Below are 54,429 nucleotides of genomic sequence, written 5' to 3'. Positions count from 1 at the left end.
GCTCTGGAAGTTGTAGACCCAGTCGGCTCCGAACTGGAGGATCTTGAAGTCGTTCTTGAAGTCGTCGGGGCCGCCCCAGCCGGAGCCCGGCATGTTGTGGTAGGTGAGGTGGCCGCGGATCTGGTGGTGGGGCGTGAGGTTGAAGTCGAGGTGGCCGCCGATGTGGGCGCCGAAGAACTGGTTGGTGCCGAAATCGGTCTTGTCCTTCAGGTCCCCCACAGGCAGCGACAGGCCGGTCTGCAGGCCGCCGTTGATGTCCTGGGCGGCGAGAGGCAGGCCCAGAAGGGCGAGCGAGAGGGCGACGTGGTGGCGCATGAAACCTCCGGCAAAAACGGACCTCGTCAGCGAGGCCGGACCCCAGCCTAGCGGATGACTGTCACGACCGGATCATCCGAAGGGTCTATCCGCGGGGTTCGAGCGTGACCCCGCGCCCGCTGCGGATCCGCTCGGCGATGCGCGAGGTGCTGTGCCCCGGCAGGAAGGGGATCAGCACCAGCTTTCCGCCGCGGCCCTCCACGATCTCGCGGCCCACCACGTTGTCCGGCGTGTAGTCGCCGCCCTTCACCAGCACGTCGGGCTGGAGGGCGCGGATGAGCTCCAGCGGCGTGTCCTCCGTGAAGAGGACCACCGCATCCACGCTGCGCAGGCCCAGCAGGATGGCGGCTCGGGCGGCTTCGTCCTGGAGGGGTCGGCCGGGCCCCTTGAGGCGCGCCACCGAGGCGTCGCTGTTGAGGCCCACCACGAGGAAGTCGCCCAGGGCGCGGGCCTCGGCCAGGTACTGCACGTGGCCGGGATGGATCAGGTCGAAGCAGCCGTTGGTGAAGCACAGCGTCGCCGGCCGGGGCACGGCCGCGAGAAAGGCTTCAGGGCTCTGGAAGAAACGGGGCGATGTCGGCATCGGGGAATGGGGATAAAATGGAAGGTTCAGGGAGAAGTCCCAGGAGAAGTCTGCCATGCCGCTCTATGAATACCGTTGTGAAGCTTGTGGCCAGCCCGAGGAGAAGCTGGAGAGCATGTCCGCCCCCGACACGCACGCGTGCCCGGTCTGCGGCAAGCCCGACGGCATGAAGCGGCAGGTGTCCGTGTCGGCCTTCGCCCTGACGGGCGGGGGGTGGTACAAGGGCGCCGCCTCCGCGCCGACCCCGGCGGCGGCCGAGGCCCCCAAGAGCGGCCACGGCTGCGCGGCCGGCGGCTGCGGGTGCCCCCTGGCCGGGTGAGGCCAGGACGAGGGATCGGGCGAGGCCCGGCTCTTGTTTACGCCTGGTGCGTTGACTTCCCTGGCCATTCCGATAACCTAGATGGTTCCGGCCCCGTGGGCCGGCGCAGGATTTCATCCGTCCGACGTTCTCCGGAGCCTCCATCGCGGCGAACCTCTCGGGCCCAGGCCCGGATCCACCGGCGCCTTCCTTGGAGGATGGTGTGCCTACCATCAATCAGCTGATCCGCCTCGGGCGGAAGACGTTCCAGAACAAGACGAAGAGCCCCGCGCTCGACGCCTGCCCCCAGAAGCGCGGTGTGTGCACCCGCGTGTTCACCACCACCCCGAAGAAGCCGAACTCCGCGCTTCGCAAGGTGGCTCGTGTGCGCCTCACCAACGGCATCGAGTGCACGACCTACATCCCGGGCGTGGGCCACAACCTGCAGGAGCACAGCATCGTGCTCATCCGCGGCGGCCGCGTGAAGGACCTGCCGGGCGTGCGCTACCACGTCGTCCGCGGCACCCTGGACGCCACCGGCGTCGCGGGCCGCAACCAGTCCCGTTCCAAGTACGGCGCCAAGCGCCCCAAGGCTGGCGCCGCGCCGGCCAAGAAGAAGTAGGGGAGGTGAAACATGGCCCGTCGCAACGCACCCGCCAAGCGTGAGATCCTCCCGGATCCCGTCTACAACAGCCTCGTCGTCTCCAAGTTCGTGAACATCCTCATGGAGCGCGGCAAGAAGGCCACCGCCGAGCGAATCCTCTACGGAGCGCTGGAGATCGTCGCCAAGAAGTCCGGCGAGGAGGCCCTGGAGGCCTTCCAGAAGGCCCTCAACAACATCAAGCCCTCGGTGGAAGTGAAGTCCCGCCGCGTGGGCGGCGCCACCTACCAGGTGCCCGTGGAGGTTCCCCAGAACCGCCGCCAGTCCCTGGCCATGCGCTGGCTCAAGACCTACTCCGCCTCCCGCGGCGAGCGCACCATGCGCGACAAGCTGGCCGGCGAGATCCTCGACGCCATGAACTTCCGCGGCGCCGCCATCAAGAAGAAGGACGACGTCCACAAGATGGCCGAGGCCAACAAGGCCTTCGCGCACTTCCGCTGGTAGCAGCCCATCCGACCGGAAGGAGCCGCCCATCCGGCGGCTCCTTCCGCGAAGGTCTTTGAATCACCCCCCGATTCCGTTTCTGCATTGATCCTTTCAGGAGGCCGAAGTGGCCCGCCAGACCCCCCTCGAGCGCTACCGGAACATCGGCATCATGGCGCACATCGATGCCGGAAAGACCACCACGACGGAGCGCATCCTCTACTACACCGGCAAGATCCACAAGATCGGCGAGGTGCATGAGGGTGCGGCGACCACCGACTGGATGGTGCAGGAGCAGGAGCGGGGCATCACCATCACCTCCGCCGCCATCACCGCCGCCTGGACCCCCCAGACGGGCCAGTTGAAGGGCGTGGAGCACCGCATCAACATCATCGACACCCCGGGCCACGTGGACTTCACGGCCGAGGTGGAGCGCAGCCTGCGAGTCCTCGACGGCGCCGTGGCCGTGTTCTGCGCCGTGGGCGGCGTGCAGCCCCAGTCCGAGACCGTGTGGCGCCAGGCCGACAAGTACGGCGTGCCCCGCCTGGCCTTCGTGAACAAGATGGACCGCACCGGCGCCGACTTCTTCCGCGTCGTGAAGATGATGCAGGACCGCCTGAAGGCCAAGCCCTGCCCCATCCAGATCCCCATCGGCGCCGAGGAGAACTTCAAGGGCGTGGTGGACCTCATCCTCATGAAGGCCGTCACCTTCGATGAGGCCGACAAGGGCTTCAAGACCCTCTATGGCGAGATCCCCGCCGAGCTGGTGGAGACCGCCAAGGAGTGGCGCGAGAAGATGGTCGAGATGGTCGCCGAGACCGACGAGCACCTCATGGAGAAGTACCTCGGCGGCGAGGAGCTGACCGAGGCCGAGCTCCGCGAGGGCATCCGCAAGGGCTGCGTGTCGCTGGCCTTCACGCCCATGACCTGCGGCTCCGCCTTCAAGAACAAGGGCGTCCAGCCCATGCTCGACGCCGTGGTGAGCTACATGCCCTCGCCCCTCGACATCCCTGCCATCAAGGGCATGGACAGCGACGGCAACGAGGTCGAGCGCAAGGCCGACGACAACGAGCCCTTCAGCGCCCTGATCTTCAAGATCATGGCCGATCCCTTCGTGGGCTCCCTGGCCTTCCTCCGCGTCTACTCCGGCGTCCTGCCGGCCGGCTCCGGCGTCTACAACGCCAACAAGGGCCGCCGGGAGCGCATCGGCCGTCTCCTCCAGATGCACGCCAACAAGCGCGAGGACATCGAGGAGGTCCGCACCGGCGACATCGGCGCCGCCGTGGGCCTGAAGGATGTCCTCACCGGCCAGACCATCTGCGACGAGAACAACCCGGTCGTCCTCGAGTCCATGGACTTCCCGGATCCCGTGATCCAGGTCGCCATCGAGCCCAAGACCAAGGCCGACCAGGAGAAGATGGGCATCGCCCTGGCCCGCCTGGCCCAGGAGGATCCCACCTTCAAGGTGAAGACCGATCCCGAGACCAACCAGACGATCATCGCCGGCATGGGCGAGCTGCACCTGGAGATCATCGTCGACCGCATGATGCGCGAGTTCAAGGTCGAGGCCAACGTGGGCAAGCCCCAGGTGGCCTACCGCGAGACCATCCGCAAGCGGGTGGAGTCCGAGGGCAAGTTCGTGCGCCAGTCCGGCGGCCGCGGCCAGTACGGCCACGTCAAGCTCATCGTCGAGCCCAACGAGGTGGGCAAGGGCTACGAGTTCATCAACGAGATCAAGGGCGGCGTGGTTCCCAAGGAATACATCAAGCCCACCGATGAAGGCATCCAGGAGGCCATGCACTCCGGCGTCCTCGCGGGCTACCCCGTGGTGGACATCAAGGTGACCATCTACGACGGCAGCTTCCACGAGGTGGACTCCAACGAAATGGCGTTCAAGATCGCCGGCTCCATGGGCTTCAAGGCGGGCTGCGAGAAGGCGAGCCCCGTGATCCTCGAGCCCATCATGGCGGTCGAAGTCGAGACCCCCGAGGACTACATGGGAGACGTCATCGGCAACCTGAACAGCCGCCGTGGCCGCATCGAGAACATGGAGGAGCGCTCCGGCTCCAAGGTCATCACCTCCAAGGTGCCCCTGGCCGAGATGTTCGCCTACTCCACCACCCTGCGGTCCATGACCCAGGGCCGCGGCACCTACACCATGCAGTTCTCCCACTACGAGGAGGCTCCCCGGAACGTGGCGGAAGAAATCATCGCCAAGGTCAAGGGGTCCAAGTAGCGTAGCGGGGGTCCCGCGCTCCGCTCTGCTGCGCGCACACCCCCGCACCCCCGCGATTCGGCCCGGTGGAGCCGGCCCTCATCGCAAGCAACTTCAGTCTTTTCTGCTTCAACCTGTAGTTTTAGCCCCCTCCGGGGGTGAGGCCGTCCTTCGAACCCTCGGGTTGCCGGGCCTCCTGATCCACCCGCTTCCTCCTCCGGGAGGTCGTGCGTTCTCTCAAAAAGCCGTTGTGTTTCCAGCGGCTTTTGTTATGCTGATCAGCCCTGTCCCTGTTTCCGGGACGGATCCACATGGGCGGTCAGCGCCCCACGTCTATGGACGCTCTGCGTCCCAATGGAGTGAGCATGAAAGACAACATCCGCATCCGTTTGCGTGCCTTCGACCACCGTCTGCTCGACCAGAGCACCCGCGAGATCGTGGACACCGCCAAGCGCACGGGCGCCCAGGTGGCGGGACCGATTCCCCTTCCCACCCGGACGAACAAGTACACCGTGAACCGTTCCCCCCACGTGGACAAGAAGAGCCGGGACCAGTTCGAGATCCGCACCCACAAGCGGCTGCTCGACATCCTGAACCCGACCCAGAACACCGTGGACACCCTGATGCGCCTCGACCTGCCCGCCGGCGTCGACGTGGAGATCAAGGTCTTCAGCCGCCAGGGCAACCGGTAAGGGAGGGGGAGAGACATGTCCAAAGGAATCATCGGCAAGAAGCTGGGGATGACCCAGATCTTCAACGAGCAGGGACAGATCGTTCCCGTGACCGTCATCCAGGCCGGCCCCTGCGTGGTCGTCCAGCGCAAGACCACCGCCAAGGACGGCTATGAGGCCGTGCAGATCGGCTTCGTGGATCCCAACGGTGGCAAGCGCGCCTCCAAGGCTGAGAAGGGCCACTGCGAGAAGCAGGGCGTCGCCCCGGTCCGCGTGCTGCGCGAGATCAAGGTCGAGGCCGCCGACGCCTCCAAGCCCGGCGACAGCGTCCTGGCCACGGCCTTCGAGGCCAAGACCAAGGTGAACGTCACCGGCATCAGCAAGGGCAAGGGCTTCGCCGGCGTCATCAAGCGGCACCATTTCGCCGGCGGCCGCGCGACCCACGGCTCCATGTTCCACCGCGCCCCCGGCTCCATCGGCGGGTCCAGCTATCCCAGCCGCGTGTTCCCCGGCATGCGCATGGCCGGCCACATGGGCGACGCCCAGGTGACCGTGCGCAACCTGGAGATCGCCAAGGTGGACGCCGAGAACAACCTGCTGCTCATCAAGGGCGCCGTCCCCGGCCCCAAGGGTGGGTACATCGTCATCAAGCAGGAGGCCTAGGATGGCAGCGTTCCAGCACCCCGTCGTCAACCTCGACAATAAGCAGGTCGGCACCGTCGACCTCCTGCCCGAGGTGTTCAAGCTCGAGGACCTGAACGAGCACCTGATCTGGGAGGCGGTCCGCCACTTCCTGGCCAAGCGCCGCTCCGGCACCGCCAAGACCAAGGACAAGTGGGAAGTCAGCGGCGCCGGCAAGAAGCTCTGGAAGCAGAAGGGCACCGGCCGCGCCCGCGTAGGCTCCATCCGCAGCCCGCTGTGGAAGGGCGGCGGCACGGTCCACGGTCCCCACCCCCGCTCCTACGACTACGCCTTCCCCAAGAAGGCCCGGCGCGCCGCCCTCCGCAACGCGCTGTCCGCCAAGCTGGCCAGCGGCCAGATGATGGTGGTGGAGAGCTGGGAGGTCGAGTCCCACAAGACCAAGGCCCTCGTCCAGACCCTGGGCAAGCTCGGCGTGACCGGCTCCGCCCTCCTGGTGGGCGCCGAGGCCAGCGAGAAGCTCACCCAGGCCGCCGGCAACAATCCCAAGCTGCAGACCGTCGAGAGCCTTGGCGTGAACGTCTATGAGCTCCTCAAGTACGACCAGGTGATCTTCTCCAAGGAAGCCGTCCTGGCCCTCCAGGAGGTGGTGAAGCCATGACCAAGATCTTCGACGTGATCCGCAAGCCCCTCCTCACGGAGAAGGGCCAGATCCTGCGGGAGAAGAACATCCAGGTGTTCGAGGTGGCCACCTGGGCCACCAAGCACCAGATCCAGGAGGCCGTGGAGCTGCTGCTCCAGTCCAAGGTGAAGAGCGTCCGCACCGTGCGGATCCCCAGCCGGACCAAGCGCCTCGGCCGCTTCGTGGGGACCTCCAGCCCCCGCAAGAAGGCCTATGTCGAACTCGCCGAGGGCGCGCCCGCGTCCGAATAAGGCGATCCATGGCGGACGGACAAGCTTTGCCCACTATCGCCCGCCCCTTTCAACCCTGAGGCAAGAGGACAACCATGAGCATCAAGCAGCTCAAGCCCACGACCCCCGGTCAGCGCGGCATGTCCAAGTTCGGCTTCGAGGAGATCACGACGGACCGCCCTGAGCGCTCCCTGATTGCCAAGAAGAACCGCACTGGCGGCCGCTCCAACACCGGCCGGATCACCACCCGCCACATCGGCGGCGGCCACAAGCGCCAGTACCGCGTCATCGACTTCAAGCGCAACAAGCTGGAAGTGCCGGCGAAGGTCGCGACCATCGAGTACGACCCCAACCGCACCGCCCGCATCGCCCTGCTGGTCTACGCGGACGGCGAGAAGCGCTACATCCTGGCCCCCGACGGCCTCGAGGTGGGCCGCACCGTGGTGGCCGGCAAGAACGCCGACATCCTGGTGGGCAACGCGCTCCCCCTGCGGAACATCCCCGTGGGCAACACCGTGCACAACATTGAGATGAAGCCCGGCAAGGGCGGCCAGATCGCCCGCGCCGCCGGCACCTTCGCCCAGCTCGTGGCCAAGGAAGACGACTACGCCCAGCTCCGCATGCCCTCCGGCGAGATCCGCAAGATCCACCTGGACTGCTTCGCCACCATCGGCACCGTCGGCAACCTCCAGCACGAGAACGTGCAGATCGGCAAGGCCGGTCGCACCCGCTGGAAGGGCATCCGCCCGACCGTCCGCGGCGTGGTCATGAACCCCGTCGACCACCCGCACGGTGGCGGCGAGGGCCGCACCTCCGGCGGCCGTCACCCCGTGACGCCCTGGGGCCAGCCGACCCGTGGCTACAAGACCCGTGGCAACCGTCGCACGGACAAGTTCATCGTCAAGCGGATCAACTAGGAGGCCCGACAATGGCACGTTCCCTGAAAAAAGGCCCGTTCATTGACGCCCACCTCCAGAAGAAGGTGGAAGTCGCGCAGGCGGCCAACGACAAGCGCGTGATCAAGACCTGGTCCCGCCGCTCCACCGTGGTCCCGCAGATGATCGGGCTGACCCTCGCCGTGCACAACGGCAACAAGTTCATTCCTGTCTATGTCACCGAGAACATGATCGGCCACAAGCTGGGCGAGTTCGCCCTGACCCGCACCTTCAAGGGTCACGCTGGCAAGGCCGACACCAAGGCGAAGGGGAAGTAGCGATGGCTGAGATCGTTTCCAGCGCCACCGTTCGCCACCTGCGCGGTTCGGCCCAGAAGGCCCGCCTCGTGGTGGACATGATCCGCGGCAAGCATGTCGGCGAGGCCCAGTGGGTGCTCGCCCAGGCCAAGAAGTACGCCGCCGCCCCCATCCGCAAGCTCCTGGATTCCGCCGTGGCCAATGCCATCGACAAGAACCCGTCCGTCAACCCGGACGAGCTGATGGTCAAGACCGCCTTCGTGGACGAGGGCTTCCGCATGAAGCGCGTCCGCCCTGCGCCCATGGGCCGCGCCTACCGGGTCCAGAAGCGCACCTGCCACATCACCATCCAGCTTTCTGCGGCCGGGGAGGAGTAGTCATGGGTCAGAAAGTCCACCCCTACGGGTTCCGCCTCGTCCATCAGAAGAACTGGCACAGCAAGTGGTTCTCCAAGCGCGAGTACTCCGCGCTGCTGCACGAGGACATCAAGCTGCGCCGCGAACTGAAGAAGCAGCTGCACAGCCTCAACGCGATGATCTCGAAGATCGACATCGAGCGCGCCGCGGACAAGGTCACCGTGCGCATCTTCACCGCCCGGCCCGGCATCGTCATCGGCCGCAAGGGCGCCGAGATCGACAAGCTGCGCGAGGACCTCCAGAAGCGCCTGAACCGCCCCGTGTCCGTCGACATCCAGGAGATCAAGAAGCCTGAGGTCGATGCCCAGCTGGTGGCCGAGGGCGTGGCCCAGCAGCTCGAGCGCCGCATCGCCTTCCGCCGCGCCATGCGCAAGGCCGAAGAAGCCGCGATCCGCTTCGGCGCCAAGGGCTTCAAGATCAAGGTCTCCGGCCGCCTCAACGGCGCCGAGATCGCCCGGACCGAGGACTACCTCTCCGGCCAGATGCCCCTGCAGACCATCCGCGCGGGCGTTGACTACGGTTTCGCCGAGGCCCGCACGACCTACGGGATCATCGGCATCAAGGTTTGGGTGAACCTGGGCGACCAGGTTGCCGAGACCGTGAAGCGCTGAGGTGAATCCATGTTGATGCCCAAGAAGGTCAAGAACCGCAAAACCCAGAAGGGCCGCACCCGCGGCGTCGCCACTCGCGGCAACGATCTCGCCTTCGGCGACTTCGGCCTCAAGGCGACCGAGCACTGCTGGCTCACGAACCGTGAGATCGAGGCCGCCCGTATCGCCATGACCCGCCACATCAAGCGCGGCGGCAAGATCTGGATCCGCATCTTCCCGGACCGCCCCACCACCTCGAAGCCCGCGGAGACCCGCATGGGCTCCGGCAAGGGGGCTCCGGACGGCTGGGTGGCGGTGATCCGCCCCGGCCGCATCCTCTTCGAGATGGAGGGGGTGACGGACGAGGTGGCGCGCGAAGCCCTGCGCCTTGCCCAGATGAAGTTGTCCGTGGCGTCCGAAATCGTCACCCGCACGCCGCCGGAGGAGTGATCGCCATGACCAAGAAGAATCCCTTTTCCGATTTGACCGGCAAGAGCGTCGAGGAACTGGCGCAGCTGGAGGCCGAATTGGCCGCCAAGCGCTTCACCCTCCGCTTCCAGCACGCCGTGGGCCAGGTCGAGAACACCGCCGAGATCCGCAAGACTCGCCGTGAGCTCGCCCGCGTCAAAACCGCCCTGGCGACCAAGCTGGCCTAGGAGATCCCATGAGCCTCGAAAACAAGATGATTCGCAACGGCGTCGTGGTCTCCAACAAGGCCGACAAGACCGTGGTGGTGAAGGTGGAGCGCAAGTTCCAGCATCCCCTCTACCACCGCACGGTCAAGCAGACCGCCAAGTTCATGGCCCACGATGAGACCAACGCCTGCGGCATCGGCGACGTGGTCAAGATCGTGGAGACCCGCCCCCTGTCCAAGCGCAAGCGCTGGACGGTCCTCGAGATCGTCCAGAAGGCCGGCGAGTAAGGAGCTCACATGATCCAGATGGGAACCATGCTCACCGTCGCCGACAACTCCGGCGCCAAGAAGATCTGCTGCATCCTGCCCCTGGGCGGCGGTGTGGGCAAGATCGCGCAGCTCGGGGACGTCATTACCGCCTCCGTCAAGGAAGCGATCCCCGGCGGCACGGTCAAGAAGAAGGCCGTCGTTCAGGCCGTGATCGTCCGCCAGCGCAAGGCCTACCGCCGCAAGGACGGCTCCTACATCCGCTTCGACGAGAACGCGGCCGTCATCATCAAGAAGGATGGCGAGCCCGTCGGCACCCGCGTCTTCGGCCCCGTGGCCCGCGAACTGCGCGAGCGGAAGTACATGAAGATCGTCTCCCTCGCCCCTGAGGTGCTGTAATGGAAGCCACTTCCACCAAGATGAAGCTCAAGAAGGGCGACCAGGTCGTCGTCATCGCCGGCAAGGAGAAGGGCAAGACCGGGACCGTCACCAAGGTCAGCCCCTCCACCAACCGCGTGGTCGTGGGCGGCCTCAACATCATCAAGAAGGCCACCAAGCCGAACCCCCAGACCGGCGAGGGCGGCGGGATCGTGGAGAAGGAGGCCCCCATCCACGCCTCCAACGTCATGCTCCTGGACGCCAAGACCGGCAAGGGCACGCGGAAAAGGTCGTAGTTTCGTGCTTTCCGTCTTCCCGCTCCTGTGGGAAGATAACCGTTCTGCTCCGTGCGCGGGGTGGAGATCCACGGCGCATCCCGCGCCATGACAACTGAGGTTGGGGGGAAACGGGGCGGACCGCCGTCCCAAGCCCCCCCGCCCTCCCGAACCCCTGGGGCATAGCCGCCCCACGGAAATGGAGGCATCCATGACTGCCAAGCAGGACCACGCGGAGCCCCGCGTCAAGGCTCGCTACCACCAGGAGGTGGTGTCGAAGCTCAAGGAGGAGTTCTCCTTCTCCTCCGCCATGCAGGTGCCCCGCCTGCAGAAGATCGTCATCAACATGGGCGTCGGCGACGCCATCCAGAACATCAAGGTCCTGGACACCGCCGTGGACGAGTTGACCGCCATCGCCGGCCAGAAGGCCGTGGTGCGCAAGGCCAAGAAGAGCGTCGCCCAGTTCAAGCTGCGCGCCGGCATGCCCATCGCCTGCATGGTGACCCTGCGCGGTCCCCGCATGTGGGAGTTCTTCGACCGCCTGGTGACCCTGTCCCTGCCCCGCGTCCGCGACTTCCGCGGCGTGCCCACCAAGTCCTTCGACGGCCGCGGCAACTACACCCTGGGCCTCAAGGACCAGCTGATCTTCCAGGAGATCGACTACTCCAAGGTCGAGAAGATGAAGGGCATGAACATCACCTTCGTGACCACCGCCAAGAACGACGCCGAAGCGCGGGCCCTGCTGACCCACCTCGGTATGCCCTTCCGCAAATAGGCTAAGGAGATCATACCGATGGCCAAGATTTCGAAAATCGTCAAGGATTCGCGCAAGCCGAAGTTCTCGACCCAGCACCGCAACCGCTGCAAGTGCTGCGGCCGGCCCCGGGGCTTCATGCGCAAGTTTGAACTCTGCCGTCTGTGCTTCCGCAAGTTCGCCCTCAACGGCGAGCTGCCGGGCGTCCAGAAGTCCAGCTGGTAAGGAGGGGGGACCATGCATACCGATCCCATCGCTGATTACCTCACCCGCATCCGCAACGGCATCATGGCCGGTCACGATGCCGTGGTGGTGCCCGCCTCCAAGATCAAGGCCGGCCTCTGCGGCATCCTGAAGCAGGAGGGCTACATCCACTCCTTCAAGCAGGTGGAGCATGAGAACCGTGTGTATCTCATCGTCAACCTGAAGTACGTGAAGGATAAGGAAAACGTCATCCACGGCCTCCGCCGCGTGTCCCGTCCCGGCCTGCGCATCTACACCGGCGCGCAGGAGATCCCGGAGGTCCACGGCGGCCTCGGCATCGCCATCCTGTCCACCCCGAAGGGCCTCCTGACGGGCAAGGACGCCAAGAAGCAGAATGTGGGCGGCGAGATCCTCGCCCACGTCTGGTAACCCATCCTGAAATGGGCGGAGCTTCCGCCCTCATCTAAGGAATCCACCATGTCCCGAATCGGAAAGAAGCCCGTGACACTGCCCAAGGGCGTCAAAGTCACTGTCACCGGGTCCGAGGCCGTCGTCGAGGGCGCCAAGGGCAAGCTCACCTGCCCGATCCCCGCGGGGATCACGCTCGATGTCCAGGCCGACTCCGTGCACCTCACCCGCGTCAATGATGAACCCCAGACCCGTGCCTACCACGGCCTGACCCGCGCCCTCCTGGGCAACGCCGTCACCGGCGTGACCGAGGGCTGGAAGAAGGAGCTGGACATCGTCGGCGTGGGCTACAAGGCCGCCATGGAGGGCGCCAAGCTCAACCTCGAGCTCGGCTACAGCCATCCCATCAAGTACGAGGCCCCCGCGGGCATCCAGATGGCCGTCGAGAAGACCACCCACATCGTCGTGACCGGCATCGACCGGCAGCTGGTGGGCCAGGTCGCCGCCGACATCCGGAAGTTCCGCAAGCCCGAGCCCTACAAGGGCAAGGGCGTCATGTACACCGGCGAGGTCATCCGCCGCAAGGCCGGCAAGACCGGGAAGTAAGGGGAACCCATGGCGAATTCAATCAACATTCGACGCGACAAGACCAAGGCCCGCATCCGCGGCCGCGTGAGCGGCACGCCCGAGCGGCCTCGCCTCACCATCTACAAGAGCCTGAAGCGCATCTACGTGCAGGCGGTGGACGACACGAAGGGCATCACCCTGGCCTCCGCCAGCAGCCTGGAGAAGGATCTCCGCGCCTCGCTGAAGAACGGCGCCAACATCGAAGCCGCCAAGGCCGTCGGCGCCAGCATCGCCGCCCGCCTGAAGGAGAAGGGCATCACCGCAGTGGTGTTCGACCGGAACGGTTACGTCTATCACGGCCGCGTCAAGGCGCTGGCTGACAGCGCCCGCGAAGCCGGGCTCCAGTTCTAGGGGATCACCATGGCGACTGCAGAGCTCAAGGACAACAAGGAAACCCGCAACAACCCTGAAGCCGGGGAATTCAAGGACCAGGTCATCTACGTGGGCCGCGTCACCAAGGTGGTGAAGGGGGGCAAGAACTTCTCCTTCTCCGCGCTGGTGGTCGTGGGCGACGGCAACGGCAAGGTCGGCTTCGGTCTCGGCAAGGCCCTCGAAGTGCCCTCCGCCATCAAGAAGGGCATCGAGAGCGCCAAGCGCAACATGATCAAGGTCCCCGTCACCTCCAACGGCAGCCTGCCGCACCCGGTGACCGGCATCTTCGGCTCCGGCAGCGTGCTGCTGAAGCCGGCCCCCGAGGGCACCGGCGTGATCGCCGGCGCCGCGGTGCGCGCCATCATGGAGGCCGCCGGCGTCCACAACGTGCTGACGAAGAGCCTGGGCTCCTCCAACCCCCACAACGTGGTCCGCGCCACGTTCGAGGGGCTGAAGGGCCTCATGGATCCCTACACGGTCCTGACCAACCGGGGCCTGGACCAGGCGGAGGTTTAACATGTCGCAGTTCATCGGCAAGCAGGTGGTGCTGACCCTCAAGCGCTCCATCATCTGCACCACTCCCAAGCACCGGGCCTTCATGCAGACCCTCGGTCTCAAGCGCCCCGGCGACACCCGCGAATGCGAATACACCCCCAACGTCCACGGGATGGTCAAACTCGTCCCGCATCTCATCGACGTCCAGGTGAAGGGGTAGATCATGAAGCTCAACGAACTCCGCCCCGCTGAGGGCGCCACCAAGTCCCGCAAGCGCCTGGGCCGCGGCAAGGGCTCCGGCCTCGGCAAGACCTCCGGCCGCGGCGAGAAGGGCCAGAAGTCCCGGTCCGGCTACCGCAGCAAGCGCGGCTTCGAGGGCGGCCAGATGCCTCTGGTCCGCCGTCTGCCCAAGCGCGGCTTCACCAACATCTTCGCTCCCGAAACCAAGGAGATCAGCCTCAGCCTCATCTCCATCCACTTCAAGGATGGCGAGACGGTCACGCTCGAGGCCCTCCGCGAGAAGAAGCTGGTCAACTCCCGCGTGGAGAAGATCGTGGTGCTGGCCAGCGGCGAGCTCACCACCAAGGTGAACGTCGTCGCCGACCGCATCACCAAGGGCGCCCGGGAAGCCATCCTGGCCAAGGGCGGCACCATCCAGGAGCCCTCCGCGAAGTCTGCCGAGTAACGGCCGATGAACCGCCTCAAGAACCTCTTCGCAATCCCGGAGCTGCGCAAGCGGCTCCTCTTCACCCTGCTCCTCCTGGCCATCTACCGGCTGGGGGTGCACGTCAGCGTGCCCGGGGTGAACGCCGAGAACCTGCAGGCCGCGCTCCGGCGTGGCGGCGGCGGGCTCTTCGACGTCGTCGATCTGTTCTCCGGTGGTGCGTTCAAGAAGTTCTCCGTCTTCGCCCTCGGCATCGCGCCCTACATCACCGCCAGCATCGTGCTGCAGCTGATGGGGGCGGTCGTGCCCTACCTGGAGAACCTCCAGAAGAAGGAAGGCGAGGCCGGCCGGCAGAAGATCAACCAGTGGACCCGCTACCTCACCGTGCTGCTGGCCTTCGTCCAGGGCATGGGCATCGCCTCCCTGGCCCAGAGCCAGAACGCGCCCGGGCTGGAGGTCGTGACCACGGCGATCTCGCCGACGGCCTTCCGGTTCCTGGCGGCCTTCACGCTGTCCGTGGGCACCCTCTTCGTCATGTGGATCGGCGAGCAGATCACTGAGCGGGGCGTCGGCAACGGCATCTCGCTGCTGATCTTCGCCGGCATCGTGGCGGGCCTTCCCCAGGCCCTCACCACCCTGACGGTGATGATCACCCAGTCCCTGACGAATGCCCCGAACGTCCCACCCCCGGGCATCTTCATCCTGCTCATCGGAGCCATGACCGTGGTGCTGCTGGCGGTGGTGCTGGTGGAGAACGCCTACCGGCGCATCCCCATCCACTACGCGCGCCGGGCGGATTCCGCCGGCATGTCCAGCCAGCGCAGCAGCTACATGCCTCTGAAGCTGAACACCGCCGGCGTGATGCCCGTCATCTTCGCCAGCTCCGTGATCTTCTTCCCGGCCACCATCGCCCAGTTCACCCGCTGGGAATGGCTGGCCAAGGCCGCCTCCTGGCTGAATCCCCAGACCCACTTCTGGATCTACACCCCCGTCTTCGTGGGCGTGGTGATCTTCTTCGCCTTCTTCTACACCAGCATCGTCTTCAATCCCGATGAGACCGCCGAGAACATGAAGCGGTCCGGGGGCTACATCCCCGGCATCCGTCCCGGCAAGGAGACCAGCATCTTCATGGACAGCATCCTGTCCAAGCTGACCTTCGTGGGGGCCATCTACCTGGCCCTGGTCTCCCTGGTGCCCCTGCTCATCACCAACAACATCCAGGGCCTCAACTTCTACTTCGGCGGCACCAGCCTGCTGATCGTGGTGGGCGTGGCCATGGACAGCGCGGCCCAGCTGGAGAGCCTGCTGGTCATGCGCCGCTATGACGGCTTCCTCGAGAAGGGCCGCATCCGCGGCCGTTCCACCCGAGGGGGTGCTGCATGAGTCTTGTCGCGAACATCCTCCTCGGGGCCCCCGGCTCCGGGAAGGGCACCCAGGCCAAGCGCCTGGTGGAAACATTCTCTTTGACTCACCTCTCAACCGGTGACATTCTGAGAGATGCCGTCTCGAAAGGGACGGAGATCGGCCTGAGGGCGAAAGCCATCATGGCCGAGGGAAAACTGGTGGACGACGACACCGTCAATGGCCTTGTCTTCGCGCGGCTGCTGGACGAGACCTCCGACGTGCTGTTCGACGGCTACCCACGAACCCTTCAGCAAGCTCAGGCCCTGGAAGACTTCCTCTCCTCCAAGGGCATGAAGACGGGTCACGTGGTGCTGGTCGATGTCCCCCAGGAGGTGCTGGAGGCCCGCGTGGTGGGCCGGCGTGTCTGCAGCAACAATGCCTGCGGCGCCATCTACCACCTGGAATCCAAGCCCCCCAAGCAGGCCGGTGTCTGCGATCTGTGCGGAAGTCCCCTGAAGCACCGCTCCGACGACACCGCTGAAGCCTTCCGGAGCCGGATGGGCGAGTTCCACTCGACCTTCCAGCCCCTCCTCGGCTTCTACAAGCATCGGCCGACCTTCCGGAGCGTGGATGGCAATCGCGCCCCGGAGCTGGTGTTTGAATCGCTGCGTCACGTCTTCGGAGAGCGCGCTTGAGCAAAGAAGAAGCCATTGAGCTAGAAGCCACAGTGGTCGAGGCCTTGCCGAACGCCGTCTTCCGGGTCGAACTGGAAAACAAGCACCAGGTGCTGGCGCACATCAGCGGGAAGATGCGCAAGAACTTCATCCGCATCCTTCCCGGCGACAGGGTCCTCGTCGAGGTCACGCCCTACGACCTGACCCGCGGCCGCATCATCTACCGATTCAAGTAACCGAAACGAGAGGAAACCATGAAAGTCCGGCCCTCCATCAAGAAGCTCTGCGAGCACTGTAAAGTGGTGCGCCGCGAAGGCATCAACCGGGTCATCTGCAAGAAGAACCCGAAGCACAAGCAGCGTCAGGGTTAAGGAGACACGATGGCACGCATCGCTGGCATTGATCTGCCCATCGGCAAGCGCATCGAGATCGCGCTCACCTACATCTACGGCATCGGCCGCGCCAAGGCGCACAGCATCCTGACCCGCGCGAAGGTGGACTTCGGCACCAAGGTCCGCGATCTGACCGAGGACGAGGTCGGCCGCATCCGCCGCGTCATCACCGCCGAGGAGACCGTGGAGGGCGACCTCCGCAAGAACATCGCCCTCGACATCAAGCGGCTCATGGACATCGGCTGCTACCGCGGCCTGCGCCACCGCAAGGGCCTGCCCGTCCGCGGCCAGCGCACGCACACGAACGCCCGCACCCGTAAGGGCAAGCGGCGGACCGTGGCCGGCAAGAAGAAGTAAGGCGAGGAGACCATGGCAAAGACCCAGACCCGGACCGCCGGCAAGAAGGTGGTCAAGAAGAAGGAAAAGAAGAACGTCCCCCACGGCGTGGCTCACGTCCAGGCGTCCTTCAACAACACGATCATCTCCATCTCCGATCCGATGGGGAACATGCTCTGCTGGGCTTCCAGCGGCAACCAGAACTTCCGCGGCACCCGCAAGGGCACGCCCTTCGCTGCCCAGGTGGCCGCCGGCGTCTGCGCCGAGGCCGCCAAGGAGCAGGGCGTCCGTTCCGTGGACGTCCGCGTCAAGGGCCCCGGTGCGGGCCGTGAGAGCGCCATCCGCGCCCTCAACGCCGCCGGCATCCAGGTGACCAGCATCCGCGACGTCACCCCCATCCCCCACAACGGCTGCCGGCCGCCCAAGCGGCGCCGGGTTTAAGAGAGGAGGAGAGACATGGCACGTTACACAGACGCCGTTTGCCGCCTCTGCCGCCGCGAGGGCATGAAGCTCTATCTCAAGGGCGAGCGCTGCTTCAAGGAGAAGTGCTCCTTCGAGACCCGCAAGGGCAAGATCCCCGGCCAGCACGGCGCGGGGAAGATCAAGAAGCCCACCGGCTACGCCCTGCAGCTCCGCGAGAAGCAGAAGGTGAAGCGCATCTACGGTGTGCTCGAGAAGCAGTTCCGCCACTACTTCGAGAAGGCCGACGCCAAGAAGGGCGTCACCGGCCACAACCTGCTGGGCTTCCTCGAGAGCCGCCTGGACAACGTGGTCTACCGCCTGGGCTTCGCGCCCAGCCGCACCGCCGCGCGCCAGATGGTCATGCACGGCCACGTGCTGGTCAACGGCAAGCGGGTGGACATCCCCTCCTTCCAGGTGAAGCCTGGCCAGGCGGTGGAGCTGGGCAAGCGCGCCAAGGAGAACGACGGCGTCAAGACCTCCGTCGAGACCTCCGCCGGCCGCGGCATTCCCAAGTGGCTGTCCCTCGATGCCGCCGCCTTCAAGGGCCAGGTGCTCGCCGCGCCGACCCGCGAGGACATCACCCTGGACATCAACGAGCAGCTGATCGTTGAACTGTATTCCAAGTAAGGGGGGAAGATGCTGAATCTCAGCGATTTCCAGAGGCCCAGGTTCGCGGAAGTGACCCCGGGCTCTCTCACGGACTCCTACGGCGAGTTCGTGGCCTACCCCTTCGAGCGCGGCTTCGCCACGACCGTGGGGCACAGCCTTCGCCGGGTGCTGCTCAGCAGCATCCAGGGCGCGGCGGTCACCAACGTCCGCATCAAGGGCGTCATGCACGAGTTCACCACCCTTCCGGGTGTCTGGGAGGACATCACCCACGTCCTCCTGAACCTCAAGGAAGTGCCCTTCAAGCTGCACAGCACTGAGCCCCAGACGGTGACCATCTCCGCCAAGGGCGAGGGCACGGTGACTTCGGCCGCCATCCGCTGCAACCAGAACGTGGAGGTCGTGGATCCCAACATCCACATCGCCACCCTGGGCGAAGAGGGCGAGCTGGAGATCGAGATGGTGGTGCGCCTGGGCCGCGGCTTCGTGACCGCGGACCACAACCACGACGAGAGCCTGGGCCTCGGTTTCATCCCCATGGATGCGAACCACAGCCCCATCATCCGCGTGAACTACATCGTCGAACCCGCCCGCGTGGGCCAGAGCACGGACTACGAGAAGCTCACGCTCCAGGTGTGGACCAACGGCGCCGTCAACCCCAAGGAGGCCGTCTCCGACGCGGCCCTCATCCTGCGCGACCACTTCCTCGTGTTCGCCCGCCAGGACGAGGACTTCACCGAGATGGAGATGGGCTCCGCGACCCTGGGTGCCGAGGCCGCCAACACCTGGCTGGGCAAGTCCGTCGAGGAGCTCGAACTCTCCGTGCGGGCCAACAACTGCCTCCGCAACGCCAACATCACCACCATCGGCGAGCTGGTCCAGCGGACCGAGGCCGAGCTGATGAAAACCAAGAACTTCGGCAAGAAGTCGCTCCAGGAGATCAAGGACGAGCTCGCTCGCATCGGTCTCTCCCTCGGGATGCGGCTCGAGCAGGAAGTGTAAGGAGCCCCCATGCGTCACAACGTCACCGGCAAGCGCCTGGGCCGCACCACCAACCAGCGCAAGGCCCTCATGAAGAACCTGGCGACCGCTCTGATCCAGAGCGAGCGCATCGAGACCACCCTGGTGAAGGCCAAGGAGCTCCGCAGCTTCGTGGAACCCTTCATCACCCTCGCGAAGACCGATTCGGTCGCCAACCGCCGCCTGGCGATGGCCCGCCTGGGAAGCAAGGACGCCGTGCAGAAGCTCTTCGGCGCCGACTTCCGCAAGCGCTTCGAGAGCCGTCCCGGCGGCTACACCCGCATCCTCAAGATGGCCCACCGCCTCGGCGACGCGGCCGACATGGCCCTCATCGAGTTCGTGGACTACACCCTCCCCGAGCCCAAGGCCGAGGACGCCGAGTAGGATTCCGCCGCACCACTGGAAACGCCCCGGTCCGCCGGGGCGTTTCCATGTCCGCGCTCAGCCTACCGTCCAGGTGCTCTCCGGGTTGTCCTCGGGCTCGTCCTTGAAGTCCGACTTCCGCAGGCGGCGGGCCCGCACCACGGTCACCGTGCAGGGCGCCTGGGCGGCCACCTGGCTGGACACGCTCCCCAGCAGCGTCCGGCGCAGGGAGCTGGCCCGGGCCCCGATCACCACGTGGTCCACGTGGTTGGCGCTCACGTACTGCAGGATGGCCCCGGCGGGGTCCGGGGACTGCAGCACGTGGAAGCTGATCCGTCCCTCCTCCAGGGCCAGGGGCTCGGCCCAGTGGCGCAGCTCCACCAGCCGCTGGAGGTGGACGTTCCGCCCCTGGTCGTCCACAGTCTGGTCCAGGGTGATGCGCCCGAGCTTGAACACGTTCAGACAGGCCACCCGCGCCCCCGGAAGGGCCGGGAGCATGTGGGCCACCATGCTGCGGAGCAGGTCCGCGATGGGGGCCGCCTCCGGCGAGAGGTCCACGGCCACCACGAGGATGGGGGCGTCCCCGTCATGGCGCGCCGGGGACTTGCCCTTGGGGATGGTGAGCTCCCGATCCGCGAAGCGGCGCCGGAGCACCGTGGTGAAGGGGTCCTGCTCCAGCTTCTCCGCCCGGGCCGTCAGCTTCACCTGGTCGGGATGCCGCAGGGCCAGGGCCAGGTGGGCGGCCGTGGGATAGCGCCAGGCCGGGTGCACTTCCAGGCACCGGAGGATGATCTCCTGGAGCCAGGGGGGGCAGTCCGGCCGGAGCCGGCGGGGCGGCACCGGGTCCCGCCAGATTCTCCGCTTCAGGCCCGCCAGGCGCTGGGGATCGCCGAAGGGGCGCACACCGGTGCCGAAGAAGTACAGGAGCACGCCCAGGGCGAACTGGTCGCTCCGGGGATCCCGCCTGAAGCCCAGGACCTGCTCCGGGGCCATGTAGGGCGCCGTGCCGTAGGGGAGGCGGAACTCCTCGCCCATGAGGTCTGGCAGCTCGTCGTGGTGGGAGAGGCCGAAGTCCACCAGCACCATCTCGCCCGTGGGCCGCGTGAGGAGGTTGGAGGGTTTCACGTCCAGGTGGACCACGTGCTGGCGGTGGAGGTCGTCCAGCGCCGTGGCGATGCGGGCACCCAGGGTGGCCACCTCGGCCCAGGGCAGGGGCAGCTCCGCCAGCCTGGACAGGAGGGAGGTCCCGGGAATCCGCTCCATGACCAGGTAGGGCTGGAAGCCCGTGGAACCCTGGGCGATGAACTTCGGCACATGGGCCCCTGCCAGCCGCGGAAGGATCATCTGCTCCATCTCGAACCCGACGATGGCGGCGGGATCCGTCCCCTCGGCCAGCGTGGGCGCCTTCACCAGCAGGGGGAACGGGACATCGGGATGGGAGGCCGCCCAGAGCGAGGCCATGCCCCCCTGGTGGATCCGCTCCCCCACGAGGAAGCCGTCGAGGTCCAGGCCGGGTGCGATCGACGTCTTCCACATGCTCAGAGCCCTTTCCGGAGCCGGGCCGCCAGGGCCGGGGGAAGGCCGGCCTCCAGGACGGCCGCCGCCGCCGCCTGGACATCGTAGGGCACCCGGAAGTGGGTGATCTCGGAGGCGGCGGTGTCCAGCAGAGCATACGCCGCGGCGGGATTGCCGTCGCGGGACTGGCCCACGGCGCCCACCACCGTCAGCCAGCGGCGGTGGGGGGGCAGGGGTACGGGCACCGAGGGGACGGGCTGGAAGGAGACCAGCTGCCCCGTGGCGGTGAGGCCATGCAGGGCCGGAATGTGCGTGTGGCCGCAGAAGACGGTCTGGGCCCGGCTGGCCTCCAGGGCGCGCCGCGCGTCGCGTCCCTCGCGGATGTAGATCCAGGGCGGGTAGGTCTGGGGGCTGGCATGCACGTACAGGCGGGGCCCGTCCTCGAAGCGGAGCGGCAGGCTGGCCAGGAAGTCGCGGGCCTCGGGCCCGAGCTGGCCGCGGGTCCAGGCCATGGCGGTCTCGGCGTCCGGGGCCATGGCATCCCGGACATCGGCCACGGCCCGGTCGTGATTCCCCACCACCGCAAGGGCGCCCCGGGCGGTCTCGGCCATGATCCGGTCCAGCACCTCCGCGGGCTGGGCGCCGTAGCCCACGTAGTCGCCCAGGAACACCAGGCGGTCCGCCCCCTGGCTCCGGGCGTGGTCCAGGCAGGCCTCCAGCGCGAGCCGGTTGGCGTGGATGTCGGCCAGGAGGGCGAGGCGCATGGGCGTGTCCGGAAGGGGGGATCCGGGACCATGATAGGGGCTCCGCCTCAAGGGCGGGGGCAGCCTCCACTCTGGGCGACGGCCGCCAGCGGGTTGACAGTCAGGATTTGCCAACCGGCGGTGGGCGGGAGCCGGAGCTCCCACATAGACGCTATTCCGGGCATCTATTTAAGATGATCGCATGGTCATTTTAAATAAGGATTTACAGGTGGTTTTCGAGGCCCGAAATTGTGACCGATTCCCCACGGAGTCGCTTGACCCGGAGGAAAGGAGCGCGTTAGCTAGGGGACAGTCCATCCATCCCAATCCGTTTCGCGGGGCGTGCCCACCGCGAACCTCTATAACGTTCCATCGCGTTCCGGCCTGGAGTGATCCAGGCGCGACCCATCACAACCGCTCCGGTTCCGGCCGGCCTTTCGAGGGGGATCTCCAGGGTTTCGTATCTGATGCGCCATCCGGCTTGACCAACGAAGGCTCACTGAACGCCAGGTTCAACCGAAGGAACTTCAAGGAGGCAACACGACATGGCAATCGCAACCGAACAAATCGCCACCAAGACCCCACTCACCAAAGAAGAACGGATGGTGATCATCGCCTCGTCCGTGGGCACGGTGTTCGAGTGGTATGACTTCTACCTGTACGCCACCCTGGCGCCCTTCTTCGCGCACCTCTTCTTCCCCAAGGGGAACGACACGGCCGCCCTGCTGTCCGCCTTCGCGGCCTACGCGGCGGGCTTCCTGGTCCGGCCCTTCGGCGCCCTGGTGTTCGGCCGCATCGGCGACCTCATCGGCCGCAAGTACACGTTCCTCGTGACCATCATGGTCATGGGCCTCTCCACCTTCGGAGTCGGCCTCCTGCCGACCTTCGAATCCGTGGGCTGGCTGGCACCCATCATCATGGTGACGCTGCGCCTCCTGCAGGGCCTGGCCCTGGGCGGTGAGTACGGTGGTGCGGCCACCTACGTGGCGGAACACTCCGCGCACGACCGGCGCGGCTACAACACCAGCTGGATCCAGACCACGGCCACCGTGGGCTTCTTCCTCTGCCTCGGCATCATCATGGCCTGCCGCGGCGGCATGACCAAGGAGGCCTTCGCGAACTGGGGCTGGCGCATTCCCTTCCTGGTGTCCATCATCCTGCTCGGCGTGTCCGTCTGGATCCGCCTGAAGCTGCACGAGTCCCCGATCTTCACCAAGATGAAGGCCGAGGGCAAGACCTCCAAGGCCCCCCTCTCCGACAGCTTCCTGAAGTACCCCAACAACAAGTACGCGCTGCTCGCCCTCCTCGGCGCCACCGCGGGCCAGGGCGTGGTGTGGTACACGGGCCAGTTCTACGCGCTCTTCTTCATGCAGATCACGCTGAAGCTGGACTACCAGACCACCTACATGCTCATCGGCGCCTCCCTGCTGCTGGGCACGCCCTTCTTCATCTTCTTCGGCTGGCTGTCGGACAAGATCGGCCGCCTCAAGATCATCCTGGCCGGCTGCCTCATCGCCGCGGTCACCTTCTTCCCCCTGTTCAAGCAGCTGACCCACTACGTGAACCCCGCCCTGGAGACCTTCCAGAACAGCACGGTGATCACCGTGGCCGGCAACCCCAAGGACGAGACCTTCAACCTCTTTGTCGGCCCCTGGAGCAAGTTCACGGAGCTGGATCGCGTGAACGACTTCTTCGGCAAGCAGGGCCTCAACTTCACCAAGGTGGCGCCTGAGGCCGGCAAGATGGTGGTCGCCACGATCCAGGGCAGGAACGCCACCACCGGCGAAGTCACCACCACCCGCGTGGAGGGTTGGAATGCGGCTTCGGAAGGCGCCCTCAAGAAGGCCCTGAACGACCTCGGCTATCCCAAGGAGGCCGACAAGTCCAAGGTCAACTACCCCATGACCCTGCTGATCCTGTTCATCTTCCTCATCTACGTGACGATGGTGTACGGGCCTATCGCAGCCTTCCTGGTGGAGCTCTTCCCCACCAACATCCGCTACACCTCCATGTCGCTGCCCTATCACATCGGCAACGGCTGGTTTGGCGGCATGCTGCCGCTCATCGCGACGGCCATCGTGGCCCTGAAAGGCAACATCTACTTCGGGCTCTGGTATCCCGTCGTCGTGGCCCTGATGACCGTGGTGATCGGCGCGCTCTTCCTGAAGGAAACCAAGGACAGGGACATCACCACCTACCAGCACTGATCCACCTTTCCGGCGGCGGCGCCGCCGGAGGCAGTCGAGCCGGGCGGGATGGCTCCCGCCCGGCTCCAGCCCACGGGCCGGCCAGGATGCTGGAGGCCCTGCCTGGGGCAACGAACGCTGGACAAGGGTGTGGGCGGGTCCGAGAATGGTCGCCTCCCCCACCCCCCAACGTCTTTCCCAGCTTGACGGACCTGCGTGGAGATCCAGGCCTCCACTGCCATCCACACGCTCCTCCGCCACATTCCCCATTCCACCCTCTGGCACGGAGCCGACATGTCCGAAGACCTCTTTCCCGTGAAGCCCCACATCCGGGAGCGGGCCCACATCAAGACGATGGAGGAGTACCAGCGCCTGTACCGACTGTCCCTGGACAACCCCGAGTGGTTCTGGGGCGAGCAGGCCAAGTCGCTCACCTGGTTCCACCCCTGGCAGTCCGTCTTCGACGCGGACTACAACGAGGTGGACTTCTCCTGGTTCTCCGGCGGGCGCCTCAACGCCTGCTTCAACTGCGTGGACCGCCACCTGCCCCACCTGGGCGACAAGACCGCCATCATCTGGGCCCAGGACGAGCCCGGGGTCTACACCCACATCACCTACCGCGACCTCAAGCACCATGTGGCCCGGGTGGCGAACGTGCTCCTGGCCAACGGCGTGAAGAAGGGCGACCGGGTCTGTGTCTACATGACCATGATCCCCGAGCTGGTCTACACCATGCTCGCCTGCGCCCGCATCGGGGCCGTGCACTCCGTGGTCTTCGGCGGGTTCTCGGCCGAGTCCCTGCGGGACCGCATCGTGGATGCCCGTTGCCGGGTGGTGGTGACCGCCAACGAGGGCCTGCGAGGCGGGAAGAAGGTGCCGCTGAAGAAGACCGTGGACCGCGCCATCGAGGGCATGTCCCTGGTGGAGACGGTCCTGGTGGCCCGGCGCACGGACGGCGAGGTGCCCATGCAGCCCGGCCGCGACCTGTGGCTGGACGAGGAGGCCGCCCGCCAGCGCTCCACCTGCACCAACGAGTGGATGGGCGCGGAGGACCCCCTCTTCATCCTCTACACCTCCGGCAGCACCGGGAAGCCCAAGGGCCTGCTGCACACCACGGGTGGCTACCTCACCTACGCGGCCTTCACCCACAAGCTGGTCTTCGACTACCACCCCGACGACATCTACCTGTGCGCCGCCGACATCGGCTGGGTGACCGGGCACAGCTACATCGTCTACGGCCCCCTGGCCAACGGCGCCACCACGGTGATCTTCGAGTCCACGCCCCTCTACCCGGACGCGGGACGCTACTGGCAGGTGGTGGACGACCTGGGCGTGAACATCCTCTACACGGCGCCCACGGCCCTGCGTGCCCTGGCCCAGGCCGGCGACAGCTGGATCCACAAGTACAGCCGCAAGTCGCTGCGCATCCTCGGCACCGTGGGCGAGCCCATCAACCCCGAGGTCTGGCGCTGGTACCACGATGTGGTGGGCGAGGGCCGCTGCACGGTGGTGGACACCTGGTGGCAGACGGAGACCGGCGGCATCCTCATCACCCCGCTTCCCGGCGTGACGCCCACCAAGCCCGGCTCGGCCACCCTGCCCTTCTTCGGCGTGAAGCCCGTCATCGTGGATCCCTCCACGGGCGTGCCCATCGAAGGCAACGGGGTGGAGGGGGCCCTCTGCCTGGGCGCCCCCTGGCCGGGCCAGGCCCGCACGGTCCACGGCGACCACAAGCGGTTCCGGGAGACCTACTTCACCCAGTACCCGGGCTACTACTTCACCGGGGACGGCGCCCGCCGGGACGAGGATGGCTACTACTGGATCACGGGCCGCATCGACGACGTCATCAACGTGAGCGGCCACCGGCTGGGCACCGCCGAGGTGGAGAGCGCCCTGGTGGCCCACGAGGCCGTGGCCGAAGCCGCGGTGGTGGGCTACCCGCACCCCATCAAGGGCCAGGGCATCTACTGCTACGTGCTGCTCAACACCGGCTTCGCCGACAACCAGCAGCTCATCGGCGCCCTCAAGGAGCAGGTGCGCCAGGTCATCGGCGCCTTCGCGGCCCCCGATGTCATCCACATCGCCTCGGGCCTCCCCAAGACCCGCAGCGGCAAGATCATGCGGCGCATCCTCCGCAAGATCGCCTCCTCGGAGTACGAGGGCATGGGCGACACTTCCACCCTGGCCGAGCCGGAGGTGGTCAACCGCCTCATCGAAGAACACCAGAAGAGTCAAAACTAGTCCGGGGGTCCCGCGCTCCGCTTCGCTGCGCGCACACCCCCGAGACCCCCGCGCAGAAGCCCGGCAAAGCCGGGCTTCTGCTTGTTCCTGTCCGGGGGTTCCGCGCTCCGCTTTGCTGCGCGCACACCCCCGGGCCCCCGCGAAGAAGCCCGGCGGAGCCGGGCTTCTGCTTGCTCCTGTCCGGGGGTTCCGCGCTCCGCTTTGCTGCGCGCACACCCCCGGGCCCCCGCGAAGAAGCCCGGCGGAGCCGGGCTTCTTCTTCTCCACAACAGTGAGGTGGGTGTTCAGGGCTTTACAGTGGCAGGTCCCGCACGAAGGCCCGTACCAGGGCCTCGAAGCGGCCGGCGGCGGCGGCTCCGGCTTCCAGTACTTCCTGATGGGTGAGGGGCTGGGGCAGGATGCCGGCGGCCATGTTGCACAGGCAGGAGATCCCCGCCACGCGCATGCCCTCGTGGCGGGCCACGATGGCCTCGGGGACCGTGCTCATGCCCACGGCATCGGCCCCCATCACGCGGAAGGCGCGGATCTCCGCGGGCGTCTCGTAGCTGGGGCCCGTCAGGCCCAGGTACACACCCTGGCGGAGGGTCTGCCCCAGCCGGGCGGCGCAGGCGGCGAGGTGGGCGCGGAAGGCCGGGTCGTAGACGGCGGTCATGTCCGGGAAGCGGGGGCCGGGCTCCACGTTGGGGCCGATGAGGGGGTTGGTGCCGAAGAGGTTGATGTGGTCCGTGAGGGCCATGAGCTCGCCCACGCCGAAGGCCGGGTTGAGGGCCCCGGCGGCGTTGGTGAGGAGGACGGCCTTGGCGCCGAGGCGTCCGTAGAGGCGCATGGGCGTGACCACGAGGGGCATGGGGTGGCCCTCGTAGAAGTGGAAGCGCCCGGCCTGGAGCACCACCTTCCGGCCCTCGAACTCGCAGAAGACCAGCTTGCCGCCGTGGCCGGCCACCGTGGGCGCCGGGAAGCCCGGCAGGTCCGTGAAGGGGATGGACACCCCGGCCCGGGCCTCGGCACTGTCGGCCAGGGCCCCCAGGCCCGAGCCCAGGACGATGACGAGATCCGGCACGAAGGGCGCCCGGGCCTGCAGGGCCTGGAGGGCGGCGGAGGCGGTCATGGCGGCTCCCGGGCGAGACGTGGCTGGAGGCTTGGCTAGAGGCTGGGCGTGAAGCTCACGGTCACGGCCACGTCCGGCTGGAGCGCGTTCGGGCTCTTCAGCCGCACCCGGACCGGGTGGTAGACCGGGGGGGCGGTGCTCACCGTGAGGACGAGGGCCGGCGTGGTCCCGCCGGCGCCGGTGAAGGTGAAGCTCCGGGCGGCCTGGGGCAGGTCCAGGTCCAGTTCCGCGCCGGCGGGCAGGGCCGGGCTGATGCTCACGCCGATGACGTAGCGCCGGTCGGCGCTGAGGCTGAACCCGCTGTAGAACACCTCGCCCTCGGACAGGTTCGGGTAGGTGCCGCGCACCTGGACGGCCTTGGCCATGCTAAGGGAGAAGGGGGCCAGGGGGACGGTGAGGGCATTGGGATCCGTGCCCCAGTTCGCCGCGAAGGAGGCGTAGGTCCCGGTGGCGGGCCGGGGCCAGGGCACGCCGAAGGGGGCGGTGAGCGGGCCCAGGACCGCGTCCGTGAAGAGGGTGGAGAGGTCCACGGGCTCCGTGAGGGCCTTGCCCTCCTTGAGGCGGGCGATCTGGGAGTAGATGTTGAGGGGCTCCGCGTCCCGGCTGGCACCCGGGGGCAGGAAGAAGCGGGCAGCCGCGGCGGCGTTCATGCCGGACCAGGTGGCGGACGTTCCGGGGCTGGCCACGCTGTTGGCCTTGAGGATGATCTCCCAGGCCAGGGCCCGGAGGGCCGGAGCGGAATAGGGTCCGAGCTGGGCGGAGCTGAGGCCGCTGATGTCCCGGATGTCCAGCACAGGCGCGGCCAGGGAGGCGCCCTGGGTGTCCGCCAGGTAGGGGGACTTGAGGATGTTGGCGGCCATGGCCTCGGCCAGTCCCTCGATCCTCGCCATGTCCGGGCTCAGGTCCGTGAGGGGCGCCGCCACGGGGAGCAGGGGGTTCTGGGAGATCGAGTAGGTCCGGCCCGCGTTGGTGCTGAAGAGGACGCCCCGCGCGATCAGGGGCAGGATCACGCCCTCGTCCCAGGCGTCGTCGTTGGCGGAGCCGCCCTGGAGCGAACCGAAGTAGTGGCGGGTGCCGAGGTTGTCGTCGTAGGCCAGGGGATAGACCGAGCGGTCGTACTCCACGAAGGAACCCCGGGTTTCCGAGACCCCCGGCGCGTAGTGGAGGTCGAGGGTGGTTCCGGGGGTGGCGAGGCCGTAGACGTTCTTGAAGGAGGAGATGCTGTCGCCGATGGCGAGGATGCGGCTGCCGGTGCCGGTGCTGCGGCCGGGCAGGGTGGTTTCGGCGACAGGGTTGCCCGCATCCGGAGCCACGGCGTTGCCGAAGAGGTAGGTCGGGTTGACCAGCCACCAGGCATCCGTGAGGCCGACGGTGAAGTTCACCACGCTGTCCCCGGCGGGGATGGCGGCGGGCGTGGGGTTCCCGGCGGGGGCCGTGCCGTCGACGGCCTTGCGCATGGCGTAACGGTAGCGGACCGCCTGGGGCAGGGTGCTGTTGATGCCGGCGGGATCGCCCACGACGTTCACGGAGTGGTTCTCTCCGCCGTCGAAGGTGCTCAGGAGCTCCACCATCAGGGGCTTGTCCTTGGGCACGGTCACGCTGTAGAGGCCATTGGCATCCGTGAACGTCGATCCGCCCGTGACCACGAGCCAGCTGGTGGACTTGGTGGTGCCGTCGGGGTTGAGCTGGTCGTTGCGCTGGTAGACCCGGACCAGCACGCCCTTGGCGGGCAGGGTCTTGAGGTTGGTCGCCGCGGAGCTGTCCGCCAGCCCGGTGGGCACGCCGTTGGCGTCCGTGGCCAGGGGCACGCGGGTGTAGGTGACGGTGCCGCTGAGGGTGATGGTGGTGGCCGGGGCGCTTTCGCCCTTCTTGCCTCCGCAGGCCAGGGTCGCGGCCAGGAGCACGACGGCCCCCAGGGCCCGGAGGGAAGCTCGGTACAGCGGCATGACCACCTCAGAACGGCGAAAGGACCAAGTCTAGCATGGCGTCCGCGGCCGCTCCCGCGCCGGGATGCGGTGGGGCGCTTCCTTCCAGTGCCGCGGGTGGGGCGGAGGTTCAGAGTGCCTGGACGGGGGTTCTCAGCGCTTGGCGCCGGCCGCCCCCAGCAGGGCGTTCTGGGCGGCGAGCTCGGCGGAGACATCCTCTTCGTCGTTGAGGACCGGCAGGGGGTTCCGCTGCACGCCGTCGATCTTGAGCTCGAAGTGGAGGTGGGGGCCCGTGGCATTGCCCGTGCGGCCCACCTCGGCGATCTTCTGGCCCCGGCGCACGATGTCGCCCTCCTGGACCAGGTTCAGCTGGTGGTGGGCGTAGAGGGTGGCCACGCCGTTCCCGTGATCCACCACCACGAAGTTGCCGTACTGCTTGTGCCTCCCGGCCATCACCACCTGCCCGTCCATGGCCGCGAACACGGCGGTGCCGGCGGGGGCGTTGAGGTCGATGCCGCGGTGCCGGCCCTTGTAGCGCACCCGCTTCTTGCGCTGGTTCTTCACCCGGACGGTCCTGGTGCGCATCCGGGGGCCCCAGGCGGAGCTGATGGTCCGGGTCTCCACGGGCCAGAGGAGGTCGAGCTTGTCCGGGTCCGCGGGGGCGAAGGTGGGCAGCAGGGCGTTCAGCTCCGCCTCGCTGACGGGCGGCATGACCGGCTGCATCCGGGCCAGGAGCTGGGACGGGGTGCCGGGCGCCAGGTGCGCCTCGAGGTGGCCGGAGGCCGGGGCGCCGCTGCGGCTGTCGGCGGCGGGGACCACGGCGCGCACCTGGTAGGGCAGCAGGCGCTCCAGGTGGGGCATGGGGGCCGGGGGCACCACGGCGGGCGCGGGCAGGGCGGCGAGGGCGGGCCGGGGGGTGGCCGGGAGGGCCTGGATGGGGGCGTCCTCCGCCTCCGGAGCCGCAGCCAGGCGCTCCGGTTTGGCGGATCGGATGTTCAGCTTCATGCCCAGGGAGAGCTTGGACAGCTTCCGGCCCGGGTTCAGGGCGGCCAGCTCGGAGAGGCTCATGCCGTGGGCCCGGGCAATCACGCCAGCGGTCTCGCCTTTGCGCACGACGTGGACGGCACCAGCATCGGCGGGCCTGGAGGAGGTCTTCTTGGAGGTCCGCTTCGGAGCGGCCTGGAGGCCGAGGCTGAGGGACGCGAGAACGAGGGTCAAGACGGCAAGACGCATGGAAAAACTCCCGGCTGGAACGGAAAAGCCTGCTTCGCTAGGCCTCCTTGAGGGGGTCGCAACCCCGGTTGGCGATGGATAAGGAACAGTCCAGTCCCCAATCCTACCGGGGTCCTGGGACCTTGCATATGCAAATGTTTTCCAACTGGAGCCACCGTCTCAGGGCACCCAGGGGCATCCTTCCCAGGGCAGGGTCACCGTGCCCCGCCGCCCCCCTTCCTTGCGGAGGAGGCGCGCGGGCCCGATGGCCATGCCGTGGCTCACGGCCTTGAGCATGTCGTAGAGGACCAGCAGGCCGACGGTCACCCCGGCCAGAGCTTCCATCTCGATGCCAGTGCGGCCTTCGCAGCTCACCTGCACCCGCAGCCAGGCCCGGCGCGTGGCCGGATCCCAGTGGTGGGCGACGTCCACGGCCTCGATGGCCAGGGGGTGGGCCAGGGGGATCAGGTCCGAGGCCCGCTTCACGCCGCCCACGGCGCCGATCCGGGCCACGGACCACGGATCGCCCTTGGGCCCGCCGCCCCGGGAGAGGGCTTCCGCCGCCGGGGCGTCCAGCTCCAGGTAGCCGGCGGCCACGGCGAGGCGCCGCGTCACGGCCTTGGCGGAGACGTCCACCATCTTGGGACGGCCTTCGGGATCGAGGTGCGTCAGCTCGGCCATGTCGGCTCCTGGGTTGAGGATGGCCTCGAGGTCAGGCTTGGCCTGAGATCGAGGCGGGGGGCTCCGGGGGGGACTTCGCGAGCAAGGCGAGCAGGCGGTCCCCCCCGGACAACATCAGGCGCTCCACGCTAGCAAGATGTCCCGTAAAGCGGCCGTGTCCGGCGCGTAAGCCCGGGGTCCGCAGGCGGCGAGGGCCTCCTGGGGGTAGAACCCGTGGCCCACGGCCAGGCTGGGTACCCCGGCGGCCCGGGCCATGTCCAGGTCGAAGGGCGTGTCGCCCACCATGAGGATGTCCTCCGGGGCCAGGCCGGTCATGGCCTGCATCTTCTCCAAGCTCTCGGGGTGGGGCTTCCCGTGGGTGACCTCGTCGGGGGTGATGATGGGATCGAACCAGGCCTCCCAGCCCCAGCGGGCCATCTGGCGCAGCAGGGGCGCCCGGCGCTTGGAGGTGGCCACGGCCATGCGCTGGCCCCGGGCCCGCAGCTCCTCCAGCAGCTCGGGGATGCCCTCGAAGGGCTGGAGGAGGTGCTCGTTCTCCGCGTGGCCGAAGCTGCGGTAGGCCTTCAGGACCACGTCGTAGTCCAGGCCCAGGGGCCCGAAGGTGTTCCGGATGCCGGCCTCCACGGGCAGGCCCACGTACTTGAGCCACTCGCCCATGACCGAGCGGGGCTGGCCCAGGGCGTCCAGGGCGTGGGCCATGCCGGCCTCGATGAGGGGGCGGCTGTCCACCAGCGTGCCGTCGAAGTCCCAGGCGATGAGTTTCAAAGAGGCCTCCAGCCCTCCATTATGCCGGAGGCCCCGGAGGCCGATCCGCCTCCATGGATGAAGCCTGGTCAACGGCGAGCCTCAGCCTGGAAAGATCTCCACGAAGGACGCGAAGGCGCCCTTCCGGGCACGAAAAGGGCACGAATGGGTTTCGACCCACCGGCGGACATCCCTTTGCGGGCGGCGGCCATGACGGCCCTTGGAAGCCGTCCGTGACAGCCGCCCGCAAAGCCGGTCGCGCGGCGCGCGACCGGGGGCCGGAGGCCCGGATGTCCTGGGCTGGATGCCGAAGCCTCTGCCTTCGTGGCCTTGGCCTGCTTCTTGGTGTCCTTCGTGGAGGCTTTTGAAGTCCTGGACTGCGATCCCTCCGTGGTGGACCTCTTCAGGCCGAAGGCAGGTGGAGCGCCTGGATGAAGGTGGCCTCCGTGGCCTTCTTCAGCTCCTCCAGGGCCCTGGGGGGCACCGGGGTGTCCACGGAGAGGACCACCATGGCCTCGCCCTTCCGCTCCCGGCGGCCCAGGCTCATGAAGGCGATGTTGATGTCGTGCTGGCCCAGCACGGTGCCGATCTTCCCGATCATGCCGGGGCGGTCCATGTAGCTCAGCAGGAGCATGTGCTGCTCGGGCATGAAGTCCATGGCGTAGTCCCGCAGGCGCACGATGCGGGGGGTGCCCTCGAAGAGGGTGCCGGCCAGGACCCGGGTCTTGCCGCTGCCCTCGAGGGTGAGGGTCACCAGGTTCGAGAAGTCGCCCCCGCCGGTGGACTTGCGCTCCTCCACCACCAGGCCCATGCGCTCGGCCACCAGGTTGGCGTTGACCATGTTCACGGGCTGGTCCACGGCCCGGTCCAGCAGGGCGGCCAGGCCGCTCACGGTGAGGGGCGAGCAGTCGTGGTGGGCGATGGCGCCGGCGAAGCCGAAGGTGACCCGGTCCAGGCTGCCCTTCATGAGCTGGAGGCCGAACTCGCTGAGGACGGCCATGAGCTTGAAGTAGGGCCGCATCTGGTCCATGACCGCCGGGTCGAAGTGCGGCAGGTTCACCGCGTTCTCCAGGGGGGCCCTGTCCAGGTAGCTGAGGATCTCCCGGGACACGTCGATGGCCACGTTGACCTGGGCCTCCTGGGTGTTGGCCCCCAGGTGGGGCGTGACCACCACCTTCTCGTGGCCGATGAGGCGCTTGAGCACGTCGGTCTTCGGCGGTTCCTCGGACCAGACGTCCACGGCCGCCAGGGCCACCTTGCCGGAGTCGAGGGCCGCCAGCAGGGCCGGCTCGTCCAGGATGCCGCCCCGGGCCACGTTGAGGAGGATGACCCCGTCCTTCATGAGGGCCAGCTGGTCCTGGCCGATCATGCCGCGGGTCTCGTCCGTGAGGGGGGTGTGCACCGTGAGGATGTCGCAGGTGCGGCAGAGCTCGTCCAGGTCCGTGAGGCGCACGCCCAGGTCCTGGCCGCGCTTGGCGCTGACATAGGGGTCGCAGCCCAGCACCTCGCACTCGAAGGCCTTGAGCCGCGTGGCCACCCGGCCGCCCACCTTGCCGAGCCCGATCACGCCGGCGGTCTTGCCCTTCAGCTCCACGCCCGTGAACTTGGCCCGCTTCCACTCCCCGGCCTTGAGGCTGGCGTCCGCGGCGGGCACGTGGCGGCAGGCGGAGAGCAGCAGGGCCAGGGTGTGCTCCGCGGCGCTGTTGGTGTTGCCGAAGGGGGCGTTCACCACGATGACGCCCTTGGAGCTGGCGTAGTCCACGTCCACGTTGTCGATGCCCACGCCGGCCCGGGCCACGATCTTCAGGTTGGTGGCCGCATCCAGCAGGGCCTTGTCCACGGTGGTGCCGCTGCGGGTGATGATGGCGTCGTACTCGCCGACGCAGGCGTGCAGGGCCTCCTTCGACAGGCCCAGGCGCACGTCCAGGGAGATGCGGGGGTCCCGCTCGAGCAGGGCTAGGCCTTCGCCGGTCACCTCGTCGGTCACGATGATCTTCATGGAGCCCCCGGTCGGATCCTGATGCAGCGCCGCATTGGGAATCCACCAGGGTACCGGCGGAAGGCTTTCAAGACAAGGATTTGGGCGGGGAAACGCTCAGATCTCCTGGTCGGGCAGGGGCTCGGGGTCCGTCCCGAAGACCTTCTCCCAGCGGGCCACCACCACGCTGGCCAGTCCGTTGCCGATGACGTTCACCGTGGTGCGGGCCATGTCCATGATCTCGTCCACGGCCAGCAGCATGGCGATGCCCGCCTCGCCCGGCAGGCCGAAGCTGCCGCAGGTGGCCGCGATGATGACCAGCGTGGCGCGGGGCACGCCCGCCACGCCCTTGCTGGTGAGCATGAAGGTGAAGACCATGAGCAGCTGCTGGCCCAGGCTCATGTGGATGCCCGCCGCCTGGGCGATGGTGAGGCTGGCCAGCACCAGGTAGAGGGTGGAGCCGTCCAGGTTGAAGCTGTAGCCCGTGGGGATGACGAAGCTGGCCACCTGGCGGGGCACGCCGAAGCGGACCACCTCTTCGAGCAGCTTGGGCAGGGCCGCCTCGCTGCTGGCGGTGCTGAAGGCCGTCAGGGCCGGGTCCTTGATGGCCCGCACGAAGGCCAGGACGCGGATGCCCGCCAGCCAGGCCACGGGCACGAAGACCAGGACGAACAGCAGGATGAGGGCCAGGTAGAGGCTGCCCACGAGCAGGCTGTACTGCTTGAGCAGGTGGGCCACGGCGGGCCAGCCCTTGATGAGGACCCCGTTCACCGTGTGCCCGGCGGCCATGTGGCTCACGTTGTAGGCCATGGCGCCGAAGACGCCCAGGGGCGTGAGCTTCATGACGAAGTCCGTGTACTTGAACATGGTCTGGGCCACGCCGTCGAAGAAGGCCAGCACGGGCGCGCCGCGCTCGCCGACCTTCGTGAGGGCGATGCCGAAGATCGTCGCGAAGATCACCACGGGCAGGATGTCCGCCTCCGCCGCGTGCTGGATGAGGTTGGACGGGAACATGTGGAGGGCGATCTCCCAGCCGGTCTTGGCCTTGGCGGCCACCACACCCGAGTGGGCCCCCAGGTCCATGGGCAGGTGGGCCCCGGGCTGGATCCAGTTCGCCACGGCCAGCCCGATGAAGAGGGCCAGGGTGGTGACGATCTCGAAGTAGAGGAGGGCCTTGGCGCCCATGCGGCCCACGGCCCGGATGTCGCCGGTCTGGGCGATGCCCACGATGATGGTGGACAGCAGCAGGGGGACGATGAGGCCCTTGATGAGGCTGATGAAGGCCTTGGACAGGAAGCGGAAGGTGTCGTAGGCCCAGGGGTACTGGTCCTGGGGCAGGGAACCTCCGAGGATCACGCCCAGGATCAGGCCCATGAAGATCCAGAAGGTGCTGGAGCGATACCAGGTTCGCTTGGGTGTCACGGAAACCTCACGGGGATCCGGCCAGTTTGGCATGGGACAGCGGCGCCGGAGGTCCGGTAGAATTGAGCTTCTTTTTGGAGTCTATGGAATGACCCTGACCAAGCGCTGGAACCTGCTCAACACGCTCTTCCTCACGGGCACCCTGGCCCTGGCCCTGGTGCTGGTGCCCTGGCGCCTGGCCACCTCCGGCCTGCGGTGGAGCGAGGCGCTGGTGTTCCTCGCCATGACCACGGCCGTGGGCACCGCCATCAGCGGCGGCTACCACCGGCTCTTCAGCCACCGGGCCTACAAGGCCTCCTGGCCCGTGCGCTTCCTCTTCCTCTGTTTCGGCGCCGCCGCCTTCGAGAACTCGGCCCTCAAGTGGGCCAGCGACCACCGGGTGCACCACCGCCACGTGGACACGGAAGAGGATCCCTACCAGATCGGCAAGGGCTTCTGGTACGCCCACTGGACCTGGGTGATGGAGGCCAAGGGCCTGCCCATCGCCGGCGTAGCGGACCTGGAGAAGGATCCCCTCGTGCGCTGGCAGCACCGGAACCACTTCCTCATCGGCGCCGTGGTGGCCTCCCTCCCTCTCGTCATCGGCCTGGCCACGGGCAACGTGCTCGGCCACCTGGTCTTCGGCGTGGCCCTGCGCATCGTCATGACGCACCACACCACCTTCTTCATCAACAGCGCCGCCCACATGTTCGGCAGCCGGCCCTACACCGACGCCAACACGGCGCGCGACAACTGGATCCTGGCGCCCCTGACCTACGGCGAGGGCTACCACAACTTCCACCACCTCTGGCAGTGGGACTACCGCAACGGCGCCCTCTGGTACCAGTGGGACCCCACCAAGTGGCTGCTGAACGTCCTGCGCTGGTTCGGCCTGGTGGGCGGATTCCGCCGCGTGTCCGCCGCCGCCATGACCCAGGCCCGACTGCGCATGGAGGAGAAGCGCCTGCGCGAGCGCCTGGCCCTGGCCAGCCCCGGCAGCGCCCACCCCATGCGGGACCGCCTGGAGGCCGCCCGGAAGAAGCTGGAGGCCGCGCTGACGGCGCTCCATGACCGGCACGTGGCCTGGCAGGCCCGGAAGGCCGAGTGGCGCGCCAAGGGCTCCGCCAAGGCCGAGGCCTGGCGGGAGGCCAAGGCCGAGCGCAGGGCCGCCCTGGCCGCCCACCGCCGGGAGCTGAAGGCCGCCTGGGCCGAGTGGAAGGCCGCCCGCCTCGAGGTGCGGTCTGCCCTGGTGTACGCCTAGGCCCTTCCCGCCCCCGGGCCCTGTGGGATCATGGACTCCCGTTCTTTGGAGCGCAGCATGGCTTCCTTCGACCTCCTCGTCATCGGCTCCGGCCCCGGCGGCTACATCGCCGCCATCCGCGGCGCCCAGCTGGGCCTGGCCACGGCCCTGGTGGAGAAGGATCCGGGCCTGGGGGGCACCTGCCTCCACCGCGGCTGCATCCCCGCCAAGACCTGGCTGGAGAGCGCCCACCGCTTCGAGCAGATGCAGGTGGCCGACGACTACGGCATCGACGGCGTGGACGCCAAGGCCCTGAAGGCCAACCTCGCCACCATCGTCAAGCGCAAGGGCCGCATTGTCACGAAGAACGCCAAGGGCATCGAGTTCCTCATGAAGAAGAACAAGGTGACCGTGCTCAAGGGTTTCGGCAAGCTCCTGGGCGGCGGCCGGGTGGATGTGGCGGGCGAGGTCCACGAGGCCAAGCGCATCATCCTGGCCACGGGCTCGGCCCCCAAGCCCATCCCCGGCCTGGAGACGGATGGCGTCCGGGTGCTCAACAGCGACCACATCCTGGACCTCACCGAGCTGCCGAGCCACCTGGTGATCCTGGGCGCCGGCGCCATCGGCGTGGAGTTCGCCTCCGTGTTCAGCCGCCTGGGCTCCAAGGTCACGCTCGTGGAGTTCATGGACACGATCCTGCCCCTGGAGGACGAGGAGATCGGCCTGGAGCTGGCCAAGATCTTCAAGAAGACCTACAAGATGGACGTCCGCACCAAGACCAAGATCACCCGCATCGAGAAGCGGGCCGACGGCGTGGCCTGCTTCCTCGAAGGCGAAACCCCCGGCGAGGTGGTGGGCAGCCACCTGCTGGTGGCCGTGGGCCGGTCGCCCCTGGTCGAAGGCATCGGCCTGGAGGCCACCAAGGCCCAGGTGGACCGCGGCTGCGTGGTCATCGACAAGTTCATGCAGACCGGCGAGCCCGGCCTCTACGCCATCGGCGACATCGTGCGCACCCCCTGGCTGGCCCATGTGGCCAGCGACGAGGGCATCGTGGCCGCCGAGCACGCCGCCCAGAGCCTGGGCAAGGACGTGCATCCCCACCCCGTGCGCTACGACCGCTTCCCCGCCTGCACCTACTGCGACCCCGAGGTGGGCACCGTGGGCCTCAATGAGAAGGCGGCCAAGGCCAAGGGCCTCGACGTGCAGGTGGGCACTTTCCCCTTCGCCCCCATGGCCAAGGCCAACATCGTGGGCGAGCCCCACGGCTTCATCAAGATCGTGGCCGACAAGCAGTACGGCGAGATCCTCGGCATCCACATCCTGGGCCCCAAGGCCACGGAGCTGGTGGCCTCCAGCGTGGCCCTCATGGGCGGCGAGTTCACGGTGAACGAGCTCATCAACACCATGTATCCCCACCCCAGCCTCAACGAGGTGTTCCCCGAGGCGGCGCGGGCGGTGTATGGGCGGGCGTTGAATATGTAGGTTGGGCTTTAAAAGAGCCAACGCAAAGACGCAGAGACGCAAGGAACCGCCTCAAAGGGAGCGGCTCTTTGCGTGTTGGAGTGATGATTCTCCGGGCATCAATAAAGAAATTAATTAGTTGCATCCACCGAGGCATTGGACGAAGCCGAGAAATCGAGAAATTAAAGAAGGCGAAAAGCAATAGGGGCAAAGGTCGAGTTGACCAGAGGGTTAGACTGGAGGAGCCAAGAATTTGTTCAGCGCTTCTTTGACTTGTTGGTAAGACCGTATAGCGCGATTATAGTCCTTAATATAGTATTTCCGGTGCTCTCTATGAGCGATGAGAAAAAGATGGTCATTGTTTCTCGTATCCCAAAGCCAATCCAAATCAGTTTTAAGCTCATTCGATATTACCTTGTTATTTAGCAAAAATTCTGTTCGTTCTTTATAACCTTTTTTACTACTTATTTTACCTTCAAGAGCATCCTTTGTGATGCTTTCGCAGAGGGAGCCGAATAGACAGATCCCCTGCTTGATGATCATCTCTCGAGCTGTACCCTTTATTTCAATACGATTTAGAACCCATCGGTACACATCTGAAAGAATCAAGGAGTACCCGATGTTTCTAATCAAACTGTCTTTTGCGATAAACGGGAATTGCTCTCGAAAGTGTTTGGCTGTACGGATAAATCCGTACGGAAATTTTACTTTGATGGTCGGATGACCACCTTGTTCCAGATAGTCCTGAATTTCCTGTAGACCTCTGCTGACTTCCTGCGTCACACGCAATAGATCAGTTTCACTTCTAATCATGTGGCGCCTATCGCTCCCGTTCAGTGGTTGGCCGAGCAGCGGGCCGTCCGCTGCAACTGGTTGATAGTTCTTAGAACAGCAGCCTTCCAATGTCACTTGCGGCGTTCAAGCCTCCGCGATGATCACTCCCGCTCTTGGGGAGAGTGAATGTGTACCTGTCGTCGTCTTGGAAGGTAAGTTTGTAGTGCCTCCCCTCCTCCGCAATTGAGAATCCTATCTCCGCTAGACTGCGCCTTATTCCTGCATCCAGCACACGAAAGCCCCGAAGAATTTGTTTAAGTTTTTCTCGCATAGAAGCGGCTACATCCTCTGGTTCAGGAGTCGCACCCAGAACGGCGTCCAGCACGTGTCTTCGTCGGCTGTCGCTCGGCACTCTTGTAATCGCGTCCGCGATCGCTTGTCGGACGATGGTATGAACCTCGTTTGGGTACAGGTCTTGTTCGCCGCCGCGCTGTAACAAGAATCCTGAATCCGCTTTGAGGCGTGCCTGGTAAATTTGAAGTTCTTTTTGGAGGCGCACGATCTCGAGGTTGGCGTCATCAAGGCGCTGAGACTTGGCTGCCAGTTCCTTGTCAAACGTTTCGACGTATTTTTCTACTTCCTGGGATCCCGAAGCTCGGAGCGCTTGGATGGCCTGACGCGAAGTGTTTTCTTGGACATGTGCCCAAGTGCACCTGTCGAGAGAGCGACGATTCGTGAGGGCCGTCCGGACCTCGTCGAAGATCGCTCGTGCAATTTCATCACCGGACTCATACCCGCGGCCGAGGAAGAACGACCGACGCCCTCCGTCTTCTGGCCAATAGATACCTACAGTTCCACCATAGACGTTCTCAGAGTCGACTGCGATTTTCAGGCGCAACGAGAATGGTCTATTGGGTTCGACAACGACATGCGCCATCCCTGCTAGGTCTAAAGCCAACCGATCCGAATCCACGACATGTCTGTCCTGGAACCCTGCGCTGACATAGACAACCGGCAGGCGGCAGTCAGATTTGCCAGTGATCAACCGCGCAGCAATGTCGATATCCGTATTCTTCAGGCGGCGGGCCCGGCCGTCGACGCAAAGCAATCCGTCTGGAATTCCGCCCATGGCCTCGAGCAGAGTTCGCACAAGGACCGGTTTCTTTGCAACCGGGAGCCGAAAAGCAGGATGGTTCGATTCGCAGGAGACTTTGATTCCCACCCAACTGTCGAGAGGGCGTTTGGAGAATACGGCCGTTGTGGTCCACTGGAGGTCGTGGTCATTTTTCGTGTAACGGACACCAACAGCTTGTTCTTCTGTAGCCGCAAACGAGACCGTATCGATAGTCTCCGTGCCGCGCTGAACATGCGACTCAGCCGTATTAATAAGCCCCGCAAGATCGCCCGCAGCAAGCTGCGTGTGAGGCGACCCAAGGATCCATGTTTCGATTGTGCGTAGAAAATCCGCGATTTCGCGGCTGCTGTCGACCGACAACTCGGTAGCAAATGAGAGCATCGTTCACCTTTTGAGGCCTCATTAGAAATTGGACGGCGTGGGCGAAGAGGCTGGTCGTTCGCCTGATTTTGGCTGTAAAAGATGAGTGATTATAGAAGGACCATCGATTGCCTTATGAAGACATGCCTCTTCAGAAAGCCCAAGCCAAACCCCCGAACGGACCATTTTCCGGGCTGAACGGGAGGTGGTTTGGGGTCTCACGCCCCATACTCGCCCTTCATCCGTCGCGTCCTCAGCTCGGCGGGCGACCGGCTTGGCGGTCCTGGGTGAGCATGGCTTTGGTGAGGCGGTTCTGGAGGAGGTCGGCGGCCGGTACGCCGGGGCCATGACCTCCCGGAAGCCGGGCCCGAAGGGGGCCCCTACAAGGCCGGCTGGACCAGCTGCAGGCCGCTGCACGGGCTGAGGAAGGCCTCGAGGAACGGCTTGTGGGCGGCGCCGTAGATCACCAGGATCCGCTTGCCCGGATAGCGGGCATGCAGGGCCTGGATCCGGGCGGCGATCTTGAGGTTGCGGTTCTCCCAGAGGGTCAGGCGGCTGCGGGCGGCCGGGACCTGGTGCCGGACCCGGAGGAACACGCCCCATTGGGCGTCCACATCCGCGGCCGTGAAGGCGGGCGTGTTCATGTGGCGCAGCACGGACAGGAGGTCCCCGGCCTCGGTGGCGGCCTTCAGGCGGGCCTGGAGGTCCTGGTAGACCGGCGCCTTCTTAGCGGCGGCCAGGTCCGGCACCTTGGCGATGGAAGCCGCCAGCTCGCCCATCACCGCTTCTGCGGTGGAAAGGTCCTCGAACTCGTCCACGCAGGCGACCTCGGTGTGGCCCAGGCGCTGGGCCAGGGGGAGGGCCAGGGCCTGCACTTCGTTGATCCGCAGGAGCTGCGCGTCCAGCTTGGCCTTCAGCGCGGCCGGAATGCCGCCCAGGGCGGCCCGCTCGGCGGGGGCGATGCGGGACCAGGCCAGCAGGGCGCTGGGCAGCTCGTAGGTGGCCAGGAGGTGGAGGGTGCGCTGCACCTGTTCGCCCGTCCCCTGGGGCCGCAGGGACAGCTTCGCCAGGGCCTGGGCGGCCTGGAGGGGATCCAGCCCGAGCAGACCCTGGGCCGCGTGGCCCAGCTCGAGCTGGTGCCTGGCGAAGCCGTCCAGCACCTCCTGGTGGGCTCCCGTGGCCTTGGCCCGCAGCTCGAGCTCGTGGATGCGGTCCCCCGGCAGCTGCTCCACCGCGATCACCTCGGGATGGAAGGCCTCCAGCTTCCGGAGGATGGGCTCGGCCATCTCCGGCTTGAACCGGTCCTTCAGCTGGCTGAAGTGGAAGGTGCCCAGGACCATCACCTGGGTCCGCTCCGCAGGGGGCACCAGGCCCTGGAGGCGGGCCAGGGGCGCCTGGGCGTTCAGGACGGCCAGGGTCAGGCAGGGGAGGACGAACGCGCGGAAGGTCATTCGGGAGCTCCGGACAGGCTCCCCGGATTCGACCCCGGCCCGGGTCGGTTTAGCCCCGCGCCTGCCGGTGGGGGGGATTGGGCCGCGTTCACTTCCTCGCGACGATCTGCGCAAGCACGATCCGCCCCTCTTCCAGGTTCCGCCCCTGGTTCTGCGCCATCGCTTTGAAGTCAGGGCCCAGCAGCAGGTGGAATCCAAGGGGCGGGAAGCCTTCTCTGCGGATCTTTTCGGCCAGGGCCAGGAACCAGGCCCGGGCCGCCTCCGTGGTGTCGGACCAGTCGGCGACCGTGAATCCCGTGTCTTCGAGAAGCCTGCGCAACGCCTCCGGCGTTGCGAGGAAACTCGTGTCCGGGGTGCGCGCCCACGGGACCGGAAACAGGACCGGGCCCGACGGACCGGCCAGCACGTCATAGATCGCGAGCGTGCCCCCCGGTTTGAGCACCCGGTGCATCTCCCGGTACAGCCGAGCCTTGTCCGGGATGTTCATCGCCACATGCTCCGTCCACACGGCGTCGAAGGCCTGGTCGTCGAAGGGTAGCCTGGTGGCGTCGCCCTGGCGGAAGTCGACGAGGTGGGCGAGACCGGTCCTGGCCGTCAACATCGCCGCGGCTTGGCAGTATTCGTCGGTGAGGTCGATGCCGGTGACGCGGCAGCCGAATTCCTTCGCAAGACAACGCGAGGTGCCGCCCACGCCGCTCCCGACATCGAGTACATGCATGGCCGCATGGAGCCCCGCAGCCCGGGCGAGCTCGAGCGTCGCCATCCGTCCGCGGATGTGGAACTGGTCGATGGGGGCCAAGTCTTCGGGCGTGAGGCGGGTCAGGTCCTTGCCCGCGTTCTCCAGCGCCGCCAGGATGACGTCCCCCAGATCCGCTCGGGTGTAGTGCGTCTGGATGGCTTCATTGATCGGAGTCTGCATGGGCATGATCCTCTTCGCGTGGCCCTGTATGAATGGAAATTGGACAATTACGGCCTGTAATGCTGCCTGTGTGCAGACCCATCATGAACCATCGGACGCTATCCCGGAGGGGCGGAATCGCATCTCGAACGGGCCCCTCCACCACCTCTATGGCTAAAAAAGAGGAACGCAGAGAACGCGGAGACGCCCTGCGGGCGCGCGGAGATCGCAGAGGGGGCTCGACCCACCGCAGACATCCTTTCTCGGGCGGCGCCAGGCGCGGCCCGGGGGCCGAAGGCCCGGATGTCCTGGCCTGGACGCCGAGGTCTGCCTTCGTGGCCTTGACCGGTTCCTTCGTGCCCTTCGTGGAGGCTTTTGAAGTCCTCAATCAGGCTGAGGTTCACCGTTAATCAGGAAGTAGGAAACCTCCTTTCTTCTTCCCATGGCCCAGCCCCGGGCCCCTCCCGGAGTTCCTTGGCGTCCTTGGCGTCCAGCTTTCCCTGGGCAGGTGGGGAACCCGGCATCCTTGAGGTAGACTGGGGGCCCTTTCCCATCCAGGCTCCCCGTGACCAGGCACCTTCTCACGCTGCAGGACACGTCCCTGCTCCAGCACAAGGCCATGCAGTCGATGTTCGACTGCTTCGAAAGCCTGTGCGAGGGGACCGTCATCATCGACCGCGCCGCGAAGGTGGTCTGGATCAACGACCGCTACGCGGCCCGGCTCCGCATCGACCCCGTGAAGGCCATCGGCCAGGAGATCGAGGCCATCATCCCCAACAGCCTCATGCGCCGTGTGGTGGAGACGGGCGAGCCCATCCTCATCGACCTGCTGGAGGCCTCGGAGCAGACCTTCGTGGTCATGCGGATGCCCGTCAAGGACGAGGACGGGGCCGTGCTGGGGGCCGTAGGCTTTGCATTATTCAGCCACTACGAATCCCTGAAGCCGCTGTTCGAGCGGTTCTCCAGGCTCCAGTCCGAGCTGGCCCGGGCCCACAAGAAGCTCGCGGCGGCCCGCCGCACCAAGTACACCTTCTCCTCGTTCATCGGGGACAGTCCCGCCACCATGGAGGTGAAGCGGCTGGCCCGCCGCGCGGCCATGCTGCACGCGCCGGTCCTGCTCCAGGGCGAGACGGGCACGGGCAAGGAGCTGCTGGCCCACGCCATCCACGCCGGGGGTCCCCGGGCCGACCAGCCCTTCGTGTCCGTGAACATGGCCGCCGTCCCCGAGACCCTCCTGGAGGCCGAGTTCTTCGGCGTGGCCCCCGGGGCCTACACCGGCGCGGACCGCAAGCCCCGCCCCGGGAAGTTCGAGCTGGCCCACGGCGGGACCCTCTTCCTCGACGAGATCGGCGACCTGCCGCTGCCCCTGCAGTCGAAGCTGCTCCGCGTGCTGCAGGAGCACGAGTGCGAGCCCCTGGGCTCCAACCGGGTCATCCGCGTGGACGTGCGCATCCTGGCCGCCACCAGCCGGGATCTGGAGGCCATGGTGGCGGAGGGGCGCTTCCGGAAGGACCTCTTCTACCGCCTGAACGTGCTGAACATCCCCCTTCCGCCCCTCCGGGAGCGCATCGGCGACCTGGACCTGCTCTGCGAGCACCTCCTCGAGAAGAGCGCCCTGGAGAACGGGACCTTCGCCCGGGAGCTGAGCCCCGAGGCCATCGCGTTCCTGGCGCGCTACGCCTGGCCGGGGAACGTGCGGGAGCTGCAGAACATCCTGGAGCGGGCGGTGATGGCCACGGACGCGCCGCGGCTCGAGCTGCTGGACATCCAGAGCCTGCTCAAGCCCGCCCCGGGCACCCCCGTGCACATGGCCCCCCTGCCCGGAGGCACCTACGTGGAGGCCATGGCGGAGGCGGAGCGGCGCATCCTGGAGTCGGCGCTGGAGGCGGCCCAGGGGAAGGTGGTCGAGGCGGCGCGCCACCTGGGCATCGGCCGGGCCACCTTCTACAAGCGGATGAACGCCCTGTCTCCGAAGCGCGACTTGTCTCCAAAGTGAGACGACCCTCGGTAAAGAGGCCCGCCGCGAGCGCGGTCTGGCATAAAAGCGCCTGATGCGGGCCCCGCGGCCCCGGGGTCCGCTCTCAATCCAGAGACAGGCGATTCCAGGGTCGATTTACCAAGTGTTGAATGATGGGGTGTTGGAATCCATCCAATACCTTGGCATCCCCGTTGCTCACAGGGTCCCCAAAGCCCCATGCCAGGAGATGTCATGCCCCAAGGTTCGACTGCGTCTGTTCCGACTCCGGAGATCTTCCGCCGCCGGAGCAAGGTCACGAGCGCGGCCGAGGCGGTGGCCTGCATCCGGGACGGGGACACGGTGGCCACCGGGGGCTTCGTGGGGATCGGGTTCGCCGAGAACGTCGCCCTGGCCCTGGAGGAGCGCTTCCACCAGACCGCCTCCCCCCGGGGCCTGACCCTGATCTATGCCGCGGGCCAGGGCGACGGCAAGACCCGCGGCCTGAACCACCTGGGCCACGCGGGCCTGGTGCGCCGGATCATCGGCGGCCACTGGGGCCTGGCCCCCAAGCTGCAGGCCCTGGCCTTCGCCGAGGAGGCCGAGGCCTACAACCTGCCCCAGGGGGTCATCGCCCACCTCTTCCGGGACATCGCGGCGGGGAAGCCCGGCACCCTGTCGCGGATCGGGCTGGGCACCTTCGTGGATCCCCGGTTCGGGGGCGGGAAGCTCAACCAGCGCACCACCGAGGACGTGGTGGAGCTGATGACCATCCACGGCGAGGAGCTCCTCTTCTACCGGGCCCACCCCATCCATGTCGGCATCATCCGCGGCACCACGGCGGACCCGGACGGCAACATCACCATGGAGCGGGAGGCCCTCACCCTGGAGGCCCAGGCCATCGCCATGGCCGCGCGGAACAGCGGCGGCAAGGTCATCGTCCAGGTGGAGCGCATCGCCGAGCGGGGCTCCCTCCACCCCCGCCGGGTCAAGATCCCGGGCATCCTCGTGGATCACGTGGTGGTGGCCGAGAGCCCCGAGTACCACATGCAGACCTTCGGGGAGCAGTACAACCCGGCCTACAGCGGCGAGATCCGCATCCCCACCTCGTCCATGGACGTCATGGAGCTGGGCGACCGGAAGATCATCGCCCGCCGGGCCGCGCTGGAGCTGAGGCCGGACTGCGTGGTGAACCTGGGCATCGGCATGCCCGAGGGCATCGCGGCGGTGGCCGTGGAGGAGGGCGCCTCCGACCTCATGACGCTCTCCACGGAGCCGGGCGTCATCGGCGGGGTCCCCGCAGGGGGCCTGAGCTTCGGGGCGGGCTCCAACGCCGCCTCCGTGATCGACCAGCCCTCCCAGTTCGACTTCTACGATGGCGGGGGCCTCGACCTGGCCTTCCTGGGCCTCGCCCAGGCCGACCGGCACGGGGACCTGAACGTCAGCAAGTTCGGCACCCGCCTGGCCGGGGCCGGCGGCTTCATCAACATCTCCCAGTCCGCCAAGACCGTGATCTTCGTGGGCACCTTCACGGCCTCGGGCCTGGAGGTGGCCGTCGCCGACGGGCGCCTGCAGATCCTCAAGGAAGGCGCCACGCGCAAGTTCATCCAGGACGTGGAGCACCGCACCTTCAGCGGCGCCGTGGCCTTCCGCCAGGGCCAGCGGGTGCTCTACATCACCGAGCGCTGCGTCTTCCGCCTGACGGAGGCCGGTCCGGAGCTCATCGAGATCGCCCCGGGCATCGACCTCGACCGCGACATCCTCGCCCACATGGACTTCAAGCCCGCCATCGCGCCGGACCTCCGGCTCATGGACGAGCGCATCTTCCGCGACGGCCCCATGGGCCTCCTGGACATGCTGCCCAGGGCCTGAACCCCCCTCCACCGACCCTCACCTTCCACCCTTCCCCACCATAGGAGATCCCCGTGGCCCAAGCCGCAGCCCCCGCCGTCCAGAACGAGGAATACCAACAGATCGTGAAGGTGGCCCTGGCCAGCCTGATCGGCACCTCCATCGAGTGGTACGACTACTTCCTCTACGGGACGGCCGCCGCCCTGGTCTTCAACAAGCTCTTCTTCCCCAACTTCGACCCGCTCGTCGGCACCCTCCTGGCCTTCGCCACCTTCTCGGTGGGCTTCATCGCCCGCCCCCTGGGCGGCATCGTGTTCGGCCACTACGGCGACAAGATCGGCCGCAAGAAGATGCTCTACCTGACCCTGCTCATCATGGGCGTCGCCACGGCCATCATCGGCATGCTGCCCACCTACGCCTCCATCGGCATCTGGGCCCCGATCCTCCTGGTGGCCATGCGCCTGGCCCAGGGCTTCGGCCTCGGCGGCGAGTGGGGCGGCGCCGTGCTCATGGCGGTGGAGCACGCGCCCGCCCACCGGCGCGGCTTCTACGGCTCCTGGCCCCAGATCGGCGCCTACATCGGCCTGCTGACCTCCACCCTGGTCTTCCGCGCCGTCTCCAAGCTGCCGGAGGCGGACTTCCTCCGCTGGGGCTGGCGCATCCCCTTCCTGGTGAGCCTCCTCCTGGTGGCCGTGGGCGTGTGGATCCGGATGACCATCGCCGAGTCGCCCATCTTCGAGAAGCTCAAGGAGCAGAAGCAGGAAGCGAAGATGCCCATCGTCGAGGCGGTGACCAAGCATCCCAAGAACATCCTGATCGCCATGGGCGCCCGGTTCGCTGAGAACGGCCTCTTCTACCTCTTCACGGTCTTCTCGCTGACCTACATCTCGACGCACCTGCAGATCCCGCGGGTGATCGGCCTCAACGGCCTGCTCTGGGCCTCCTTCCTCGGCGTGTTCCTCTGCCCCGCCTGGGGCGCCTTCTCGGACAAGGTCGGCCGCCGTCCCGTCTACATCTACGGGGCCATCGCCTGCGGCCTCCTGGCCTTCCCCTTCTTCTGGATGCTGGGCACCAAGACCCCCTGGGTGATCTCGCTGGCGATCATCCTCCCCGTCATCTTCGGCCACGCGGCGATGTACGGCCCGCAGGCGAGCTTCCTGTCGGAGATGTTCTCGGCCCGCGTGCGCTACAGCGGCGCCTCCCTCGGCTACCAGCTGGCCTCCATCTTCGCCGGCGGCCTCTCCCCGCTGGTGGCCACCTGGCTCCTCTCCAGCGGCATCGCCGCGGGGAAGGGCCCCACCTACATCGCCTACTACATGATCGTGCTCGTGGCCATCACCGCCATCTCCGTGGCCTTCGCCAAGGAGACGCACAAGGCCGAGATCTACGAGTAGCCCCCCCCTTCCGTCCCCTTCTGCGCCCCTTCAGCAGCGGGCGCAGAAGTGGGGCGGGGCGGGCAGGCGCGTGAGGCCCTCGAAGGCCAGCTCCCAGGCCCGCAGGGGCCCGCGGAAGGCCGTGGCCTGGAGCGTGAGCGAGCGCAGGGCGTGGAGCGGCGCCGCGTCGCCGGGCAGGGGCAGGAAGGAGATGGGCTGGCCCGTGGCCGCGCGCAGCGCCGTGCGCAGCACATCGGTGAGGGCGGTCGATTCCGGCAGCACCAGGGGCGGCACGAGCAGCTCAGCGCCCTCGGGCAGGGGCACGCCGGGCCAGAGGTCCGTCTCGAAGCCGCCCTGCCCTCCATGATCTGATCCCGCATGATCCGGCGCCTCCCGCCACTCGGGACGGCGGAAGGTCATCTTGCGGCGGTCCTTGTCCCAGCCCGCCAGGAAGCGCTTCAGCTCGGCCTTCTCCAACGGCCCCATCGGGGCCTTCGGCAGGGCCACGGGCAGGGCCCGCGCGATGCGACCCGGCAGGCGCCGGACCAGCATGGGCTTCCCGTCCAGCCAGGGCAGGCCCGCGTCCAGCGCGCAGACCAGGGCGCCCAGGCGGCGGCGGTGGAGGGCCAAGGCGGCGGCCAGGTCGCAGCCGGGGACCGGGACGAGGCCCAGCACGTTCAGCGCCAGGCCCCGGGCCTGGACGGCGCTGGCGGCCGCCAGCGCCTCCGACACGTCCTCCGCCCTGCGGCCCAGCACCAGCGCCTGGGGCAGTCCGTGGCCCTGGAGGCGCTCCACGAGGACAAGTCCGCCGCCACCCTGATCCCCGGGGGCCGAGAGCACGGCTCCGCCCAGCTCGGCGGCGAGTCTCAGGCCCTCGGGGTTCATCCCAGGGCCTCCACCAGCTTCTCCCGGCGCCGGTCCAGGGCGGCGGCGGCCGCGGGCAGCAGGAGCAGGTGGGCCGTGAGCACCAGCCCGAAGAGGAGCGCCATGCCCGGCACCAGCAGCCGCGGCACGGCCCAGGCCAGCAGGGCGTAGGCGCCGCCGAAGAGGCCGGCCCAGGCGGCCGAGGTGCCCATGCTCAGCAGGCCCAGGGCGAAGGGCAGATTGTTGTTCTTGAGGCTGTCCATGGCCATGGGCCGCGGCGCCCAGGTGGAGGTCCACTGGCCCACGGAGGTCTGGGCCAGGAAGATGCAGCCCATGAGCAGGATGCCGCCCAGGAGCGGGGCCGGGCCCGCGTGATCGAGGGCCCTGAGCAGGAGCGCCAGCATCAGGGCCTGGAGCCCCTGGTGGGCGGCCAGGCCCAGCAGCTTCCCCTTGAGCAGGTCCTCGGATCCCACGGGCAGGAGCAGCAGGCCCTTCACGCCGTGGCGGTCCAGGCCGAACTGGTTGAACACGAAGTTGTTCGCCACCAGGGAGAGGTAGGCGAAGGCCGCGGGCACGGTCCAGAGGGGGTTGGCCCTGAACTGGGCGAAGGGCCCCTTCAGCAGCACCACGGTCAGCAGGGGCATGAGGAAGGCGAAGCGGCCCAGGTGGCTGCGCATGAGGGTGAGGAAGTGGAGGCGGCCCAGGCCCTCCGCGGGATGGCGGAAGCTCCACAGGCGGTCGGGCCCGCGGGGCGTCGGTGCCGCGGCGGCAGACCCGCTGGTCTCCCGCGCCATGATCCGGGCGCCCAGCACCATCACCAGGGCCAGGAGGCCCAGCGGGTAGAGGTGCGAGGCCAGGGCCGCGCCCCAGCGCCCCTCCCGGACCTGGGCCAGGCTGCGGGCGGCGGCGTGGGTGGGCAGGGCCTCCAGGACGCGGGCGGCGCCTCGCCCCAGGGCCTGGATCCGCTCGACCTGGGCGGCCTGGAGGGTCCGGGCCTGGCCCCCCCCGCGCTTCGGGAGGCCGGGGGACATCAGGGTCGAGCCCATCCAGGCCAGGATGGCGAGCCCGATGAGGGCCAGGCGCAGCCGCCTCACCAGGGCCGAGGCCAGGCCCCCCACCAGCAGCTGGAGGGCCAGCAGCATCAGCAGCGTCTCCAGGAGGACGACGGGGAGCAGCAGCAGGGTCCGGGGCGCCGCGGCGCCGATCCCCAGGAGGAGCCCTGTCAGGGCCAGGGCGAGGGTGAGGGGCAGCATGTCCGCCAGGCCCGCCGTCAGTTCCGCCAGGTAGAGGGTGCGCAGCCGCAGGGGGAAGCCCCGGTAGGCCTCCCAGGCCAGCTCCCGGGCGCCACCCAGCACGCCGCCGATGAGGCCGCCCCCGAAGCTCAGGAAGGCCAGCAGGCCGCTGAGGATGGAGACGACGACCGGCCGGTCCAGGCGGCTGCCCAGCAGCCAGCCCAGGGCGCCGCCGCCCAGGAGCAGACCCAGGGCCCCGAGGGCGGCGAAGATCCCCACCACCAGGGCCAGGACCCAGGCGCCCTGCCGCCCGAGCTCCCGGGCGGAGCGGTTCCAGGTGCCCTGTCCGTGGGCGGCCAGCAAGGAACGGAAGGGGCTCACAACCACGACAGGGCCCCCTTCTGCGTGCCGCCCACCAGGTCCACGAAGAGCTGCTCCAGGCTCTCTCCGCTCCGGCGCAGGTCCTCCAGGGGGCCGAAGCCCTTGAGCCGGCCGTCGTCCAGGATGGCGATGAGGGGGCAGAGCTTCTCCACCACCTCGAGGATGTGGCTGGTGAGTACCAGCGTCACGCCGCGCTGCTGCAGGCTCTGGAGGATGTCCTTGATGGTGCGGCTGGTGACGGGGTCGATGCCCTCGAAGGGTTCATCCAGGAACACGACCTGGGGCCCGTGGATCAGCGCCGCGCAGAGGGCCACCTTCTTCTTCATGCCGAAGCTGTAGTCCGCGATGAGCGTCTTCGGGCCGGGCGCCAGGTCCAGCGTGTCGAACAGCTCCTCGCGCCGCCCGTCGATGAGCGCGTCGGGCATGCCGTACATGCGGCCCACGAAGCGCAGGTACTGCGGGCCCGTCAGCATGTCCAGCAGCGCCATGTCCTCGGGCATGGCGCCGATCTGGCGCTTCACGGCCAGGGGGTCGGCCTCGAGATCCAGGCCCAGCACCCGGATGCGGCCGGAGGTGGGCTTCAGCAGGCCCGTCACCATCTTCAGCGTGGTGGACTTCCCGGCGCCGTTGCGGCCCAGCAGGCCCAGGAAGGCGCCGGGCTCGACCTGGAGGCTGAGCCGGTCGACGGCGACCTTGTCGCCGAAATGCTTGGAGAGGGCGTCCAGTTCGAGGGAGTACATCATTCGGGGGCCTTCCGGGGGGGCTTGGGCGCCTTCAGCCGGCCCTCGCGCTGGAGGGCCTGGCGCAGCAGGTACTCGATCTGGCCGTTGAGGCTGCGCAGTTCCTCGTCGGCCCAGCGCTGGAGGGCTTCCAGCAGCGCCGGGTCCGTGCGGAGGAGGAAGGGCTTGCGTTCGGCCATGGGGCTTCAATGGTACAGGGTGCCCGCGTTCACGACCGGGTTGGCCGAGCGCTCGCTGCAGAGCACCACCAGCAGGTTGGAGACCATGGCGGCCTTGCGCTCCTCGTCCAGCTGCACGGTGCCCTTCTCGGCCAGCATGGCCAGGGCCATCTCCACCATGCCCACGGCGCCCTCCACGATCTTCTGCCGCGCCGCGATGATGGCGGCGGCCTGCTGGCGCTGGAGCATGGCCTGGGCGATCTCGGGGGCGTAGGCCAGGTGGCTGATGCGGGCGCCCTGCACCTCCACCCCGGCCTGGGCCAGCACGCGCTGCAGCTCCTGCTTGAGCTTGGCGGCCACTTCGTCCGTGCTGCCGCGCAGGGAGAGCTGGCCGGTCTCGTGGGCGTCATAGGGGAAGTGGGAGGCCAGGGCCCGCAGGGCCGCCTCGCTCTGCACCGTCACGTACTTCTCGCAGTCCTCCACCTCGAAGAGGGCCTCGGCTGTATCCACCACGCGCCACACGATGATGGCCGCGATCTCCACGGGATTGCCGTCCTGGTCGTTCACCTTGAGGCGCTGGCTCTCGAAGCTGCGGACCTTCGTGCTGATCTTCCGCTTGCTGAGGAAGGGGTTGGCCCAGGCCATGCCCTCCTGGCGCACCGTGCCGCGGTAGGCGCCGAAGAGCTGCAAAGCCATGGCCTCGTTGGGGTTCACCACGAAGAGCCCCGTCAGCACGAAGAGGCCCACGACGATCACCGGCACGGTATAGGCCAGGCGGGCGGGATCCCCCAGGAGGACGCCCTGGATGGTGAGGCCCACGGCTCCGAGGAGGGCCAGCAGGGTCAGGAGCAGGGTGGGCAGGCCGGGAAGGGCGAATGCGGTGCGTTCCTTGAGCACGGGAACCTCCATGGGCAATCAAAGTGATATCATTTTGATCTCGCGTCAAGCCCCCCTCGAAAGTGACATTGGGCTGGGAGAGGCATCCGGCGGAGCCGCCCGGTATGCTTGGCGCCATGAAACCCATCTGCCTTCCGGTTGCCGCCCTGCTGGCCCTCGCCGCCTGCTCCAAGCCCGAGACCTCGGGGCTGAAGGGCGCGGCCACCACGCCCCTCAGTGACCTCAACCTGGTGAAGGCGAAGATCCCGCCGGTGCTGCTGGCGGCCCAGAAAGCACCCTACGGTCCTCCGCTGGACCCCACCTGCGAAGGCCTGGCCGCCGAGGTGAAGCAGCTGGACGCGGCCCTGGCGCCGGACCTGGACGCCCCTCCCACCGCCGATCCCACCCTGGCCGAGCGCGGGAGGACCGAGGCCGGCGGCGCGGCCGTGGGCGCCGTGCGGCACACGGCCGAGGGCCTCATCCCCTTCCGCGGCTGGGTGCGGAAGCTGAGCGGCGCCGAGCGGCACTCCCGGCTGGTGGCCGAAGCCATCGCCGCCGGCATCGTGCGCCGGGCCTACCTCAAGGGCCTGGGCCAGGCCCGGGGCTGCCCGCCCCCGGCGGCGCCGCGGATCCCGGATCCGGTAGGACCGGGCAAGAAGGACTGATTTTGCCGGGCCTATGATTCCAGGCGGGCCATCCGAGCGGCCAGGTCCTCAGGGGCGAGGAATAGGAACGCACGGCCCTCTTTGACCTTCTCGAGGAGCCCGAGTTCCGCCAGCTGGAGCAGGTCGGTGCGGGCCGTCTGGTTGACGACGCCATGTGTCCTCTGGTGTGTCTCGACGCGGTACCCCGCTCCTGGGTGCTTCAAGGCGTGCGTGAGAAGCGCCTTCTGGCGATGGTTGAGCCGTGCGTGGAGGGCGGGAGACTCCGCCAGGAGCCGCTCCATGCCCCGTTGCTCCTTGGCTTTCCGGGTCAGGTAGTCATGGAGGTTCTGGACGGCCTTCCGCATGGTGGCCAGTTGATGGATGAGGAAGTAGGTGGTATCCCCGCCATCGGTTTCAGTGAAGAGGTAGGCGCGTCCGTACTGGGCGGGGGCCTTGCGGAGGATGTGTGAGATGGAGATGAACTCGGCCAACCAGTAGCCGCTCCGCAGCATGGACCAGTAGAAGAGCGCCCGGGCGGTCCGTCCGTTGCCATCTGCGAAGGGGTGGTCGTACCCGATCATGAAGTGCAGCAGGATGGCCCGCAGAACCGGATGGACGAAGGGCCGCTGGTCCTCTCCGGCGTTGGCAAAAGCGCAGACCCGTTCCAGGCGTTCCGGTAGTTCGTGGTGGTCGGGGGGCTGATGGAGGATGGTGCCGTCATCATTGTCCACCACATGGATATCGTTCGACTGGCGCAGCCTGCCCACGTCCCGGGGATCGTCCAGCGTGTGTTCGGAGACCCTCCGGTGGATATCAAGCACCCGGGCCGGGGTCAGAGGCTCGTTCTTGAACCCCTGGATGGCCTGCATGGCCAGATAGTTGTTGAAGATCATCTGCTCGCTCCGATCCCTGGGGGACCTTCCGGAGCGGAGCATGTCCGCGGCGACCTTCCGCGTCGTCGAGGCTCCTTCCAACTGGCTGGAGGTGATGGCTTCCTCGATGACCGATCGGAGGAGATACCTGTCCCTGGCCGCGGGGGTGGTCTCCGTGGCGGATTTGATCTCGCCGGCGGCGTCCTGGTCGATGTGGTGCAGATCGATCTGGACCGGATCCGGAGAGCCGAAGAGGAACGGGCGACCCTTCTTGTCCAGCAGGGGCAGGGGCTTCAGGAGGGCTTGCCGCGCCAACCGGAGGCCCAGCCACCAGCGCTCATGATCCAAACCGCCAGGGGGGGTCCGGTGCCTCAATTCCTCCCAGTGGAGGTAGGCCTCGTTCACCAGGGGGCCTGGCTCAGATGCCAGGATCTTGGTGATGTCGGTGGGGTCAATGGTTGCAAGGAGGCTGGATAAGTCCGGTGGAGGCTGGGGAAGTTTCATGGCTATCTACCAATTAGCAATCCAATTAGGAATTCGTTGGTAGGTTAGGACGGGAAGAGGTGGGTGTCTACGAAAAACTAAAATTAGTATCAATTGGTAGTTGATTGACCCTGGGCGGAGCCATACGCAGAACCGCCGGCCCTGGGGCCGGCGGTTCTGCGCAGTGAGCGGCCTCAGTTCTTGAACCCGCTCACCGTCTGGAAGTAGTGGGCGAAAGCCGCCATGCCGCCGCTGGCCTGCTCCCAGTCGTAGTTCTCGTTGGGGGCGTGGTAGCCGTGGCTGGGGAGGCTGAGGCCCAGGAAGAAGACCTCGCAGCCCAGGATGTCCTCCATGGTCTTCACGGCGCCGATGCTGCCGCCCTCGCGGGTGAAGGAGCAGGGCGCGTTGAAGGCGAACTTGTAGGCGTCCTTGATGGCCTCGGCGTAGGGGCCGGTGACGTGGCCCTTGAAGGGCGCCAGGCCGTGCTCCTCGTGGAACTGCACGTCGGGGAAGTTTTCATGGACGAAGGCGCGGATGCGCTCGATGGTCTTCGCCTCGTCCATGTCCGGCACCAGGCGGCAGCTGAGCTTCACCTCGGCCCGGGGCGGCACGGCGCTCTTGATGCCGGGGCCCGTGTAGCCGCCCACGACGCCGTGGACCTCCATGGTGGGCCGGCCCCACACGCGCTTCATGACTTTGATGGGATCCTCGGTGCGCATGCCGGTGATCATGTGGTCCTTCTTGAAGGTCTCCACGCT

Annotated in this window: 63 protein-coding genes and 1 pseudogene (2 of these 64 running past the window's edge); 42 read left to right on the top strand and 22 right to left on the bottom strand. The window is 67.3% G+C overall.

Annotated elements, in window-relative coordinates; genetic code table 11:
- Both G398_RS0104830 and rfaE2 read right to left on the bottom strand, forming a co-directional pair.
- A protein-coding gene (locus G398_RS0104830) for an outer membrane beta-barrel protein (protein WP_026852762.1) crosses the window boundary here: on the bottom strand, positions 1–315 show its 5' portion. 261 nt of this gene lie to the left of the window's left edge; only the first 315 of its 576 coding nucleotides appear in the window; its start codon is at positions 313–315; the stop codon falls past the left edge of the window.
- Positions 316–400: 85 nt separating this feature from the next.
- A complete protein-coding gene (gene rfaE2 / locus G398_RS16280) occupies positions 401–898 on the bottom strand; it encodes a D-glycero-beta-D-manno-heptose 1-phosphate adenylyltransferase (RefSeq protein ID WP_052571449.1) in 498 nt (165 codons plus the stop codon).
- A 55-nt stretch (positions 899–953) separates the two neighbouring features.
- Between rfaE2 and G398_RS0104820 the strand changes: the two genes are divergently transcribed.
- The 34 genes from G398_RS0104820 (at position 954) to rplQ (ending at position 19,211) form a co-directional block, all read left to right on the top strand.
- Entirely contained in the window at positions 954–1,217 is a 264-nt protein-coding gene (locus G398_RS0104820) for an FmdB family zinc ribbon protein (RefSeq protein WP_026852761.1), read from the top strand.
- Positions 1,218–1,419: 202 nt separating this feature from the next.
- Positions 1,420–1,818, top strand: a complete 399-nt coding sequence (gene rpsL / locus G398_RS0104815) for a 30S ribosomal protein S12 (protein ID WP_026852760.1) — start codon at positions 1,420–1,422, stop codon at positions 1,816–1,818.
- A 12-nt stretch (positions 1,819–1,830) separates the two neighbouring features.
- Positions 1,831–2,301 (top strand): 30S ribosomal protein S7, encoded by a 471-nt coding sequence (rpsG, locus tag G398_RS0104810; protein WP_026852759.1) that lies wholly within the window; start codon positions 1,831–1,833, stop codon positions 2,299–2,301.
- 106 nt (positions 2,302–2,407) lie between these two features.
- Complete coding sequence (gene fusA / locus G398_RS0104805) at positions 2,408–4,516, top strand: elongation factor G (protein WP_026852758.1); 2,109 nt, start codon at positions 2,408–2,410, stop codon at positions 4,514–4,516.
- 344 nt (positions 4,517–4,860) lie between these two features.
- Positions 4,861–5,187 (top strand): 30S ribosomal protein S10, encoded by a 327-nt coding sequence (gene rpsJ, locus G398_RS0104800; RefSeq protein ID WP_043483643.1) that lies wholly within the window; start codon positions 4,861–4,863, stop codon positions 5,185–5,187.
- A 15-nt stretch (positions 5,188–5,202) separates the two neighbouring features.
- Entirely contained in the window at positions 5,203–5,829 is a 627-nt protein-coding gene (rplC, locus tag G398_RS0104795; RefSeq protein ID WP_026852756.1) for a 50S ribosomal protein L3, read from the top strand.
- Position 5,830: 1 nt separating this feature from the next.
- Positions 5,831–6,466 (top strand): 50S ribosomal protein L4, encoded by a 636-nt coding sequence (rplD, locus tag G398_RS0104790; protein ID WP_026852755.1) that lies wholly within the window; start codon positions 5,831–5,833, stop codon positions 6,464–6,466.
- On the top strand, positions 6,463–6,738 hold the full coding sequence (locus G398_RS0104785) for a 50S ribosomal protein L23 (protein ID WP_026852754.1): 276 nt from the start codon (positions 6,463–6,465) through the stop codon (positions 6,736–6,738). The genes rplD and G398_RS0104785 overlap by 4 nt, the downstream gene beginning before the upstream one ends.
- A gap of 74 nt (positions 6,739–6,812) precedes the next feature.
- Positions 6,813–7,634, top strand: coding sequence for a 50S ribosomal protein L2 (rplB, locus tag G398_RS0104780; RefSeq protein ID WP_026852753.1), 822 nt, complete (start codon positions 6,813–6,815; stop codon positions 7,632–7,634).
- An 11-nt stretch (positions 7,635–7,645) separates the two neighbouring features.
- Positions 7,646–7,930 carry a 30S ribosomal protein S19 gene (rpsS, locus tag G398_RS0104775; protein WP_026852752.1) on the top strand — a complete coding sequence of 95 codons (285 nt, stop codon included), beginning with the start codon at positions 7,646–7,648 and terminating at the stop codon, positions 7,928–7,930.
- Between the two features lie 2 nt (positions 7,931–7,932).
- Positions 7,933–8,286 carry a 50S ribosomal protein L22 gene (gene rplV / locus G398_RS0104770; RefSeq protein WP_043483641.1) on the top strand — a complete coding sequence of 118 codons (354 nt, stop codon included), beginning with the start codon at positions 7,933–7,935 and terminating at the stop codon, positions 8,284–8,286.
- A gap of 2 nt (positions 8,287–8,288) precedes the next feature.
- Positions 8,289–8,936 (top strand): 30S ribosomal protein S3, encoded by a 648-nt coding sequence (rpsC, locus tag G398_RS0104765; RefSeq protein WP_026852750.1) that lies wholly within the window; start codon positions 8,289–8,291, stop codon positions 8,934–8,936.
- Positions 8,937–8,945: 9 nt separating this feature from the next.
- On the top strand, positions 8,946–9,365 hold the full coding sequence (gene rplP, locus G398_RS0104760; RefSeq protein ID WP_026852749.1) for a 50S ribosomal protein L16: 420 nt from the start codon (positions 8,946–8,948) through the stop codon (positions 9,363–9,365).
- Between the two features lie 5 nt (positions 9,366–9,370).
- Positions 9,371–9,571: a 50S ribosomal protein L29 gene (rpmC, locus tag G398_RS0104755; RefSeq protein WP_026852748.1), complete on the top strand. Its 201-nt coding sequence runs from the start codon at positions 9,371–9,373 to the stop codon at positions 9,569–9,571.
- Between the two features lie 8 nt (positions 9,572–9,579).
- On the top strand, positions 9,580–9,837 hold the full coding sequence (gene rpsQ / locus G398_RS0104750; RefSeq protein ID WP_026852747.1) for a 30S ribosomal protein S17: 258 nt from the start codon (positions 9,580–9,582) through the stop codon (positions 9,835–9,837).
- A gap of 9 nt (positions 9,838–9,846) precedes the next feature.
- Positions 9,847–10,215 (top strand): 50S ribosomal protein L14, encoded by a 369-nt coding sequence (gene rplN / locus G398_RS0104745; RefSeq protein ID WP_026852746.1) that lies wholly within the window; start codon positions 9,847–9,849, stop codon positions 10,213–10,215.
- Entirely contained in the window at positions 10,215–10,490 is a 276-nt protein-coding gene (gene rplX / locus G398_RS0104740; RefSeq protein WP_026852745.1) for a 50S ribosomal protein L24, read from the top strand. Before rplN ends, rplX begins: the two co-directional genes overlap by 1 nt.
- A gap of 190 nt (positions 10,491–10,680) precedes the next feature.
- Complete coding sequence (gene rplE, locus G398_RS0104735; protein WP_026852744.1) at positions 10,681–11,244, top strand: 50S ribosomal protein L5; 564 nt, start codon at positions 10,681–10,683, stop codon at positions 11,242–11,244.
- Positions 11,245–11,262: 18 nt separating this feature from the next.
- The gene (locus G398_RS0104730) at positions 11,263–11,448 is read left to right on the top strand and encodes a type Z 30S ribosomal protein S14 (RefSeq protein ID WP_026852743.1); all 186 of its coding nucleotides are present in this window, start codon (positions 11,263–11,265) and stop codon (positions 11,446–11,448) included.
- A gap of 12 nt (positions 11,449–11,460) precedes the next feature.
- A complete protein-coding gene (rpsH, locus tag G398_RS0104725) occupies positions 11,461–11,856 on the top strand; it encodes a 30S ribosomal protein S8 (protein ID WP_026852742.1) in 396 nt (131 codons plus the stop codon).
- Between the two features lie 48 nt (positions 11,857–11,904).
- Positions 11,905–12,441, top strand: coding sequence for a 50S ribosomal protein L6 (gene rplF / locus G398_RS0104720; RefSeq protein WP_026852741.1), 537 nt, complete (start codon positions 11,905–11,907; stop codon positions 12,439–12,441).
- Between the two features lie 9 nt (positions 12,442–12,450).
- Complete coding sequence (gene rplR / locus G398_RS0104715) at positions 12,451–12,813, top strand: 50S ribosomal protein L18 (protein WP_026852740.1); 363 nt, start codon at positions 12,451–12,453, stop codon at positions 12,811–12,813.
- 9 nt (positions 12,814–12,822) lie between these two features.
- Positions 12,823–13,350 carry a 30S ribosomal protein S5 gene (rpsE, locus tag G398_RS0104710; protein ID WP_026852739.1) on the top strand — a complete coding sequence of 176 codons (528 nt, stop codon included), beginning with the start codon at positions 12,823–12,825 and terminating at the stop codon, positions 13,348–13,350.
- Between the two features lies 1 nt (position 13,351).
- Entirely contained in the window at positions 13,352–13,549 is a 198-nt protein-coding gene (gene rpmD / locus G398_RS0104705; protein ID WP_043483639.1) for a 50S ribosomal protein L30, read from the top strand.
- Between the two features lie 3 nt (positions 13,550–13,552).
- Positions 13,553–14,014 carry a 50S ribosomal protein L15 gene (gene rplO, locus G398_RS0104700; RefSeq protein ID WP_026852737.1) on the top strand — a complete coding sequence of 154 codons (462 nt, stop codon included), beginning with the start codon at positions 13,553–13,555 and terminating at the stop codon, positions 14,012–14,014.
- Between the two features lie 6 nt (positions 14,015–14,020).
- Positions 14,021–15,376 (top strand): preprotein translocase subunit SecY, encoded by a 1,356-nt coding sequence (gene secY, locus G398_RS0104695; protein WP_026852736.1) that lies wholly within the window; start codon positions 14,021–14,023, stop codon positions 15,374–15,376.
- Positions 15,373–16,032, top strand: coding sequence for an adenylate kinase (locus tag G398_RS0104690; protein ID WP_026852735.1), 660 nt, complete (start codon positions 15,373–15,375; stop codon positions 16,030–16,032). Before secY ends, G398_RS0104690 begins: the two co-directional genes overlap by 4 nt.
- Positions 16,029–16,247: a translation initiation factor IF-1 gene (gene infA / locus G398_RS0104685; RefSeq protein ID WP_026852734.1), complete on the top strand. Its 219-nt coding sequence runs from the start codon at positions 16,029–16,031 to the stop codon at positions 16,245–16,247. Before G398_RS0104690 ends, infA begins: the two co-directional genes overlap by 4 nt.
- 18 nt (positions 16,248–16,265) lie before the next feature.
- Positions 16,266–16,382: a 50S ribosomal protein L36 gene (gene rpmJ, locus G398_RS0104680; RefSeq protein ID WP_026852733.1), complete on the top strand. Its 117-nt coding sequence runs from the start codon at positions 16,266–16,268 to the stop codon at positions 16,380–16,382.
- 9 nt (positions 16,383–16,391) lie between these two features.
- Positions 16,392–16,760, top strand: a complete 369-nt coding sequence (gene rpsM / locus G398_RS0104675; RefSeq protein ID WP_026852732.1) for a 30S ribosomal protein S13 — start codon at positions 16,392–16,394, stop codon at positions 16,758–16,760.
- A gap of 12 nt (positions 16,761–16,772) precedes the next feature.
- A complete protein-coding gene (rpsK, locus tag G398_RS0104670; protein WP_026852731.1) occupies positions 16,773–17,180 on the top strand; it encodes a 30S ribosomal protein S11 in 408 nt (135 codons plus the stop codon).
- A gap of 15 nt (positions 17,181–17,195) precedes the next feature.
- Positions 17,196–17,828 (top strand): 30S ribosomal protein S4, encoded by a 633-nt coding sequence (gene rpsD, locus G398_RS0104665; protein WP_026852730.1) that lies wholly within the window; start codon positions 17,196–17,198, stop codon positions 17,826–17,828.
- 9 nt (positions 17,829–17,837) lie between these two features.
- A complete protein-coding gene (locus G398_RS16275; RefSeq protein WP_052571446.1) occupies positions 17,838–18,809 on the top strand; it encodes a DNA-directed RNA polymerase subunit alpha in 972 nt (323 codons plus the stop codon).
- Between the two features lie 9 nt (positions 18,810–18,818).
- Positions 18,819–19,211: a 50S ribosomal protein L17 gene (gene rplQ / locus G398_RS0104655; RefSeq protein ID WP_026852729.1), complete on the top strand. Its 393-nt coding sequence runs from the start codon at positions 18,819–18,821 to the stop codon at positions 19,209–19,211.
- Positions 19,212–19,268: 57 nt separating this feature from the next.
- On the opposite strand, the gene G398_RS0104650 is transcribed toward rplQ, so the two are convergent.
- Both G398_RS0104650 and G398_RS0104645 read right to left on the bottom strand, forming a co-directional pair.
- Positions 19,269–20,726 (bottom strand): serine/threonine protein kinase, encoded by a 1,458-nt coding sequence (locus tag G398_RS0104650; RefSeq protein WP_026852728.1) that lies wholly within the window; start codon positions 20,724–20,726, stop codon positions 19,269–19,271.
- Positions 20,727–20,728: 2 nt separating this feature from the next.
- Positions 20,729–21,469 (bottom strand): metallophosphoesterase family protein, encoded by a 741-nt coding sequence (locus G398_RS0104645; RefSeq protein ID WP_026852727.1) that lies wholly within the window; start codon positions 21,467–21,469, stop codon positions 20,729–20,731.
- A 524-nt stretch (positions 21,470–21,993) separates the two neighbouring features.
- Here G398_RS0104645 and G398_RS0104640 point away from each other — a divergent pair.
- Positions 21,994–23,655 carry an MFS transporter gene (locus G398_RS0104640; RefSeq protein WP_026852726.1) on the top strand — a complete coding sequence of 554 codons (1,662 nt, stop codon included), beginning with the start codon at positions 21,994–21,996 and terminating at the stop codon, positions 23,653–23,655.
- A gap of 273 nt (positions 23,656–23,928) precedes the next feature.
- The gene (acs, locus tag G398_RS0104635; protein WP_026852725.1) at positions 23,929–25,875 is read left to right on the top strand and encodes an acetate--CoA ligase; all 1,947 of its coding nucleotides are present in this window, start codon (positions 23,929–23,931) and stop codon (positions 25,873–25,875) included.
- Between the two features lie 292 nt (positions 25,876–26,167).
- Here acs and G398_RS0104630 read toward each other — a convergent pair whose 3' ends face one another.
- From G398_RS0104630 to G398_RS16260, 7 genes are all read right to left on the bottom strand, one after another.
- Positions 26,168–26,983: a purine-nucleoside phosphorylase gene (locus G398_RS0104630; RefSeq protein ID WP_026852724.1), complete on the bottom strand. Its 816-nt coding sequence runs from the start codon at positions 26,981–26,983 to the stop codon at positions 26,168–26,170.
- A 35-nt stretch (positions 26,984–27,018) separates the two neighbouring features.
- A complete protein-coding gene (locus G398_RS0104625) occupies positions 27,019–28,929 on the bottom strand; it encodes a hypothetical protein (protein ID WP_026852723.1) in 1,911 nt (636 codons plus the stop codon).
- A gap of 132 nt (positions 28,930–29,061) precedes the next feature.
- Positions 29,062–30,141: a LysM peptidoglycan-binding domain-containing M23 family metallopeptidase gene (locus tag G398_RS0104620; RefSeq protein ID WP_084511998.1), complete on the bottom strand. Its 1,080-nt coding sequence runs from the start codon at positions 30,139–30,141 to the stop codon at positions 29,062–29,064.
- Between the two features lie 159 nt (positions 30,142–30,300).
- The gene (moaC, locus tag G398_RS16270; protein WP_052571444.1) at positions 30,301–30,801 is read right to left on the bottom strand and encodes a cyclic pyranopterin monophosphate synthase MoaC; all 501 of its coding nucleotides are present in this window, start codon (positions 30,799–30,801) and stop codon (positions 30,301–30,303) included.
- A gap of 114 nt (positions 30,802–30,915) precedes the next feature.
- Positions 30,916–31,566, bottom strand: coding sequence for an HAD family hydrolase (locus G398_RS16265; protein ID WP_052571442.1), 651 nt, complete (start codon positions 31,564–31,566; stop codon positions 30,916–30,918).
- A gap of 382 nt (positions 31,567–31,948) precedes the next feature.
- Positions 31,949–33,544 carry a phosphoglycerate dehydrogenase gene (gene serA / locus G398_RS0104600; RefSeq protein WP_026852721.1) on the bottom strand — a complete coding sequence of 532 codons (1,596 nt, stop codon included), beginning with the start codon at positions 33,542–33,544 and terminating at the stop codon, positions 31,949–31,951.
- Positions 33,545–33,640: 96 nt separating this feature from the next.
- Positions 33,641–34,945 carry a dicarboxylate/amino acid:cation symporter gene (locus G398_RS16260; RefSeq protein ID WP_052571440.1) on the bottom strand — a complete coding sequence of 435 codons (1,305 nt, stop codon included), beginning with the start codon at positions 34,943–34,945 and terminating at the stop codon, positions 33,641–33,643.
- An 88-nt stretch (positions 34,946–35,033) separates the two neighbouring features.
- Here G398_RS16260 and G398_RS20170 point away from each other — a divergent pair, with 88 nt between their 5' ends.
- A complete protein-coding gene (locus G398_RS20170; RefSeq protein ID WP_052571438.1) occupies positions 35,034–36,185 on the top strand; it encodes an acyl-CoA desaturase in 1,152 nt (383 codons plus the stop codon).
- Between the two features lie 57 nt (positions 36,186–36,242).
- Positions 36,243–37,646 (top strand): dihydrolipoyl dehydrogenase, encoded by a 1,404-nt coding sequence (gene lpdA / locus G398_RS0104585; RefSeq protein WP_026852720.1) that lies wholly within the window; start codon positions 36,243–36,245, stop codon positions 37,644–37,646.
- A gap of 210 nt (positions 37,647–37,856) precedes the next feature.
- Here lpdA and G398_RS20635 read toward each other — a convergent pair whose 3' ends face one another.
- The 4 genes from G398_RS20635 to G398_RS0104570 form a co-directional block, all read right to left on the bottom strand.
- Complete coding sequence (locus G398_RS20635) at positions 37,857–38,534, bottom strand: hypothetical protein (RefSeq protein ID WP_157492277.1); 678 nt, start codon at positions 38,532–38,534, stop codon at positions 37,857–37,859.
- Positions 38,509–39,915, bottom strand: a complete 1,407-nt coding sequence (locus G398_RS20630; RefSeq protein WP_157492276.1) for a hypothetical protein — start codon at positions 39,913–39,915, stop codon at positions 38,509–38,511. Before G398_RS20630 ends, G398_RS20635 begins: the two co-directional genes overlap by 26 nt.
- Before the next feature lie 359 nt (positions 39,916–40,274).
- Positions 40,275–41,345: a DUF5694 domain-containing protein gene (locus G398_RS0104575; RefSeq protein ID WP_026852718.1), complete on the bottom strand. Its 1,071-nt coding sequence runs from the start codon at positions 41,343–41,345 to the stop codon at positions 40,275–40,277.
- A gap of 88 nt (positions 41,346–41,433) precedes the next feature.
- Complete coding sequence (locus G398_RS0104570) at positions 41,434–42,264, bottom strand: class I SAM-dependent methyltransferase (RefSeq protein WP_026852717.1); 831 nt, start codon at positions 42,262–42,264, stop codon at positions 41,434–41,436.
- Positions 42,265–42,862: 598 nt separating this feature from the next.
- On the opposite strand from G398_RS0104570, the gene G398_RS0104565 reads away from it, so the two are divergent.
- From G398_RS0104565 to G398_RS16245, 3 genes and pseudogenes are all read left to right on the top strand, one after another.
- A complete protein-coding gene (locus G398_RS0104565; protein WP_052571467.1) occupies positions 42,863–44,239 on the top strand; it encodes a sigma-54-dependent Fis family transcriptional regulator in 1,377 nt (458 codons plus the stop codon).
- A gap of 213 nt (positions 44,240–44,452) precedes the next feature.
- Positions 44,453–46,045: pseudogene (locus G398_RS16250) on the top strand (acyl CoA:acetate/3-ketoacid CoA transferase); the annotation flags it as partial.
- A 77-nt stretch (positions 46,046–46,122) separates the two neighbouring features.
- Positions 46,123–47,442 carry an MFS transporter gene (locus tag G398_RS16245; RefSeq protein WP_052571434.1) on the top strand — a complete coding sequence of 440 codons (1,320 nt, stop codon included), beginning with the start codon at positions 46,123–46,125 and terminating at the stop codon, positions 47,440–47,442.
- A gap of 30 nt (positions 47,443–47,472) precedes the next feature.
- Here G398_RS16245 and G398_RS0104550 read toward each other — a convergent pair whose 3' ends face one another.
- From G398_RS0104550 to G398_RS0104530, 5 genes are read right to left on the bottom strand one after another with little or no spacing between them, the layout of a single operon-like run.
- Positions 47,473–48,306 carry a hypothetical protein gene (locus tag G398_RS0104550; RefSeq protein ID WP_026852715.1) on the bottom strand — a complete coding sequence of 278 codons (834 nt, stop codon included), beginning with the start codon at positions 48,304–48,306 and terminating at the stop codon, positions 47,473–47,475.
- A complete protein-coding gene (locus G398_RS0104545; protein WP_026852714.1) occupies positions 48,303–49,898 on the bottom strand; it encodes a hypothetical protein in 1,596 nt (531 codons plus the stop codon). Before G398_RS0104545 ends, G398_RS0104550 begins: the two co-directional genes overlap by 4 nt.
- Entirely contained in the window at positions 49,895–50,641 is a 747-nt protein-coding gene (locus tag G398_RS0104540; protein ID WP_026852713.1) for an ABC transporter ATP-binding protein, read from the bottom strand. The genes G398_RS0104545 and G398_RS0104540 overlap by 4 nt, the downstream gene beginning before the upstream one ends.
- The gene (locus G398_RS0104535) at positions 50,638–50,817 is read right to left on the bottom strand and encodes a type II toxin-antitoxin system antitoxin (protein WP_026852712.1); all 180 of its coding nucleotides are present in this window, start codon (positions 50,815–50,817) and stop codon (positions 50,638–50,640) included. Before G398_RS0104535 ends, G398_RS0104540 begins: the two co-directional genes overlap by 4 nt.
- A 6-nt stretch (positions 50,818–50,823) precedes the next feature.
- Positions 50,824–51,705, bottom strand: coding sequence for an SPFH domain-containing protein (locus G398_RS0104530; RefSeq protein WP_043483633.1), 882 nt, complete (start codon positions 51,703–51,705; stop codon positions 50,824–50,826).
- A 104-nt stretch (positions 51,706–51,809) separates the two neighbouring features.
- On the opposite strand from G398_RS0104530, the gene G398_RS16240 reads away from it, so the two are divergent.
- Positions 51,810–52,337 carry a hypothetical protein gene (locus G398_RS16240; protein WP_211229040.1) on the top strand — a complete coding sequence of 176 codons (528 nt, stop codon included), beginning with the start codon at positions 51,810–51,812 and terminating at the stop codon, positions 52,335–52,337.
- An 11-nt stretch (positions 52,338–52,348) separates the two neighbouring features.
- Here G398_RS16240 and G398_RS0104520 read toward each other — a convergent pair whose 3' ends face one another.
- Positions 52,349–53,692, bottom strand: a complete 1,344-nt coding sequence (locus tag G398_RS0104520) for a Fic family protein (RefSeq protein ID WP_026852710.1) — start codon at positions 53,690–53,692, stop codon at positions 52,349–52,351.
- Between the two features lie 173 nt (positions 53,693–53,865).
- Positions 53,866–54,429, bottom strand: the 3' portion of a protein-coding gene (locus G398_RS0104515; protein WP_026852709.1) for a M20/M25/M40 family metallo-hydrolase. 813 nt of this gene lie beyond the right edge of the window; only the last 564 of its 1,377 coding nucleotides appear in the window; its start codon lies off the right edge, out of view — the gene reads right to left on this strand; it ends in the stop codon at positions 53,866–53,868.

The organism is Geothrix fermentans DSM 14018 (assembly GCF_000428885.1).
Taxonomy (GTDB): domain Bacteria; phylum Acidobacteriota; class Holophagae; order Holophagales; family Holophagaceae; genus Geothrix; species Geothrix fermentans.
Note: the sequence above shows the minus strand (reverse complement) of the source record. Positions and strands in the feature narration are given on the sequence as shown.

Coding starts and splice junctions, on each gene's coding strand:
- rpsM (WP_026852732.1), top strand. CDS start 16,392: ATGGCACGCATCGCTGGCATTGATCTGCCCATCGGCAAGCGCATCGAG.
- rplC (WP_026852756.1), top strand. CDS start 5,203: ATGTCCAAAGGAATCATCGGCAAGAAGCTGGGGATGACCCAGATCTTC.
- acs (WP_026852725.1), top strand. CDS start 23,929: ATGTCCGAAGACCTCTTTCCCGTGAAGCCCCACATCCGGGAGCGGGCC.
- rpsS (WP_026852752.1), top strand. CDS start 7,646: ATGGCACGTTCCCTGAAAAAAGGCCCGTTCATTGACGCCCACCTCCAG.
- serA (WP_026852721.1), bottom strand. CDS start 33,544: ATGAAGATCATCGTGACCGACGAGGTGACCGGCGAAGGCCTAGCCCTG.
- G398_RS0104575 (WP_026852718.1), bottom strand. CDS start 41,345: ATGACCTTCCGCGCGTTCGTCCTCCCCTGCCTGACCCTGGCCGTCCTG.
- rplF (WP_026852741.1), top strand. CDS start 11,905: ATGTCCCGAATCGGAAAGAAGCCCGTGACACTGCCCAAGGGCGTCAAA.
- rplB (WP_026852753.1), top strand. CDS start 6,813: ATGAGCATCAAGCAGCTCAAGCCCACGACCCCCGGTCAGCGCGGCATG.
- G398_RS20170 (WP_052571438.1), top strand. CDS start 35,034: ATGACCCTGACCAAGCGCTGGAACCTGCTCAACACGCTCTTCCTCACG.
- rpsH (WP_026852742.1), top strand. CDS start 11,461: ATGCATACCGATCCCATCGCTGATTACCTCACCCGCATCCGCAACGGC.
- G398_RS0104730 (WP_026852743.1), top strand. CDS start 11,263: ATGGCCAAGATTTCGAAAATCGTCAAGGATTCGCGCAAGCCGAAGTTC.
- rpsQ (WP_026852747.1), top strand. CDS start 9,580: ATGAGCCTCGAAAACAAGATGATTCGCAACGGCGTCGTGGTCTCCAAC.
- rplE (WP_026852744.1), top strand. CDS start 10,681: ATGACTGCCAAGCAGGACCACGCGGAGCCCCGCGTCAAGGCTCGCTAC.
- G398_RS0104540 (WP_026852713.1), bottom strand. CDS start 50,641: ATGATGTACTCCCTCGAACTGGACGCCCTCTCCAAGCATTTCGGCGAC.
- G398_RS0104640 (WP_026852726.1), top strand. CDS start 21,994: ATGGCAATCGCAACCGAACAAATCGCCACCAAGACCCCACTCACCAAA.
- rplO (WP_026852737.1), top strand. CDS start 13,553: ATGAAGCTCAACGAACTCCGCCCCGCTGAGGGCGCCACCAAGTCCCGC.
- rpmD (WP_043483639.1), top strand. CDS start 13,352: ATGTCGCAGTTCATCGGCAAGCAGGTGGTGCTGACCCTCAAGCGCTCC.
- rpsE (WP_026852739.1), top strand. CDS start 12,823: ATGGCGACTGCAGAGCTCAAGGACAACAAGGAAACCCGCAACAACCCT.
- G398_RS0104625 (WP_026852723.1), bottom strand. CDS start 28,929: ATGCCGCTGTACCGAGCTTCCCTCCGGGCCCTGGGGGCCGTCGTGCTC.
- rplX (WP_026852745.1), top strand. CDS start 10,215: ATGGAAGCCACTTCCACCAAGATGAAGCTCAAGAAGGGCGACCAGGTC.
- G398_RS0104650 (WP_026852728.1), bottom strand. CDS start 20,726: ATGTGGAAGACGTCGATCGCACCCGGCCTGGACCTCGACGGCTTCCTC.
- G398_RS0104645 (WP_026852727.1), bottom strand. CDS start 21,469: ATGCGCCTCGCCCTCCTGGCCGACATCCACGCCAACCGGCTCGCGCTG.
- G398_RS0104690 (WP_026852735.1), top strand. CDS start 15,373: ATGAGTCTTGTCGCGAACATCCTCCTCGGGGCCCCCGGCTCCGGGAAG.
- lpdA (WP_026852720.1), top strand. CDS start 36,243: ATGGCTTCCTTCGACCTCCTCGTCATCGGCTCCGGCCCCGGCGGCTAC.
- rpmC (WP_026852748.1), top strand. CDS start 9,371: ATGACCAAGAAGAATCCCTTTTCCGATTTGACCGGCAAGAGCGTCGAG.
- rplV (WP_043483641.1), top strand. CDS start 7,933: ATGGCTGAGATCGTTTCCAGCGCCACCGTTCGCCACCTGCGCGGTTCG.
- rpsD (WP_026852730.1), top strand. CDS start 17,196: ATGGCACGTTACACAGACGCCGTTTGCCGCCTCTGCCGCCGCGAGGGC.
- G398_RS0104785 (WP_026852754.1), top strand. CDS start 6,463: ATGACCAAGATCTTCGACGTGATCCGCAAGCCCCTCCTCACGGAGAAG.
- G398_RS16240 (WP_211229040.1), top strand. CDS start 51,810: ATGAAACCCATCTGCCTTCCGGTTGCCGCCCTGCTGGCCCTCGCCGCC.
- rplD (WP_026852755.1), top strand. CDS start 5,831: ATGGCAGCGTTCCAGCACCCCGTCGTCAACCTCGACAATAAGCAGGTC.
- G398_RS0104535 (WP_026852712.1), bottom strand. CDS start 50,817: ATGGCCGAACGCAAGCCCTTCCTCCTCCGCACGGACCCGGCGCTGCTG.
- G398_RS20630 (WP_157492276.1), bottom strand. CDS start 39,915: ATGCTCTCATTTGCTACCGAGTTGTCGGTCGACAGCAGCCGCGAAATC.
- rplN (WP_026852746.1), top strand. CDS start 9,847: ATGATCCAGATGGGAACCATGCTCACCGTCGCCGACAACTCCGGCGCC.
- rpmJ (WP_026852733.1), top strand. CDS start 16,266: ATGAAAGTCCGGCCCTCCATCAAGAAGCTCTGCGAGCACTGTAAAGTG.
- rpsJ (WP_043483643.1), top strand. CDS start 4,861: ATGAAAGACAACATCCGCATCCGTTTGCGTGCCTTCGACCACCGTCTG.
- G398_RS0104565 (WP_052571467.1), top strand. CDS start 42,863: ATGCAGTCGATGTTCGACTGCTTCGAAAGCCTGTGCGAGGGGACCGTC.
- G398_RS0104570 (WP_026852717.1), bottom strand. CDS start 42,264: ATGCAGACTCCGATCAATGAAGCCATCCAGACGCACTACACCCGAGCG.
- G398_RS0104550 (WP_026852715.1), bottom strand. CDS start 48,306: ATGAACCCCGAGGGCCTGAGACTCGCCGCCGAGCTGGGCGGAGCCGTG.
- G398_RS0104630 (WP_026852724.1), bottom strand. CDS start 26,983: ATGACCGCCTCCGCCGCCCTCCAGGCCCTGCAGGCCCGGGCGCCCTTC.
- rfaE2 (WP_052571449.1), bottom strand. CDS start 898: ATGCCGACATCGCCCCGTTTCTTCCAGAGCCCTGAAGCCTTTCTCGCG.
- rpsG (WP_026852759.1), top strand. CDS start 1,831: ATGGCCCGTCGCAACGCACCCGCCAAGCGTGAGATCCTCCCGGATCCC.
- G398_RS0104530 (WP_043483633.1), bottom strand. CDS start 51,705: ATGGAGGTTCCCGTGCTCAAGGAACGCACCGCATTCGCCCTTCCCGGC.
- G398_RS0104820 (WP_026852761.1), top strand. CDS start 954: ATGCCGCTCTATGAATACCGTTGTGAAGCTTGTGGCCAGCCCGAGGAG.
- rpsC (WP_026852750.1), top strand. CDS start 8,289: ATGGGTCAGAAAGTCCACCCCTACGGGTTCCGCCTCGTCCATCAGAAG.
- G398_RS0104620 (WP_084511998.1), bottom strand. CDS start 30,141: ATGCGTCTTGCCGTCTTGACCCTCGTTCTCGCGTCCCTCAGCCTCGGC.
- G398_RS0104520 (WP_026852710.1), bottom strand. CDS start 53,692: ATGAAACTTCCCCAGCCTCCACCGGACTTATCCAGCCTCCTTGCAACC.
- rpsK (WP_026852731.1), top strand. CDS start 16,773: ATGGCAAAGACCCAGACCCGGACCGCCGGCAAGAAGGTGGTCAAGAAG.
- rplR (WP_026852740.1), top strand. CDS start 12,451: ATGGCGAATTCAATCAACATTCGACGCGACAAGACCAAGGCCCGCATC.
- rplP (WP_026852749.1), top strand. CDS start 8,946: ATGTTGATGCCCAAGAAGGTCAAGAACCGCAAAACCCAGAAGGGCCGC.
- rplQ (WP_026852729.1), top strand. CDS start 18,819: ATGCGTCACAACGTCACCGGCAAGCGCCTGGGCCGCACCACCAACCAG.
- G398_RS16275 (WP_052571446.1), top strand. CDS start 17,838: ATGCTGAATCTCAGCGATTTCCAGAGGCCCAGGTTCGCGGAAGTGACC.
- moaC (WP_052571444.1), bottom strand. CDS start 30,801: ATGGCCGAGCTGACGCACCTCGATCCCGAAGGCCGTCCCAAGATGGTG.
- secY (WP_026852736.1), top strand. CDS start 14,021: ATGAACCGCCTCAAGAACCTCTTCGCAATCCCGGAGCTGCGCAAGCGG.